The organism is Zymomonas mobilis subsp. mobilis ATCC 10988, assembly GCF_000175255.2.
In the GTDB taxonomy this organism is placed as follows: domain Bacteria; phylum Pseudomonadota; class Alphaproteobacteria; order Sphingomonadales; family Sphingomonadaceae; genus Zymomonas; species Zymomonas mobilis.
Genome location: NC_017262.1, coordinates 865,074 through 922,744, shown reverse-complemented (window position 1 = coordinate 922,744; position 57,671 = coordinate 865,074). Strand labels below are relative to the sequence as shown.

At 47.1% G+C, this 57,671-nt stretch carries 53 protein-coding genes (2 of these 53 cut by a window edge); 14 read left to right on the top strand and 39 right to left on the bottom strand.

Going from position 1 to position 57,671, the window contains the following annotated elements; all coding sequences use genetic code 11:
• Positions 1 to 575, bottom strand: partial view of a DNA polymerase I gene (gene polA, locus ZMOB_RS04080; protein ID WP_014500712.1) — the 5' portion only. The gene continues 2,191 nt to the left of window position 1, outside the view; the window shows 575 of its 2,766 coding nt (coding positions 1-575); it begins with the start codon at positions 573 to 575; its stop codon lies beyond the left edge, outside the window.
• A 15-nt stretch (positions 576 to 590) separates the two neighbouring features.
• Positions 591 to 1,340 carry an SDR family NAD(P)-dependent oxidoreductase gene (locus tag ZMOB_RS04075; protein WP_014500711.1) on the bottom strand — a complete coding sequence of 250 codons (750 nt, stop codon included), beginning with the start codon at positions 1,338 to 1,340 and terminating at the stop codon, positions 591 to 593.
• Positions 1,341 to 1,718: 378 nt separating this feature from the next.
• Between ZMOB_RS04075 and metX the strand changes: the two genes are divergently transcribed.
• Positions 1,719 to 2,840: a homoserine O-acetyltransferase MetX gene (metX, locus tag ZMOB_RS04070; protein WP_014500710.1), complete on the top strand. Its 1,122-nt coding sequence runs from the start codon at positions 1,719 to 1,721 to the stop codon at positions 2,838 to 2,840.
• Positions 2,840 to 3,487, top strand: a complete 648-nt coding sequence (metW, locus tag ZMOB_RS04065; protein WP_014500709.1) for a methionine biosynthesis protein MetW — start codon at positions 2,840 to 2,842, stop codon at positions 3,485 to 3,487. Before metX ends, metW begins: the two co-directional genes overlap by 1 nt.
• 8 nt (positions 3,488 to 3,495) lie before the next feature.
• Here the strand turns inward: metW and ZMOB_RS04060 are convergent, their stop codons facing one another.
• The 5 genes from ZMOB_RS04060 to ZMOB_RS04040 all read right to left on the bottom strand — a co-directional run bounded on the left by ZMOB_RS04060 (position 3,496) and on the right by ZMOB_RS04040 (position 9,145).
• Entirely contained in the window at positions 3,496 to 4,257 is a 762-nt protein-coding gene (locus tag ZMOB_RS04060) for a GIN domain-containing protein (protein ID WP_011240170.1), read from the bottom strand.
• Positions 4,258 to 4,336: 79 nt separating this feature from the next.
• On the bottom strand, positions 4,337 to 4,636 hold the full coding sequence (locus ZMOB_RS04055; protein WP_014500708.1) for a DUF1330 domain-containing protein: 300 nt from the start codon (positions 4,634 to 4,636) through the stop codon (positions 4,337 to 4,339).
• 224 nt (positions 4,637 to 4,860) lie between these two features.
• Positions 4,861 to 5,415, bottom strand: coding sequence for a CarD family transcriptional regulator (locus ZMOB_RS04050; protein ID WP_011240168.1), 555 nt, complete (start codon positions 5,413 to 5,415; stop codon positions 4,861 to 4,863).
• Positions 5,416 to 5,743: 328 nt separating this feature from the next.
• Positions 5,744 to 6,082, bottom strand: a complete 339-nt coding sequence (gene fdxA, locus ZMOB_RS04045; RefSeq protein WP_011240167.1) for a ferredoxin FdxA — start codon at positions 6,080 to 6,082, stop codon at positions 5,744 to 5,746.
• Positions 6,083 to 6,313: 231 nt separating this feature from the next.
• On the bottom strand, positions 6,314 to 9,145 hold the full coding sequence (locus tag ZMOB_RS04040; RefSeq protein ID WP_014500707.1) for a helicase-related protein: 2,832 nt from the start codon (positions 9,143 to 9,145) through the stop codon (positions 6,314 to 6,316).
• Positions 9,146 to 9,500: 355 nt separating this feature from the next.
• On the opposite strand from ZMOB_RS04040, the gene ZMOB_RS09835 reads away from it, so the two are divergent.
• Positions 9,501 to 10,264 (top strand): IS5 family transposase gene (locus ZMOB_RS09835; protein ID WP_099045773.1). Its coding sequence is split into 2 segments (ribosomal slippage): positions 9,501 to 9,834 and positions 9,834 to 10,264, totalling 765 coding nucleotides; the frame shifts between segments, so codons are not numbered across the junction.
• A 78-nt stretch (positions 10,265 to 10,342) separates the two neighbouring features.
• Here ZMOB_RS09835 and ZMOB_RS04030 read toward each other — a convergent pair.
• Positions 10,343 to 10,819 carry an Lrp/AsnC family transcriptional regulator gene (locus ZMOB_RS04030; protein WP_014500706.1) on the bottom strand — a complete coding sequence of 159 codons (477 nt, stop codon included), beginning with the start codon at positions 10,817 to 10,819 and terminating at the stop codon, positions 10,343 to 10,345.
• A 95-nt stretch (positions 10,820 to 10,914) separates the two neighbouring features.
• On the opposite strand from ZMOB_RS04030, the gene ZMOB_RS04025 reads away from it, so the two are divergent.
• From ZMOB_RS04025 to ZMOB_RS04010, 4 genes are all read left to right on the top strand, one after another.
• A complete protein-coding gene (locus ZMOB_RS04025; RefSeq protein WP_014500705.1) occupies positions 10,915 to 11,844 on the top strand; it encodes a DMT family transporter in 930 nt (309 codons plus the stop codon).
• A 162-nt stretch (positions 11,845 to 12,006) separates the two neighbouring features.
• Positions 12,007 to 12,954, top strand: coding sequence for an SEL1-like repeat protein (locus ZMOB_RS04020; RefSeq protein WP_012817530.1), 948 nt, complete (start codon positions 12,007 to 12,009; stop codon positions 12,952 to 12,954).
• Positions 12,955 to 13,269: 315 nt separating this feature from the next.
• Positions 13,270 to 14,874, top strand: coding sequence for a bifunctional phosphoribosylaminoimidazolecarboxamide formyltransferase/IMP cyclohydrolase (gene purH / locus ZMOB_RS04015; RefSeq protein WP_012817529.1), 1,605 nt, complete (start codon positions 13,270 to 13,272; stop codon positions 14,872 to 14,874).
• 185 nt (positions 14,875 to 15,059) lie between these two features.
• Positions 15,060 to 15,983 (top strand): restriction endonuclease, encoded by a 924-nt coding sequence (locus ZMOB_RS04010; RefSeq protein WP_011240015.1) that lies wholly within the window; start codon positions 15,060 to 15,062, stop codon positions 15,981 to 15,983.
• 29 nt (positions 15,984 to 16,012) lie between these two features.
• On the opposite strand, the gene ZMOB_RS04005 is transcribed toward ZMOB_RS04010, so the two are convergent.
• The 3 genes from ZMOB_RS04005 to ZMOB_RS03995 form a co-directional block, all read right to left on the bottom strand.
• Positions 16,013 to 17,911 carry an SEL1-like repeat protein gene (locus tag ZMOB_RS04005; protein WP_014500704.1) on the bottom strand — a complete coding sequence of 633 codons (1,899 nt, stop codon included), beginning with the start codon at positions 17,909 to 17,911 and terminating at the stop codon, positions 16,013 to 16,015.
• A 681-nt stretch (positions 17,912 to 18,592) separates the two neighbouring features.
• Positions 18,593 to 21,016: a TonB-dependent receptor gene (locus ZMOB_RS04000; protein ID WP_014500703.1), complete on the bottom strand. Its 2,424-nt coding sequence runs from the start codon at positions 21,014 to 21,016 to the stop codon at positions 18,593 to 18,595.
• Positions 21,017 to 21,363: 347 nt separating this feature from the next.
• A complete protein-coding gene (locus ZMOB_RS03995) occupies positions 21,364 to 21,798 on the bottom strand; it encodes a YcgN family cysteine cluster protein (RefSeq protein WP_011240019.1) in 435 nt (144 codons plus the stop codon).
• 179 nt (positions 21,799 to 21,977) lie between these two features.
• Between ZMOB_RS03995 and ZMOB_RS03990 the strand changes: the two genes are divergently transcribed.
• Positions 21,978 to 22,580 carry an ankyrin repeat domain-containing protein gene (locus tag ZMOB_RS03990; RefSeq protein WP_011240020.1) on the top strand — a complete coding sequence of 201 codons (603 nt, stop codon included), beginning with the start codon at positions 21,978 to 21,980 and terminating at the stop codon, positions 22,578 to 22,580.
• A 3-nt stretch (positions 22,581 to 22,583) separates the two neighbouring features.
• Here ZMOB_RS03990 and ZMOB_RS03985 read toward each other — a convergent pair whose 3' ends face one another.
• The 7 genes from ZMOB_RS03985 to ZMOB_RS03955 form a co-directional block, all read right to left on the bottom strand.
• A complete protein-coding gene (locus ZMOB_RS03985) occupies positions 22,584 to 22,922 on the bottom strand; it encodes a DUF1491 family protein (RefSeq protein WP_014500702.1) in 339 nt (112 codons plus the stop codon).
• A complete protein-coding gene (locus tag ZMOB_RS03980; protein ID WP_011240022.1) occupies positions 22,922 to 23,383 on the bottom strand; it encodes a PTS sugar transporter subunit IIA in 462 nt (153 codons plus the stop codon). Before ZMOB_RS03980 ends, ZMOB_RS03985 begins: the two co-directional genes overlap by 1 nt.
• 200 nt (positions 23,384 to 23,583) lie before the next feature.
• Positions 23,584 to 24,186 carry a ribosome hibernation-promoting factor, HPF/YfiA family gene (gene hpf, locus ZMOB_RS03975; protein ID WP_014500701.1) on the bottom strand — a complete coding sequence of 201 codons (603 nt, stop codon included), beginning with the start codon at positions 24,184 to 24,186 and terminating at the stop codon, positions 23,584 to 23,586.
• Positions 24,187 to 24,298: 112 nt separating this feature from the next.
• Positions 24,299 to 25,003, bottom strand: a complete 705-nt coding sequence (dnaQ, locus tag ZMOB_RS03970) for a DNA polymerase III subunit epsilon (protein ID WP_014500700.1) — start codon at positions 25,001 to 25,003, stop codon at positions 24,299 to 24,301.
• A 7-nt stretch (positions 25,004 to 25,010) separates the two neighbouring features.
• A complete protein-coding gene (gene coaE, locus ZMOB_RS03965) occupies positions 25,011 to 25,604 on the bottom strand; it encodes a dephospho-CoA kinase (protein WP_012817522.1) in 594 nt (197 codons plus the stop codon).
• Between the two features lie 12 nt (positions 25,605 to 25,616).
• Positions 25,617 to 26,498 (bottom strand): shikimate dehydrogenase, encoded by an 882-nt coding sequence (gene aroE, locus ZMOB_RS03960; protein ID WP_011240026.1) that lies wholly within the window; start codon positions 26,496 to 26,498, stop codon positions 25,617 to 25,619.
• Complete coding sequence (locus tag ZMOB_RS03955; protein WP_014500699.1) at positions 26,495 to 27,091, bottom strand: Maf family protein; 597 nt, start codon at positions 27,089 to 27,091, stop codon at positions 26,495 to 26,497. Before ZMOB_RS03955 ends, aroE begins: the two co-directional genes overlap by 4 nt.
• A 462-nt stretch (positions 27,092 to 27,553) precedes the next feature.
• On the opposite strand from ZMOB_RS03955, the gene ZMOB_RS03950 reads away from it, so the two are divergent.
• Together ZMOB_RS03950 and ZMOB_RS09825 are read left to right on the top strand one after the other, a co-directional pair.
• The gene (locus ZMOB_RS03950) at positions 27,554 to 28,987 is read left to right on the top strand and encodes a tetratricopeptide repeat protein (protein ID WP_014500698.1); all 1,434 of its coding nucleotides are present in this window, start codon (positions 27,554 to 27,556) and stop codon (positions 28,985 to 28,987) included.
• 21 nt (positions 28,988 to 29,008) lie between these two features.
• A complete protein-coding gene (locus tag ZMOB_RS09825) occupies positions 29,009 to 29,155 on the top strand; it encodes a hypothetical protein (RefSeq protein ID WP_252507319.1) in 147 nt (48 codons plus the stop codon).
• Positions 29,156 to 29,291: 136 nt separating this feature from the next.
• On the opposite strand, the gene ZMOB_RS03945 is transcribed toward ZMOB_RS09825, so the two are convergent.
• The 3 genes from ZMOB_RS03945 to ZMOB_RS03935 all read right to left on the bottom strand — a co-directional run bounded on the left by ZMOB_RS03945 (position 29,292) and on the right by ZMOB_RS03935 (position 32,736).
• Entirely contained in the window at positions 29,292 to 30,077 is a 786-nt protein-coding gene (locus tag ZMOB_RS03945) for a sulfite exporter TauE/SafE family protein (RefSeq protein ID WP_011240034.1), read from the bottom strand.
• Between the two features lie 189 nt (positions 30,078 to 30,266).
• A complete protein-coding gene (gene glmS / locus ZMOB_RS03940) occupies positions 30,267 to 32,090 on the bottom strand; it encodes a glutamine--fructose-6-phosphate transaminase (isomerizing) (RefSeq protein WP_014500697.1) in 1,824 nt (607 codons plus the stop codon).
• An 85-nt stretch (positions 32,091 to 32,175) separates the two neighbouring features.
• Positions 32,176 to 32,736: a PH domain-containing protein gene (locus ZMOB_RS03935; protein ID WP_014500696.1), complete on the bottom strand. Its 561-nt coding sequence runs from the start codon at positions 32,734 to 32,736 to the stop codon at positions 32,176 to 32,178.
• 176 nt (positions 32,737 to 32,912) lie between these two features.
• Here ZMOB_RS03935 and ZMOB_RS03925 point away from each other — a divergent pair, with 176 nt between their 5' ends.
• Positions 32,913 to 34,061 (top strand): glycerate kinase family protein, encoded by a 1,149-nt coding sequence (locus ZMOB_RS03925; RefSeq protein WP_014500695.1) that lies wholly within the window; start codon positions 32,913 to 32,915, stop codon positions 34,059 to 34,061.
• Positions 34,062 to 34,109: 48 nt separating this feature from the next.
• Here ZMOB_RS03925 and ZMOB_RS03920 read toward each other — a convergent pair whose 3' ends face one another.
• The 4 genes from ZMOB_RS03920 to ZMOB_RS03905 all read right to left on the bottom strand — a co-directional run bounded on the left by ZMOB_RS03920 (position 34,110) and on the right by ZMOB_RS03905 (position 38,598).
• Positions 34,110 to 34,379, bottom strand: a complete 270-nt coding sequence (locus tag ZMOB_RS03920) for a hypothetical protein (protein WP_011240038.1) — start codon at positions 34,377 to 34,379, stop codon at positions 34,110 to 34,112.
• Positions 34,380 to 34,420: 41 nt separating this feature from the next.
• Entirely contained in the window at positions 34,421 to 35,722 is a 1,302-nt protein-coding gene (locus ZMOB_RS03915) for a histidine-type phosphatase (protein ID WP_014500694.1), read from the bottom strand.
• Between the two features lie 136 nt (positions 35,723 to 35,858).
• Entirely contained in the window at positions 35,859 to 36,827 is a 969-nt protein-coding gene (locus ZMOB_RS03910) for an aldo/keto reductase (RefSeq protein WP_014500693.1), read from the bottom strand.
• A 265-nt stretch (positions 36,828 to 37,092) separates the two neighbouring features.
• A complete protein-coding gene (locus ZMOB_RS03905) occupies positions 37,093 to 38,598 on the bottom strand; it encodes a carbohydrate porin (protein WP_252507318.1) in 1,506 nt (501 codons plus the stop codon).
• A 937-nt stretch (positions 38,599 to 39,535) separates the two neighbouring features.
• Between ZMOB_RS03905 and ZMOB_RS03895 the strand changes: the two genes are divergently transcribed.
• From ZMOB_RS03895 to grxB, 3 genes are all read left to right on the top strand, one after another.
• Positions 39,536 to 40,663, top strand: a complete 1,128-nt coding sequence (locus ZMOB_RS03895; protein ID WP_014500690.1) for an SEL1-like repeat protein — start codon at positions 39,536 to 39,538, stop codon at positions 40,661 to 40,663.
• Between the two features lie 264 nt (positions 40,664 to 40,927).
• Complete coding sequence (locus ZMOB_RS03890) at positions 40,928 to 41,365, top strand: phage major tail tube protein (RefSeq protein WP_012817510.1); 438 nt, start codon at positions 40,928 to 40,930, stop codon at positions 41,363 to 41,365.
• Between the two features lie 149 nt (positions 41,366 to 41,514).
• Positions 41,515 to 42,162: a glutaredoxin 2 gene (gene grxB / locus ZMOB_RS03885; RefSeq protein WP_014500689.1), complete on the top strand. Its 648-nt coding sequence runs from the start codon at positions 41,515 to 41,517 to the stop codon at positions 42,160 to 42,162.
• Between the two features lie 238 nt (positions 42,163 to 42,400).
• On the opposite strand, the gene ZMOB_RS03880 is transcribed toward grxB, so the two are convergent.
• The 14 genes from ZMOB_RS03880 to ZMOB_RS03815 all read right to left on the bottom strand — a co-directional run.
• Positions 42,401 to 43,762 carry a PQQ-dependent sugar dehydrogenase gene (locus ZMOB_RS03880; RefSeq protein ID WP_014500688.1) on the bottom strand — a complete coding sequence of 454 codons (1,362 nt, stop codon included), beginning with the start codon at positions 43,760 to 43,762 and terminating at the stop codon, positions 42,401 to 42,403.
• An 8-nt stretch (positions 43,763 to 43,770) separates the two neighbouring features.
• Positions 43,771 to 44,655, bottom strand: a complete 885-nt coding sequence (locus tag ZMOB_RS03875; RefSeq protein WP_011240047.1) for a hemolysin family protein — start codon at positions 44,653 to 44,655, stop codon at positions 43,771 to 43,773.
• A gap of 54 nt (positions 44,656 to 44,709) precedes the next feature.
• A complete protein-coding gene (gene ybeY / locus ZMOB_RS03870) occupies positions 44,710 to 45,240 on the bottom strand; it encodes an rRNA maturation RNase YbeY (protein ID WP_011240048.1) in 531 nt (176 codons plus the stop codon).
• Complete coding sequence (locus tag ZMOB_RS03865) at positions 45,227 to 46,318, bottom strand: PhoH family protein (protein ID WP_011240049.1); 1,092 nt, start codon at positions 46,316 to 46,318, stop codon at positions 45,227 to 45,229. The genes ybeY and ZMOB_RS03865 overlap by 14 nt, the downstream gene beginning before the upstream one ends.
• Before the next feature lie 108 nt (positions 46,319 to 46,426).
• The gene (miaB, locus tag ZMOB_RS03860) at positions 46,427 to 47,764 is read right to left on the bottom strand and encodes a tRNA (N6-isopentenyl adenosine(37)-C2)-methylthiotransferase MiaB (protein WP_011240050.1); all 1,338 of its coding nucleotides are present in this window, start codon (positions 47,762 to 47,764) and stop codon (positions 46,427 to 46,429) included.
• Between the two features lie 97 nt (positions 47,765 to 47,861).
• Entirely contained in the window at positions 47,862 to 48,395 is a 534-nt protein-coding gene (locus ZMOB_RS03855) for a chemotaxis protein CheW (RefSeq protein ID WP_011240051.1), read from the bottom strand.
• Positions 48,396 to 48,541: 146 nt separating this feature from the next.
• Positions 48,542 to 48,907 (bottom strand): response regulator, encoded by a 366-nt coding sequence (locus ZMOB_RS03850; RefSeq protein WP_011240052.1) that lies wholly within the window; start codon positions 48,905 to 48,907, stop codon positions 48,542 to 48,544.
• Between the two features lie 144 nt (positions 48,908 to 49,051).
• Entirely contained in the window at positions 49,052 to 49,603 is a 552-nt protein-coding gene (locus ZMOB_RS03845) for a chemotaxis protein CheD (RefSeq protein WP_011240053.1), read from the bottom strand.
• Positions 49,604 to 49,624: 21 nt separating this feature from the next.
• On the bottom strand, positions 49,625 to 50,683 hold the full coding sequence (locus tag ZMOB_RS03840; RefSeq protein ID WP_011240054.1) for a protein-glutamate methylesterase/protein-glutamine glutaminase: 1,059 nt from the start codon (positions 50,681 to 50,683) through the stop codon (positions 49,625 to 49,627).
• Positions 50,680 to 51,552 carry a CheR family methyltransferase gene (locus tag ZMOB_RS03835; RefSeq protein ID WP_011240055.1) on the bottom strand — a complete coding sequence of 291 codons (873 nt, stop codon included), beginning with the start codon at positions 51,550 to 51,552 and terminating at the stop codon, positions 50,680 to 50,682. Before ZMOB_RS03835 ends, ZMOB_RS03840 begins: the two co-directional genes overlap by 4 nt.
• A complete protein-coding gene (locus ZMOB_RS03830) occupies positions 51,549 to 53,879 on the bottom strand; it encodes a chemotaxis protein CheA (RefSeq protein WP_014500687.1) in 2,331 nt (776 codons plus the stop codon). Before ZMOB_RS03830 ends, ZMOB_RS03835 begins: the two co-directional genes overlap by 4 nt.
• 10 nt (positions 53,880 to 53,889) lie before the next feature.
• Positions 53,890 to 54,159, bottom strand: a complete 270-nt coding sequence (locus tag ZMOB_RS03825; RefSeq protein WP_011240057.1) for an STAS domain-containing protein — start codon at positions 54,157 to 54,159, stop codon at positions 53,890 to 53,892.
• Between the two features lie 173 nt (positions 54,160 to 54,332).
• Positions 54,333 to 55,646: a methyl-accepting chemotaxis protein gene (locus ZMOB_RS03820; RefSeq protein WP_014500686.1), complete on the bottom strand. Its 1,314-nt coding sequence runs from the start codon at positions 55,644 to 55,646 to the stop codon at positions 54,333 to 54,335.
• A 429-nt stretch (positions 55,647 to 56,075) separates the two neighbouring features.
• Positions 56,076 to 57,671, bottom strand: partial view of a RelA/SpoT family protein gene (locus tag ZMOB_RS03815; protein ID WP_014500685.1) — the 3' portion only. The gene runs 522 nt beyond the window's last position; 1,596 of the gene's 2,118 nt are visible here — the last part of the coding sequence; its start codon lies off the right edge, out of view; its stop codon occupies positions 56,076 to 56,078.

Sequence of the window (57,671 nt, the reverse complement as noted above, 5' to 3'; positions counted from 1 at the left end):
GTATCCCCCATCAAGGCGAGAAGATCGCCCAATTTTTCAGGCACAACACCAAATTTTTTAACGACCTGTTCCGAACCGATCAGGCAATTATTCACCGGATCAAAAAGATTTAATCGCGGCTGAATCAACTGCATCAGATCTTTATCCGAAGAATAGACCGTCACCTGAAATCCGCGTTCTAAGGCAACTCGTGAATAACAGGCGATAATATCGTCGGCTTCCAAACCTTCCTGCTCGATAGAAGGCACAGAAAAGGCGCGGGTCGCTTCTCTGATAAGCGGGAATTGCGGCACCAAATCTTCCGGCGGCGGCGGCCGATGGGCTTTATAGGCCGGATATAAATCCTGTCTAAAACTTTTGCGGCTTGAATCAAAAATAACCGCGAAATGGGTCGGGGCATCATCCTGCTTGCGGATATTTTCCACCAGCTTCCAAAGCATGGTGGTAAAACCATAAACCGCTCCCGCAGGCAGTCCAGCCTTGTTCGTTAACGGGGGGAGACGATGATAGGCACGAAAAATATAACCCGATCCATCAATCAGAATAAGATGGGGCTTATCAGAATATTCTGTCACAAAAGACCTTAATAATTAACCGCGATAAATTCGGAATGGATTCCATGTTTGACTGACTGGCATCAGCTCAATCGAATTCATATTAATATGGGCAGGCTGACTGGCGACCCAGAACAGGGTTTCGGCGATATCCTCCGGCTGTAGAGCTTTTGCCCCCTTATAGGTTTCATCATAGGCTTTCTGATCACCTTTGGTTCGCACCAAAGTAAACTCACTCTCGCAAAGACCGGGTTCAATAGACGTTACACGAACACCGGTGCCATGCAAATCACAGCGTAAACCATAAGAAAATTGACGGACAAAGGCTTTTGTCCCACCATAGCAATTCCCGCCGGGATAAGGCCAATGAGCAGCAACCGAACTCAAATTGATAATCATACCCTGACGTTCGATCAGCTTAGGCAATAAATGCTGGGTAATAACGGCCAAGGCAGTGACATTGGTATCGATCATGATACGCCAATCATCCAATTGAATATCAGGCGCAGGCTTGGTGCCAAGGGCAAGACCGGCATTATTGATTAACAAATCCATTTCAGAAAATTCGGAAGGCAGAGAAGCCAGCGCCTCCTTCATGGCGTTTTCATCTCTAATATCAAAAACCGCCGGAAAAAGATTTTCTTCACCCAGCTCACGAACCAATTCGTCTAAACGGTCACGCCTGCGACCTGTTGCCACCACTTTCCAGCCATGACGCACGAAAAGCCGTGCTGTCGCTGCGCCGAAACCTGCCGTTGCTCCCGTAATTAAAGCGGTCTTGGACATATAATACTCCTTACTTCCAAAGCGCAGATTCCGACAAAATGATGGCTCAAAATAACCACGCCCCATCCCTCTCAGCGCTGAGCTGAGAATATTCAAAACACAAGGCCAAGGATTTCTCTAAAAATAGAGTCCAGCTTTGTCCATTGCCTGATAGGGCATAAAAGCTTCTGCCTTTGCTCTATTGAAAAGCGTTATTACAGATTGCAGCGAATATCCATAACAGGCGATTCCAAAACAGAATTTATTCATCATGCTGACTTTATGGTTACAAAAACGACGCAATATTATACAAAATAGAAAGATCACCCTCGGCTTCCTGCCGATAATCCCAATCCTGCGTTGACAAGCCCTGCTGTAACCGCCAATCGACAATAGATAATGAATAACGACAGACGCTTTGGCCTTAAACGGCATATTACTTTACCGGGAGAACTGGCTCTTGATGGGGGCAGCCTACTCACCGGAATTGAAATTGCTTATGAAACCTATGGCCACCTCAATGCAGATGCTTCCAATGCGATCCTTATCTGCCACCCGTTAACGGCTGACCAATTTGCGGCATCCGACCACCCGATTACTGGCAAACCGGGCTGGTGGTCGCGGATGATTGGCAAAGGCAAACCCATCGACCCCGAACGCTATTGCATTATTTGTTCCAATGTTCTCGGCTCTTGTCTGGGGTCAACGGGGCCTTCCAGCTTTATGCCCGGAACAGAAACACCTTATGCGATGAATTTTCCGGTGATTACTATTCGGGATATGGTGCGGGCGCAGGCTAAATTACTCGATTATCTCGGCATCCGGCAATTAAAGGCCGTGATCGGCGGTTCAATGGGCGGAATGCAAGCTTTGGAATGGGCATCGACCTATCCCGATCGGGTAAAATCAGTCGTTATTATTGCGTCAACAGCCCGTCACTCAGCACAAAATATCGCTTTTCATGAAGTCGGTCGGCAAGCTATCATGGCGGATCCGAAATGGCGCCAAGGTAACTATTACGAAGAAAAAGACCCACCGGTTGCCGGTCTGGCGGTTGCCCGTATGGCCGCACATATTACCTATTTGTCCGAATCCGGTCTCACCGCCCGTTTCGGACGGCGCTTACAATCGCGACAGGAAAAGAGCTTCGGTTTTGATGCCGATTTTCAGATTGAAAGCTATCTTAGACATCAAGGCATCCGTTTTGTTGAACGCTTTGATGCCAATTCCTATCTCTACATCACTCGAGCGACCGACTATTTCGATCTTGCAGAGGAGCATGGTGGGAAATTGGCCAATGCGTTCAGAGGCACCAAAAGCCGCTTTTGCGTCATCAGCTTCGATAGTGATTGGCTATACCCCACCTCAGAATCGCGGGTTATCGTCCATGCCCTTAATGCGGCAGGGGCCGCCGTCAGCTTTATGGAGCTATCTAACCCGAACGGCCACGACTCTTTCTTGTTGGATGCGCCAGACCTTCACCGAACGGTTCATGGCTTTTTAGAAGGTGACCGCGCATAATGTCTCTGAAAGATCCTCAAATTCTGGAAGACCCTTCGGTAAAATTGTCTCTGTCAATGCAACCGGAGCGGCCTGACTTTGCTATTATCTCCAATCATATCATCCCTGAAAGTCGGGTGCTGGATATTGGCTGCGGCGATGGTACGCTGATCGCTTCTTTAAAAAAGAGCAAAAATATTGATGCCCGTGGCATCGAAATCAATCCCGTTAATGTCGGCCATGCGGTGTCGCGAGGATTATCGGTTATACAGGGTGATGCCGACACAGATCTGATCAATTACCCTGATCAGGCTTTTGATTTTGTTATCCTAAGCCAGACATTGCAGACGACACGCGCCCCACATCAGGTTTTGAACCAGCTTTTACGCATCGGACGCTATGCTTTTATCTCTTTCCCGAATTTCGCTTATTGGAAAGTGCGCATGGCTTTAATGCTAAGGGGACGGATGCCAGTAACCCCCAATCTGCCTATTTCATGGTATGAAACTGATAACATTCATATGCTGACTATTGAAGATTTCTATGACTTCACGGCACAGCATCACTACCAAGTAAAAGAAAGCTGGTTTTTCTCTCATAACAGGCAAATTTCCGCCACCGCAGCCAATTGGCGTGCAGAAAGCGCTCTTTTTCTGTTACATCGCTAACGGCAAGGCTATCCTTTTAGGGGTATAGCCTTTTGCTGCCGGATATTACCACTTCCCATTTTGGAAATCTTCCAACGGCTCATATCCGCGTCCGGCTTTACTTCAATATCGCCGGAGCCCATCAAAGATAGATTAACAGTCTGCGACTGGAATTTGCTGACATCCATCTTGCCAGATCCCATAAGACGAAGTGTAGCAGATCGTGAATCTCCGGCAAAAGTAATCTGACCAGAACCCATAATATCAGATACGACTTTGTCAGCATGAATATCTGAAAAAGAGATCGCGCCTGACCCGTTTAAAATAGCCGTCAAATTATCACGAATAGCACTGGAAACATTTATTTTCCCCGAGCCATTTAAAATAACGGTCAAAGGATTTCTGACTTCGCCCTCGATCGAGACAAAGCCAGCGCCAGAAGAAACACATTCTTTCAAAACAGGCAGTGTAATCCGAATTTTGACAGGTGATTTGTGAAAATCGAGATAGTTTAGCCAATTTTTCTTATATAGAATATTCAAGCTATTATTTTTGAACTCGATATCCAAAGACTTCACAGCCTTTGGCGCGACTTGAAGATTAACAGAATAATCATCACCCAGAATGATTTCTGCATCATCAATACCCGCTAAATAAAGCGTGTCGAAAGGTTGAAAATGATAGGATTGGTCAATTCTTCCTGAAAAGGAAGGCCAAACCTTTACCGTTATCACAGCAAAAGCCGCTATAATAAAAAGAAGACAGCATCCTATCTTGTAACGATCACGCACAATCTGCTCTAAAATTATAAAAAAATAATATAATATTTAATTATGTTAATTCATATCATAATTCAACAAGGTTTTTATCTCAATTTTCGCCTTTATAACCATCAATAAAAATCAAATTACGTTTCAGTGCTTTATCTCGATAGACCAAGGCTTTTGCATATTCTGGGGAAGCATACCATGTTTTTGCTGTCGCCATATCTGGAAATTCAATGACCACAATCGCACGGGGAGTCCATTCCCCTTCAATGACATCAATTTCGTTCCCTCGAGATAAATAGCGACCACCATATTGCTTGATAGCGGTAGCCGCTAATCCAATATAGATTTTCCATGCGTCAGGATCTTTGGGATTGGTATCAGAAATAACGTAGGCAGACATAACGCGCCTCTCGGTTTAATATATTCCGCTTTTGGAAGAAATTTTAAATAATGGTAACGACAAAAACACCCTAATTCTTTATAAGATTGGGCTTTATAAATCTATTTTTATCAAATTTTTATAAATTACTTAATATTAAAATAAAAACGGCTTTTTCATAAAAGCCGTTTTTATTTGAAGATTATCTTGAGATAAAAGAAAAAGCCTTTTTCAAGGCCTTTATTTTAATCTACCGCTTCTTCTTTAGCTAATTCTTTAACCGCCTGACGATGTTCAGCAGCAGCAGCCTTCAAAACGTCAAAGATTTTATCTAACGCCTGCGCTTCATCGGTGTTTTCCATCGCGCCTAATTCGCGAGCAAGACGGGAAGCTGCCCCTTCAAAAATCTGGCGTTCAGAATAGCTCTGCTCCGGCTGATCATCGGCACGGAACAAATCACGCACCACTTCGGCAATAGAAACGAGATCACCCGAATTGATCTTGGTTTCATATTCCTGCGCCCGCCGAGACCACATTGTCCGCTTGATACGGGGTTTTCCCTTCAAAGTCTGGATTGCTTCCTGAAGCGTCGCACTGGATGAAAGCTTCCGCATGCCGACTGCTTCTGCTTTGTTTGTCGGAACTCTCAAGGTCATCCGTTCTTTTTCAAAACGCAGGACATAAAGTTCAAGACGGGTTCCGGCAATTTCTTGGCTTTGTAACTCAACTACGCGCCCAACACCGTGCTTGGGATATACGACGTAATCGCCGACGACGAAACTCAGCGCCTTGGAAGCCATTATATACGACCTTTCCTGTGGTAAGGTTCCCGTTCGATGACTGATGATCTTAAAAAATCAGGTACCGGACAATTAGATATCATAGCCCGACATCGGTCGGTAGTCATGATGCAGAGAACCCATTTTTGCGATACATAGGATGAAAAGAGACAACCCATTCACTGATTGTCTAAAATAAAATCCTTGGAAAACCTTCTTTTCGAAAGACTCTTTAACACAAATCAGGCAAAATTCCAACAGGTCATAGCCCAATAACGCCCAAAATTAAGGGACGTTATTAGGCTTATAACAGAAAACGTAATCTTAAATGGGAAAGGACAAAAAAGGATTAATCACCATTTCCCGGTTTTGGTGAAAAGAACTTTTCCAATTTGCCCGTTACTTCGCGCATTTCATCGGCATCAGCGGGGACATCGGTTTTATGCGTGATATTCGGCCATTCTTCGGCATATTTGCGGTTCAGTTCCATCCAGCTTTCCAGCCCGTTTTCAGTATCAGGCAAAATAGCTTCAGCCGGACATTCCGGTTCGCAAACACCGCAATCAATGCATTCATTCGGATTGATGACGAGCATATTCTCGCCTTCATAGAAACAATCGACGGGGCAAACCTCGACGCAATCCATATATTTACAACGGATACAGGCATCGGTAACGACATAAGTCATTATAAAAAACTCCGATAAGGGCATCACGTCGCGGCTTTAAAGCTGAATGATGCACCCTGATGAACAACCAAAAAGACGCCCGACACGGAAAATCAAAACCATTTTTCCGGCCAAACGCCTACTCTTTCCAGAATACGGAAGCCCTGCTCTAGGAATTAAATGAAATTTTGACAAGTGCCGAAGCATCACAGACAGCCGAGATAACGGAACAGGACGATAAAATTTCACAAATCATTTTTTCAAATGGGCTAAAACAGAAAAAGCATTGGGAATATCAGGCTGTTTTTTAAAAGAAGCGCGCCTCCGCTGACTGCCCCGCTTTACGCCCCGCCATACCCATTGCGGCTTATCCTCTTTAATAGAGCTATCCTTTTTCTGCTTTTTATCTGCTGGATAAAAACCCAATTTCAACATCAACTTGGCAAAAGCATCAGCTTTCAAACCCATAGCCTGCATCATACGTTGATCAGGGGCAAAGGAAGGCTGACGCAGCGTGTTACCTTGGCTTTGCGGAATCTTTTCTTTCTTCTTTTGGTCACCTTTTTTAGGCTGTTTCTTTGCGGGTATCGGCAAAGATCCTGCCATTTTTACTTTTCTCATGGTATCTTTTTTGACCGCTTCCATCGCGGAATCATCCGCCTTCTTTTTTACTCTTTTCGACAGAGGCGAAGCCACCTTTCTTTCTGTTTTCTGACCAGAAGAAGGGTGGGACGGATCAATTTTATTATGGACGGCGTTTTTATCCATTTTTTGAGAAGGCCGCCGATCATGAACCATCGTTGCCAATTTTTCGGCACTATCGACCCGCAACATCTGACTGCCCAAAGAGCGGAAGCCGACCCATCCAGCCATTTCCGCAGCGTCACTCTCAAGAGGCGTTTCTATCGCTGAACCCCTATTTTTTGGGATAAAGGACAAAAGACGATTATGAAAAACGGCCAATAACGCTAATCGCCAGTCAATCGCTTTCGGCTTTAACAAAGCGGGCATAAAAATATCCAACCGCCCGAAACGAATACCCAAAACCGCCGCCTGTTTTTTCAAAGGGCGGTTCAGCATTTTCAGAATGTCATCGATTTCGACACGGGGAAGACAACCGCCCTTTTCGACCAAAGAAGCCAATAATGCCCGCAAAGAAGGGGGCGTGGTAGATAATTCCGATAACTCTGCCAATTTAACCAGACTACCTAAGGTCTGCTGGATATTACCCTTTAACCATGTAACCAGTCGCTCTTCGATCTGCTTTTGATCGATCGGTGATAAACGATCCAGCTTCCGGCTTAACTTTACCCGAGGCGTTAAAAACGACTTTCCACGCTCTAAATCGGCAATCGGATATCCACGCCAAGATATCCCGATTTTTTCTCCTTTTGCTGTCAACAGAGAGAAAGCCTTATCCTCATCTTCTTGCAAGGCTTTAGCGCGCCGCGTTAATTCACCGCCTAAACGACGTTCAGCAGCGGCATGTAACCGTTTCATATCACCATGACGAGCCGCCGGATCAACATGGAAAGAAAAGCCATCTAATCGCCCAATGGATTCTCCTCCCACCAGAACCACGCCATCTTCTGAAAATTCTGTTGGCAGCATATCCAAAGCCGCCTTCCCCATATCCTGCATCAGGATAGAGGTGCGACGATCAACAAAACGCTGGGTTAATCTTTCATGTAAAGCATCTGATAGTTTTTCTTCTAATGCTCGTGTTCTTTCAGCCCATTTCGCCGGATTTTCTAACCAATCAGATCGGTGGGCAATATAGGCCCAAATACGAATACCCGCTAAACGCTCGGATAAAGTCGGGACATCACCTTGGACATTATCCAATTTGACGATTTCATCCGCAAACCAACTGACAGGCAAATAGCCATTACCCTCAGTCAAATAACCAAAAATTCGCCGAACTAAACGACTATGGGCTTCGATGCCGGTCTTTCTAAAATCAGGTAAGCCACAGACCGCCCATAACCTTTTTACAGCCAAAGAAGAGCGCGCCCGATCTTTAATGACCGGATCTTCTGCCAATTTATGGAGAACAGCCAAATCATAGCTTTCAGGTGCAGCCCGCAATAAAGGCAGCCCGGGTTTTCGTTCCAAAGAGGCAATCAACGCATCCAAACGGCTGACATCCGGCTGCCCTTCCCGCCAATAGAGATATTCTGCAGGGGAAAAATGATGCTCTTCGATCGCCGAGACTTCTTCTTCGCGAAATTCCAGCGTTTCACCCGGCCATTGCAACACCCCGAAACTGCCATCACGTTGATACCGTCCGGCACGGCCAGCAATCTGTGCCATTTCAGGAATGGTCAGCCTTCTGACTTGCCTTCCATCAAATTTACTTAAAGAGGCAAAGGCTACATGGGTTACATCCATATTCAACCCCATGCCAATTGCATCAGTCGCCACCAGATAATTGACTTCCCCCGCCTGAAACATCTCGACTTGGGCATTTCTGGTGCGAGGCGACAACGCTCCCATAACGACCGCAGCCCCACCGCGCAGACGGCGCAGCATTTCTGCCGTGGCGTAAACTTCTTCGGCTGAAAAGGCGACGATTGCCGAACGTGGAGGCAAACGCGATAATTTGGTCGGGCCACTATAGGACAGGGTTGAAAATCGGGGACGGCTAACAATCTCGATCCCGGGAATTAAACGGCGCAGCAAAGGGCGGAGCGCATCCGACCCTAAAAACATCGTTTCTTCTCGCCCTCTCAAATTCAACAGGCGATCGGTAAAAACATGCCCCCGCTCGCGATCACAGCCTAATTGCACTTCATCCAAAGCCGCAAAGGCAAAATCGCGGTTCATCGGCATAGATTCTGCCGTGCAAAGAAAATATTGGGCTTTCTCCGGCAGAATCTTTTCTTCGCCCGTAATCAAAGCGACACGATCAGCGCCTTTGATCTCGACTACGCGATCATAAACCTCGCGAGCCAGTAATCTTAAAGGAAATCCTATAACACCTGATGTATAGGAACACATCCGCTGAACCGCTAAATGGGTCTTTCCGGTATTGGTCGGGCCCAAAACAGCGATAACAGATGACGAAGAAGAAAGACGGGACATAACGCCTTATAATGTCGGAAGTTACAGGATAAAAGGCAAGCTATTATCCTTAATCGATTTTCAATATTAAATTTTCTGATTAAAGGCAGCCCAAGCCAATATTTTTACTAAAAGCCTTTTCCGTTCATCGCAAATTAAGCTATATCCCATCGCAATTATTGAATTTTCCTCTGTTTTTTCCGTCAAAGAAGTCGAATCTTTACCGGATACAAAGGTTTATCCGGCAAGACCCCTATGGGGCTTAACTGTTTTCAGGCCAAACAGACCTAATAAAACGACCTAGGCTCAGGACCTGTTAATTTCTTGAGTTGAGCGGGCTGTTGTGATTCACAGGTTTACCGATGGAGGTGAAGCTGTGAGTGACGTGTTTTTGCTGTCTGAGCACCAGATGGAACGGATTAAGCCGTTTTTTCCACTGGCGCATGGTGTGCCGCGTGTCGATGACCGTCGTGTCCTGAGCGGGATCGTTTACGTGATCCGCAACGGCCTTCAGTGGAAAGACGCCCCGAAAGCGTATGGCCCGCACAAGACTTTATACAACCGGTTTATCCGGTGGAGCCGCCTGGGTGTCTTTGACCGGATCTTCGTCGCCCTGACGGAGCAGGCAGGCCGTTCGAAGCGTCTGATGATCGATGCAACACATCTGAAAGCACACCGGACAGCGGCCTCCCTGCTCAAAAAGGGGCTTTTCCCCGCCATATCGGACGCACGAAAGGCGGACTGAACTCAAAGCTTCACGCTGTATGCGATAGTCAGGGCCGCCCTGTCCGGCTGCATCTGACCGCAGGTCAGGTCAGTGACTTCAAAGGCGCGGATGTTCTGCTGGCAAATCTGCCGGAAGAAACACAAGAAATTCTCGGGGACCGGGGATACGACAGTAATAAAATCAGACAGTCTCTCGCAGACCGGAATATCACCGCCTGTATTCCGCCGAAGAAGAACCGGAAATCAAAGCCGCCTTACGACTGGCATCTGTATAAAAAGCGTCACCTCATCGAAAATATGTTCGCAAAGCTCAAAGACTGGCGGCGTGTCGCAACACGATACGACCGGTGCGCTCACACATTCATGTCAGCAATCCATATCGCAGCAAGTTTCATCTTCTATCTCAAAGAATGAGTCCTGAGCCTAGCCTTATGGTAGAAAAACAAAGTCTTGCTGTGGCGGTTCCCTTTTTCTTGGATTGGAAGGGGCGAGTTAAGGGATAATGATTTCGGAACCTGTCTTGATCAGGTCAAGGACAATAAGTGTCCGAAAACTGGCAATATCATCATTATCGGAAAATAAACGACGGGTCGTTGCCTCGTAAGCGGTGATATCAGGCAAAAGCATAATCAGAACAAAGCTGATCCCACCAGTGACATAATAGCATTGCTGTACTTCGGGGGCATTATGAAACAGCCTTTTGGCATTATTGACCGTATCCATCCGTTCATTGATTAAATGGACTTCAACAATCGCTGTGATTGTCATTTGTACAGAACGGGCATCAATGACAGCTTGATTTCTGATAATGATACCTGATTTTTCCATGGCGGCAATTCGCCTTTGAACAGCGGCTGCCGATAAATGGACAGCTTCGGCAATCTGACGTTGCGGCATTTTATTATCGCGCTGGATAATGCGTAAAATAGCACGATCGAAAGCGTCTAGATTGCGATAAGCTTTTTCCATAAGCGAGTTATTATTGCATTTATGCCCCCGATCAAGAGCGCAAATCTCACCTGTCGTATGATATAGCTCTTCTGTCAGGAACAGGGGATTTTCCTATGGTGAAAGAGGCGCATAGCTCGATTATATCCGGTGTCTTGTTTGGTGCTGGTGCTGGGGTCTTTTGGGGATTGGTCTTTTTGGCACCGGAATTGGTGCCGGAATTTACCTCTTTGCAGTTAGTTGTCGGGCGTTTCCTCGCTTATGGCGTTATCTCTTTGATATTGGCGATACCTAAATGGTCATATCTGAAAAAAACTATATCGCTCTCGGAAATTCGGACTTTGCTCTGTCTCGCCTTGCTTGGGAATACCCTCTATTACACTTTGCTATCTAATGCTGTGAAGTTGGGCGGTATTGCCCTGACCTCTCTTATCCTTGGATTTTTACCGGTTACGGTGTCGATTATCGGTAGTCGGGATGCCGAAGCGATAGCTTTACGCCGTCTCTGGCCGTCTTTAAGTTTTTGTATCGCGGGCGCCTTTTGTATAGGAGCGCAGGCTTTGACTACCAGATCGGGGCATCCGGTTACGGGTTTGTTTCTGGCTTTGGGGGCTTTGGCCTCATGGACGGCTTATGCTGTGGGGAATAGTCGTGCCTTGTCACGTTTGCCGCATCTTTCTGTGCATGACTGGAATCTATTGACAGGGTTGGCTACGGGTTTTCAGGCAGTTCTTTTGATACCGATTGTCGTCTTTACGACGAGAAATGCACATCCTTTTAATGAATGGATGCAGTTTTCCCTTGTCGCCATTGGTGTAGCGCTTGCCGCCTCGATTATTGGCAATGCTTTATGGAACAGGATGTCCCGTCTTTTGCCTTTAACAATGGTCGGGCAGATGATCCTTTTTGAAACGCTTTTTGCCCTGATTTACGGTTTTCTATGGGAAAAACGGTGGCCACATCCTTTGGAAATCATGGCCTTTATTGCACTTGTAGCCAGCGTTTTTTCCTGTGTCAGAAGTCATCACCGCCATCTTTCCAGTTAATTTTTCAGATAGAAATCGTTTTTTATTCGGAAGCGTATGATGATCCGAAGTGATTTAAAGTTATTTCAGTTTGATTGATTGTAATCAAATTTTGGATAAAAATTGTTGAAATGAGAGTGGTGAAAAAGATATGAAGATTTTCTTCTAAATTATAAGGTATCTATGAAGAAAATTTTATCTTTTACCACCGTTCTTTTCCCTTTTATTTTGAGTGCAGCGCAAGCGCAGCCTGCCGCGCAGGCCAAAAGCCAATCGATAACGGTAAGATTGCAGAGCGACTATACGCCTGCTTTGCAAAAAGCGGCCGATCAAGGCAATGCTGATGCCGAGGCGAAAGTGGGCTTTGGCTATTTTAGAGGCAAAACTTTGCCCCATGATTATGCCAAAGGCATTTTCTGGCTGCAAAAAGCGGCTGACCAAGGACATTCTGATGCCGAGACCCTTTTGGGCAATGCCTATCAGCAAGGCGTGGGTCTGCCTAAAAATCAGGAAAAGGCTATCTTCTGGTATCAAAAGGCCGCCGATCAGGGGAATTTGGATGCTCAAACCTTATTAGGTGCCGCCTATCATATGGGGCAGGGCGTTCCCAAAAATGACCAAAAGGCTATTTTTTGGCTACAAAAAGCAGCGGATCAGGCTTTCCCTCAAGCTCAAAATTTCTTGGGTGAAGTTTATGAAACGGGCGATCCTGCTGTCAGAAATATTGAAAAAGCCATTTCTTGGTATCAGAAGGCTGCCGAAGGAAATTCGGTCACGGCGCAAGCCCATTTGGGTATGGCCTATCACGAAGGCACAAAACTGCCGAAAAACTATGAGAAATCGACTTTTTGGTTTAAAAAAGCCGCTCTTCAAGGCGATGATCAGGGGCAGTTCTTTTATGGCTTAGCCTGCCTGAAAGGCGAGGGCGTTGCCAAAAATCCGAGAGAGGCTGTCTCTTGGTTTCAGAAAGCGGCCGATCAAGGCAATCTCCAAGCGACGACCCGTTTAGGCTTGGCTTATGCCAGTGGAGAGGGTGTGCCTGCCAGCAAAGAAAAAGCGGTTTTCTGGCTGAAAAAAGCGGCTGGACAGGGTGAACCTAATGCCCAGAGAATATTATCAATGATGCGCTAGATGAAGGGAGGCTTTCCGGCCTTTATTCGGCGACAGCAGATGACGGGTATCAATTAGTCGATTGATACCCTTTATCTCTGAAAGGCAAGGCTGTTCATCTCGTGGTGAAACCGATGGGCCTGTAAAAGAGAAGCCCCTTTTGGCTATAATGTTACCGTTTTTGATAACAGGATTGCCTTGCTAGCTGAAAAGCGTGGCGAATACGCCTATTCTGGGCGAGTTTTCAGCTTTAAAGCGGAGAAGTCTCTGGAACCTGACTCGTAAATCACCTATGCCGCCCAGATTAGTCGGAAAAACTGACAGGATAAGGCATCTATGACCGATATAGCGATTAAAACCGCACTGCTTTCCGTTTCTGATAAAACGGGATTGGTCGAATTGGGGCAGGCTTTAGCTGCTCATGACATCAAATTGATTTCTACCGGAGGCACTGCCAAATTATTGCGCGATGCGGGTTTAGCGGTAACTGATATTAGCGATTTTACCGGTTTTCCTGAAATGATGGATGGTCGGGTGAAAACGCTCCATCCCAAGGTTCATGGTGGCTTGCTCGCGGTCAGAAATAACCCTGAACATGTAGCGGCGATGAAGGCTCATGATATCTCGGCGATTGATCTGGTGGTGGTCAATCTTTATCCTTTCCGTGAGACGGTTGCCAAGGGTGCCGGTCGTCAGGAAGTTATCGAAAATATTGATATTGGTGGCCCTTCCATGGTGCGTTCGGCGGCCAAAAATCACGATCATGTGACGATTGTGACCGACCCGAAAGATTATCCAAGTTTGATTTCTGAATTAGCGGATAACGGTGGTGCCACGACTTTAGACAGCCGGAGACGTTTTGCGGCCAAGGCCTATGCGGCTACGGCGCAATATGATGCGGCTATCTCCGCATGGTTTGCGGCTGATCTGAAAGAAGATTTGCCAGAATTGCTGACCGTTCCGCTGAAAAAAGCCTCGGCTTTGCGTTATGGTGAAAATCCGCATCAGAAAGCGGCACTTTATATCCCGACCTTGCCGAATTTGCCGGAATGGCCGATTGTAAATGGTATTGCTCAGGCAGAACAGATTCAGGGTAAAGCGCTTAGCTATAACAATTATGGCGATGCGGATGCTGCTTTAGATTTGATTAGTGAATTCCGCGATGCTGCCCCGACGGTCGTTATCCTGAAACATGCCAATCCTTGCGGTGTGGCGTCTGGTGATAGTCTGATTGAAGCCTATAAGGCCGCTTTGGCTTGCGATAGTGTTTCTGCTTTCGGAGGCATTATTGCCGTCAATCGTCCGCTTGATGGGGCTACCGCCGAAGCGATCACCTCAATCTTTACCGAAGTCGTGGTTGCGCCTGCTGCCGATGAGGCTGCCAAAGCGATTTTTGCCAAAAAGAAAAATCTGCGCCTATTGATTACGGGGGCTTTGCCTGACCCGAAACGGAATGGCCTTAACCTTCGTTCGATTGCGGGCGGTATTTTGCTCCAGTCGCGTGATGGCAGCTTGCTGGATGAACAGGCCTTGCAGGTGGTTACCGAAGTTAAGCCCAGCGAACAGCAGATGAAAGATGCTTTATTTGCTTGGACGGTAGCCAAGCATGTCAAATCCAATGCCATTGTTTATGCCCGTGACAACGCAACGGTTGGTATCGGTGCGGGGCAGATGAACCGTTTGGAATCGGCGCGTATCGCTGCATGGAAAGCCGAAGATGCCGCCAAGAGAGCCGGCTGGCCGGAAAGCCGCACCCGCGGTTCTGCTGTGGCTTCAGATGCTTTCTTCCCATTTGCTGATGGGTTGGTAACCGCGACTGAGGCCGGAGCGACCACGGTTATTCAGCCCGGTGGGTCTATCCGTGATCAGGAAGTCATTGATGCCGCCAATAAGGCTGGTATTGCGATGATCTTTACCGGAACCCGCCATTTCCGGCATTAAAAACAGCTAACGGGAGGGCGGTTTATTCGGCCTTCCTGTTTCTAATCTATAAGGCGTGCTTGGAGGTTAGCTTTGGGCGCGCCTTTTTGAAAAATGAAGAGGGCTTTCCTGTCTGTTATTCTGTCGCCGGATAGGCGAGTATAAGTTTTTCTTTCGATAGATTATTTTAAGTAAAAGGCTCGATAATGGCGGTTCCCAGTTTTTCCGAATTGATGCTGCCTGTTTTGCGTTTTGCCGCAACAGGAAAAAAACGCATGGCGGAAACCGAAACGGCGATTGCCGATGGATTAGGGCTTTCGGCAGAGGATCGCGAAGTGATGCTGCCTAGTGGTCGGGAAAGATTATTTTATAATCGCATTAGATGGGCAAAAACTTATCTGACACAAGCTGGTTTACTGATTAGTCCGACAAGAGGGCAATTCATCGCCAGTGAGGCTGGAAAAAGGCTTTTACGACGCAATCCTCCTGAAATTACAGTAGCGACTTTAAAGCAATATCCGTCTTTTATCGAATATTGTAACCGCAATTCTAAATCCGACACGCGCGAAGATGTCGTTCAGATTGTCGCCCAAGAAACAGTGACCGGAACACCAGAAGAGCGAATTGATGCCGCCCATGAAGAGCTTCAAAATGAATTACGCACTGATATTTTGAACCAGATTTCCGAGAAAAATCCCAGTTTTTTTGAACAGCTGATCGTCGATCTGATGGTGGCTATGGGCTATGGCGGCAATCATGAGGATGCGGCTCGTCGGATTGGGGGAACGGGTGATGGTGGTGTCGATGGTGTTATCAATGAAGATCGTTTGGGCATTGATTGCATCTATGTTCAGGCCAAACGTTATGCTGCCCATGTCAGTGTCGGACGGCCGGAAATACAGGCTTTTGTCGGTAGTCTGGTTGGGCATCGTGCTACAAAAGGGGTTTTTGTGACGACCTCTTCTTTTAGCGCCCCCGCTTTGGAATATGTCGAGCATTTGCCGCAGCGGGTTATTCTAATCAATGGTGAAAAACTCGCAAATTTAATGATCGAACATAATGTTGGTGTCAGAACCAGTCGCAGAATAGAAATCAAACGAGTTGATTTGGATTTCTTTAATCCTGAATAGGCTTTTTGAAAAAGCCGTTTCCTGTATTGTTAGGATTCTGGCTTTGCCTGACTCTCTTCGGTGATCTGTGGCAGAATTTCCGTTTTTGAGAGTGTCCCATTTGGAGCTTCTACAGGGGTAAGGCTGGCAAGATAGTTTTTAGCGTCTTCCGAACCTTGATCGGCGGCTTTTTTGAACCAGTCTTTCGCTGTATCCAGTGCAAAAATTTCTTGATTTTTCGGGTCGGCGTAAATCTTGCCAAGATTGATTTCGGCTTTGATGTCGTCTGATTTTGCTGCCTGTTGTAACCAGTAAATAGCTACCAGAATATTTTTAGGAACCCCTGCTCCGAGCATATAGGCAATGCCTAAATTGATTTGGCCGCGTAAGCTACCTGCATGAGCGGCTTTGTTATACCAAGAGGCTGCCTTTTTTAAATTGAGTGGCACAATTTTTCCTGTGCCATAGTGATAACCGAGAATGAATTGTGCTTCAGCTTCCCCTAGGTTAGCGGCCTGTTTGTATAAAGAAAGGGCTTTTTGGGTGTCTTGAGGGACGCCTTCACCTCTTTCATAGAGAATCCCTAGAAAGAGCTGGGCTTTGGGATAGTTTTGGTCAGCCGTTTTTTGAAAAAGAGTCGCCGCTTTCGAAAAATCTGTTTTTCCCAGCTTTCCATCATAATAAAGCGCGCCTAAATTGAGAGTAGCACTAGGATCGCCTTGATCCGCTGCTTTTTGAAACCAATAGGCCGCTTGTTTGAAATTTTGAGAGATTTCTTTGCCTTCATAATATTTCAAAGCGAAATCATATTGGGCTTCTTTATCGCCTTTTTCAGCTTTTTCGCGGAGAAGTTTTATAATCTGTGGATGTATTTCTGAAATTTTTGGGTCTTTATTCGTGTAGAGAATGCTTACTTGTTTTTGAGCTTCTTTATCGCCTGCCAGAGCTGCCGTTTTAAGCCAAAATTCGGCTTTTTCCTTATCCTCTAACGTATCCGATTCCTGATAAAACATGCTGGTAATTCTTTGGGCTTCGGGATCTCCCCATTTTGCGGCCTGTTCTATCCAATAGCGGCCTAATTCCTTATTTTGTTTGACATCTTCACCATTGTAATAAATAGCCCCCAGCATTTTTGCTGCTGAGCCGTCATGCTCTTTGGCCGCTTGCTCATACCAGTAGGCTGCCTTTTTTTTATCAAGAGGAAGCATCTGACCCGAATAATAGAGATTTGCTAATATTTCTTGCGAAATGACACCTCCCTGTTTTGCTGATTTTTCGAGCCAATAGAGTCCTTTTTCTTTGTCAAAGGGTATATTTTCTCCCAAAATATAAAATCGGGAAAGCATTTGTGAGGCATCCCAATCCCCGTTATTGGCTGAATTTTCGAGCCAATGGAGTGCCTTTTCTTGATCGCGCGGCACATCATCGCCCATCCAATAAAGCATGCCTAGGCGACGGGCAGAATCAATATCCCCTGATAGGATCGCTTTCTTATACCACGAAATGCCTTTTTCGACATTTTTAGGAACACCTTCTCCATTGATATAGAGCGTTGCCAAACGTCTGGCCGCGTCCCAATTGCCAGCATTCGCCGCTTTTTCAAACCAGTAGGCTGCTTTCGCGATATCTATTGGAACACCATCGCCATTATAATAAAGGAGGCCGATCATTTGGGCCGCTTCTTTATCTCCGTCTTTAGCGGCCTCTTGATACCAATGTAGAGCTAAATGAAAATCTTTCGGAATACCTTCAACATCGCCTTTAGAATAGAAAGTCCCCAAGATATATTCTACCTTATGATCTCCCCGTGATGCTATGCGTTTAATATCCTCTATCTGGTATCTTTGCATAGTGGTTAGAGCATGCGTTTTTGAAGAGCAGGGCAGAAGAAAAGGCAGTATCGCGAGCGATCTTCTCAAAAAAGAGGCATAGGAAAGGGAGCGCTTCATCTTCTTTTTCTTTTATAAGATAATTTAATATTTAATTTTTATAAATTATTATACTATTTTTAAATGATATACATATATTTTTTGAAATGATTGCTTCGGTTGAAGCCTATTCTATAATGAAGTCCTTTAATAGGATGGCGATGCTTAGTTTCTGTTGCGACTATTGCCCATTTTTTAGAATCTATCTTTTTTCATTAGAGAGATTATGGGGTTGTCGGGGGATGATTATTCCAAAGCGTGTCTTTTGGAAGAGAAATTGAGAGATTAAAAGGCTATCTGTCTCTTCTATTGATTATATCGTTATCAATACAAGTAATCCCCAACAGATGGCGGAATGCTATCTGGCCGTTTTAGGCATGAAGCATTAGCTGGTTTCATCAAAGCAAGGGGGATGCGCCGAGAAATATCCTTTTATTTGGAAAATAGAAAATCAACCTCCGCCCTATCTAAGCCAGTCAGAAAGCCTAGCTTACGGCCGATAATCCGGCGTAGGGTGACTGTGATTTATGTTTTCTGGTGGGGATATCGCCGGATCAGGTGGTCGAGCCTTTAAAGCATTATAACGTTGAAATAGAATTGGAGCCTGTTGTGAAACAAAGTGCTAGAGGGACCATCAATTCTGTTTATTGCCGTAATCCCGATAAGAATTTGATAGAGATATCGTCTTATATCGACTGAAAATCAGAATTTGCCGCTTAACCTTACGCCCCATGTTGCCGGCATACCGGAGAGAGCAATATTATCGCCGGAAATGAAAAAATTGCGGGTGACGTCATAGCGCTTGTTAAAAATATTTTTGCCGAAAATGGCGACTGTCCAGCGGCTGTTTTTGGGTGAAAGCGTGATGTCAGCCCCCCATAAGCTATAGGCTGGAACATTATAAACGCCGCCATAGAAAGAATGATAACGGCTTCTTCGGCTGTAATTCATACCGGTGGTCAGATAGAAATCACCGATTGTCCAGCGATAGCTGGCTGAACCATTAAGCGTAAATTGCGGGAAGGGTAAGGCCTCACCCTTGCGGCTTTTATAAATACCGACATAGCTGTTATCCGGCAATTTTTGCACGCCCTTCAAAGAAGAGAAACGGTCATATTGACCAATTGCCCAGCCTGCCGATTGTGAAAGCGTGAGTGATTTTATCGGCATCCATGTCGCTTCTATCTCCCCGCCATAAAGATGAGATCGGGGCGCATTAACGATCAGCCCGATCAAGCCACCATTCAAACTATTAAATGTCGCAGACTGAATTTGTTGATTGCTATAGTCATAATAGAAACCGGCCACATTCAAGGTGAAATGCGATTTTGGTAGTGTTAATTTATTGCCGACTTCATAAGCTAAAACCGATTCTGCTTTGAACGGCTTGGCGGTTAAAGTGACGTTATTGGAATTATTGGTTGTGAATCCACCGGATTTTATGCCGCGTGTAAAAGACGCATAGAGCATATCATTTTTGACAGGATGATAATCGATTTCAACCTTTCCGGTTGGCAGGGTAAAACCGGTATGGTTATGGTCTGTGACATTATCAGGGTTAATGACTACACCATTCGAAATATAGTGAGAGGCCAGATTTAAAAGGCTGCGGGATTCATGCTCGATACGGAAGCCTCCGATAAAATTTAATTTATGAGAGAAATGGTAATTGACCTGACCAAAAGCGGCGACTGTATCCACCCTTTGACTATAACGGACATCGCCTTCTAAAGAATAAGCTGACGCATCGGTAAAGCCGGATTGATAGCGATCGCTGAGAGACTGATGACTGTAATAAAGGCCACCGACCCAGCTTAAACGATCCTGTGGATCAGATTCCAGCCGGATCTCATTCGCAAGAACGCGCGCTTTTGTATTAAAAGCGACGTCCGCCAAGCCCAAAGTCGAGGCATCGAAATTGTCATATTCGCGCCTTTTGATGCCGTCATAGCTAAAGAGATTAGTCAGACTGGCAAAAGAGAATTCTTGCTTGCTTTTAAAGCTGACCCCGCCGGTATCAATATGGCTGAAGGGTTTGCTATTCGGGTTAACCCCGATTTCCTTGGCGAAAGCGGCTGACGTTCCCCAGCGGGTGATATAGCGGCTTTGATCCGCCGGAGTGCTTTGTCCCGAAACAGCGGTAAGAGGCGTAAAAAGATGTAGTCCACTGGAGTCCGAGCGGTCATAGCTACCATGAAGATTCAGTTCAAAGGTCAGGCTGTCATTGGCATCATAGTCAAACAGCAATCTGGCGGCATTGCGGTTCGTGCGTCCTAAAGATTGCCCTTGGTCATTATGCTGCCATGCGCCGCCTTGCTCGCTTTGTCCGGCCAAACGGAAGCGGAGCCGGTCATTGATCCCACCTGAAATATAACCATCAATTTTGGTCGCATTGAAACGGCTATATTGAACCGAAATACCGCCCGTATAATGGTCGCTGGGTCTATTGAGGATGTAATTGATCGAACCACCGGTTGTATTGCGACCGGAAGCAGTGCCTTGCGCTCCGCGTGCAATCTCGACATGCTGAATATCAAACATCATCCCATTTGTGGCGAAAGAAACAGGATTGGCGACACCGTCAATGTAAACCAGAACGGAAGACGCATTGTTGCTGGAATAATTGTTGAATCCCACCCCGCGCATCGCAAAAACAGGTTGGCCGCTTCCGAATTGTGGGGTGACCTGTAGTGAAACCGTCTGATATTGTAGATCAAAGACAGTATTCACATTACGGGTCGTCAATATGTCGCCGGAAATGAGACTGATGGAACGGCCAGTATTTTGGATCACATCGCTCTGTTTTTTGGAGGTGACGATAATCTCCCCGCTCTCTTTGGATGTAGAGGGCAGCGGCATTTTGGCCTTTGGAAGGCTGTCGGACGAAAGAGGCTTGTCCGTTGCCTTGGATGTCTCGGCTATCTTCTCTGCTTTAGGTAAATCTGTGTTTGGGGATTGCTCGGAAAAAGACGGCGATGGTTTTTGGGCATCCTGTGGCGGAAGAGCGATCGATTCCGCCCAGAGGCCGGAGGGACAAACCGAAAGATAAAGACCAATCAGAGACGGTAGCAGATGTGGCATCGTAGCTGATAATAAAAGTCTGTCTTTTTCGTGGCATAAAGCCATATCAAATTCCGTATTGTTTTATTTTTACTTCAGTAAAAAATTTATATTTCTTCTTTTTTGTTACATTATAGTATTAGAAATATAGTGTAACATTAACTGTGAGAGAGAAATTTATTTAAAAAGACTTGTAAGAGAAAGTATCAACATTATTAGGAAGAGTAAAATATAAAAATTTAATTTTAAGAGTGATGTTTTATATAAATTATTATTTTAAAATTGAATAGGAATATCGAATATTTTCCCGAAATAGACAACTATCATCGTTTATTTTTGAATAACAAAAAGGGGCGAAATGCCCCAGAAATTCATCTAAAAATAGCGATTTTTATGCTTTGATTGACCCATTTTTAGATCGGAGGCTCGACAAGGTGATTTTCAAGATCACCGGCTTGATCTTCGGATACTGTCCAGCCTTGGACGGATTCACCTACCCGATGCACGGCATCGCGATCACCACAAAGGAGATAATGCCATTCCGGTAAAGCTTGGCCTTCGTAGAGCAAGCGATAGGCGCAGCTTTCGGGAAGCCACGGGATTTTGCCGAGTAACGAGACCTCTAGACGAACGCAATCGGGAACGTATTTTTTGCGATGCTTGTAATTACAGCATTGGCCGCTGGCACGATCTAAAAGGCGGCAGGCCACATTGGTATAAACAACATCGCCGGTATCTTCATCTTCGAGTTTGAAAAGACAGCATTTGCCGCAGCCATCGCATAGGGCTTCCCATTCCTCCCTTTTCATGGCGTCCAACGGAATTTTTTCCCAGAAACGATCAATCATTTATAAGCCTTTATGCATTGGAAAATTTTTTGGAAAAGGAAACAGGATTTTTCCATAACCTGTTAACCGGCCTTTTGTAGTGATATTTCCTGTAATATTATGAAAATAGCCTGATTGCCCATTGATAAGTATAAAAAGAAGGGTGACAGGAAAAACCATGTCGCCAAGCGGAGAAAGAAATGTCTTTTAGAAAAATTTCCGGCTTTATATTGGCCTTGGGATTGGCTGTGACCCCGATAGCGGCACAGGCGGAGAGTGATAACTATACTTTTCTAAAAGCGGTTCGTGATCATGACACTACTCAGATTACGACCCTTGTCGATCGTCAGCCCAGCATCATCGACAGTAAGGATTATAACACGGGCGACACCGCTTTGCATCTGACAACCAGAGGGCGGGATAATGCGTGGTTAGCCTATTTCCTTTATAAAAGAGCGCGGGTCGATGCTAAAAACAAGGCGGGGCAAACGCCTTTGATGGTGGCAACCCAGATCGGTTGGGCAGATGGCGCGCAATTATTACTGGAAGGCGGTGCCGATCCCAATATTACCGATAATAGCGGTCAGACCCCGTTGATTATTGCCGTGCAAAACCGCAATTTACAAATGGTCAGATTGCTGGTCGATAATCATGCTGATCCGTCCATCAAAGATCATATCGCCGGACGTTCAGCTTTGGATTATGCCGGACAGGATGGTCGATCTTCGGCTATTGTGAAAATTTTGGATACGGCGCAGCCCATTGTTAAAAAGCCGATGATGGGCCCTGTGCTGCGCCGCTGATTTTTAGGCGAGAAGGGAAAGGGCAAGGCTTTCGCTTTGCCGTCCTTCCAATTCGATAATCCATAGATCGGGGTCAAAGCGTTTCCGCTTGTCGATATAGCGGGTGAATTCAGATTCATCCGCATTCTCGGCAATGGCCGCGCGTCCCCAGCCATAGCGACCTTCGGGAAGGAATGCCCGTTCAAGCAAATAGAGCGGGCGACCTTGTTCCGTGATGACCAAAATCAAGCTGCCTGCTTCGGCTTCGCCCTTTTTGAGCACCATCATCGATTGTCCGGCAGTATCCATCTGCCGTAACAAGGCTTTTACCAAGATATGCGTGGCCAGACGTGGTTCTGTCATCAGGCATGACCGCCGTCATCGAGCAGCAACGCATAAAGCGCATCACGAGAGCCAGCCCCCCGCAATTTTGCCCGCAAAGTTTCATCCCGTAGCCGACGACTGACGCAAGCCAAGCTGCGTAAATGGTCGATGCCGGCTTCTGTTGGAGAAAACAGGAAAAACAACAGATCAACCGGCAATTTATCCACGGCATCAAATTCGATCGGTTCTTTCAGGCGGACAAAAAAGCCGGAGACTTTTTTCAGGCTGTCGAGCTTGCCATGTGGTATCGCAATACCGTGACCAAAACCTGTCGAACCGAGCGTTTCTCTTTCATGTAACCGTTCGGCGATAACCTTGGGGTTAATTAGAAATTCTCGCCCAGCCCATTGGGCAACCTGCTGGAAGAGTGTTTTTTTGTTAGAAGGATTGAAATTCACCTCAATCCTGTCCGGCGCGATTATATCGGCCAGTTCATTCATGTTTTTTCGCCTTTATATGCCCACGATTGCAAAGATCGCAGCATCAGACATTTTCTGAAAGACACGGCCTTTCAGAAAATAAAGTCAAAATTCTAGCAATATTCCTTCCGGAAACGGGGGAGAGGGGTCGATAATTCTCTTGAAAAGAGGGAGCGACCTCTCTCCCGTTTATTATCTCCGTCTATCTGAATATTTAACGACTATCGCGGCTCAACCCAACCGATGGTACCATCTACCCGACGATAAACCATATTATGATGACCCGATTTGCTGTTCACGAAGAGCAAAGCCGTCGTGTTGCGAAGATCGAGCATCAAAACAGCATCGGAAACGCTGGCTGTTGGAATATCAACCTGCATTTCGGCAATGACGGGAGGATGATCGCCTTGTTCTTTTTCATCCTCTTCAATGTCAAAGACCGTATAATGCGCGTTATCCTGATCCGCCTTGGCTGTTGCCTCCGTAAGGGCGATAGCGGCTTCATCAATAGAAGGCGTATTTTGCTGGATGCGGGTCTGTAAACGTCGGTGATGTCGCCGTAATTGTTTTTCAATCTTGGCGGCGGCCTGATCGAAAGCGGCATGGGCGTCTTTGTCTATGCCGCCTGCTTTCAGAATAATATCCCGCATGGCATGGATAATAATATCGCAGGAAATAATAGCGTGGCGACGATTACCGAAAGTGACAGAGGCGCTTAGGCATTTGGGGAAATATTTGCTGACGATCTGGCTAAGATGGTCATTGACATATTCTCTTAAAGCCGCGCCCGTATCAATCTGATGGCCGGAAATACGGATATCCATCTTGACTCCCTCCATGCACTTAAAAAATCTTGTAACTTATAAGCCCCAAATCTCTCAAAAAGAGAAAATGATCACATCCGTCTTTATTAACGTCAGAAACCTAGATTTTGTTTCACGCCCGACGCCAGACAGGATTAGAAATTTTGTCGATAAACGCGCCGTGACGCAATAATTCTTGTGGGCTGGCCTCGTGGGGTCTCGGTTGTCTTTTGACCTTTTTATTACGAGGTAGACCGGAAACCGTGTTCGGGACAGACAAGCGTCCATCGGATTGGCCGTTATTGTCATCCAAGGCCATACCGATTTGCCGTCCGCCTGTCAGTTCGACATAAAGCTGTGCCAGCAATTCGGCATCGAGCAAGGCGCCATGTTTGACACGATGGCTGCGGTCAATACCGTAGCGGGTACATAATGCGTCAAGGGTATGTTTGGCACCGGGATGTTTGCCGCGCGCAATCGCCAAGGTATCGACCATTCGGGTCATACAAATGGTCGGAAGGCCGCATTTATCCAATTCGTAATTCAAAAAGCCAAAATCGAAGGCCGCATTATGGGCGACCAAAGGCGACAATTTGATAAAGGAAAGCAATTCTTGCGCTTTGTCGGCAAAAAGCGGCTTGTCTGCCAAAAAGGCATCAGACAAACCATGGATCGATTCCGCGACGGCATCCATTGGCCGTTCGGGATTAAAATAGCAATGAAAGCTGTTACCTGTCTCAACCTTGTTGATCAGCTCGACACAACCGATTTCAACCAGACGATCGCCGTTAATGGGGCTGAGGCCGGTGGTTTCGGTATCAAAGACAATTTCGCGCATAACGGCACTATCGGCTACCTTGTCCGACAAGGCAACCGGTGATCTGCCTGACTTGCGCGGCAAGGGCGATAATATTGCGGCCATTCTCAATAATAAAATCGGCCTGTTGTCTTTTTTTGCGGTCTGGCCATTGGCGTGCCAGCAATCCACGAAAGCGTGATTCGGTCATATTGGGGCGCGATAATGCCCGTCTTTTTTGTATCCAATAGGGCGCGGAAACCACCGCGATATAATCGACCGAACGGGTAAAACCGGCCTCGAATAACAGAGGGATATCGACAATCACCAGAGGGTGACTGCGGTTTTTTCGTAAAAACAGATGGAGTTCTTCGACAACGGCTGGATGGATGATTGCTTCGAGGCGGCGAAAACCTTCGGGTTTTTGTAGGAGCTGTGCGCCGAGTTTTTGGCGGTTCACGCCTTTTTCATCAATAACCCCAGGAAAGGCCTGACCGATTGCGGAGAGTAATCGTCCATTAGGGGCTTGTAATTGATGCACGACTTTATCGGCATCAAAAACAGGGCGCTTCATTTGCGTAAAAAGACGGGAAACCGTTGATTTCCCCATGGCAATGGAGCCGGTCAGGCCTAAAATAATCATATGATCCCTTGTTTATGCTTTCTTGGTCAGTAACGCCCGCAAAGCCTGATCTTGGTCGCGCGGGGGTTTACGATCATAAAAGAGTTCAAAGGCGGCGGCAGCTTGTCCGATCAACATCGAAAGACCGTCTATTGTCTGCATCCCGCGCGCTTTTGCGGCCTTTAACAAAGGCGTTTCCAAAGGAACGTAAACGATGTCATAGACAAGACTGCGCGGATCGACCTTTTCAAGGCTGAGATCAAGCGGCGGCTGGCCAGACATCCCCAAAGTCGTGGCATTGACGATTACCCCTAATTCGCCATCCTGAAGCGTAAATTCGGGTTCGCGATTGTCTTCCAGACTGTGAAATTCGATGTCGCCGCGCAATGCCCCGATATCCCTTGCCAAAGCGCGGGCTTTTTCAAAATTGCGGTTGACGATCTGGCAGGTGAAACCGGCCTCGGTCAGCCCCAAAGCCACGGCGCGAGCAGCTCCACCCGCACCAACGATGAAGGCTTTCCGCAGACCTGCCCCTTGGGCTTTTATGGCTGGTTGGAGTGCTTCCATGAAGCCGGTAATGTCGCTGTTATAGCCTTGCAAGCGACCGTCTTCGGCTACCCTGACAATATTTACGGCGCCTGCTTTTTCAGCCAGCGGGTCAATCTCATCCAGTAACGGAATGACAGCTTGTTTATGCGGCACCGTGACATTGACCCCGCGCATCCCCCATGCGGGTAACGCCTTGATAGCTTGGGCGAGATGGTCGGGATGCACGGGAAAACGACTGTAATCGCCATTGATGCCGCAGGCTTCCAACCAAAAGCGGTGCAGCGCCGGAGACTGGCTATGGGCGATTGGCCAACCGATCACACCGGCAGTGGCGGGGACGGGGCGTTTATTTTCTGTATTGCTCATGCCTCTACTATTGAGGCTTTACGCAAATAGGCAAGCAAAGGAAGCAGTGGAAGCCCCATAATCGTAAAATGATCGCCTTGGATAGCTTCAAAAAGTTGAATACCGAGGCCTTCCAGGCGGTAGCCACCTACGCAATAGCCGATTTCTGGCCATTCCTGATCAAGATAATGAGAGAGAAAGCTGTCGGAAAAAGCGCGCATCGTCAAAGTGGCGCTGTCGTGATGGCGAAAAACCGTTTTGCCTTTTTCAATAATGGCGACGGCACTGGTCAGAATATGTGATTTTCCAGCCAATAACCGGAGATGATCGGCGGCATCTTGTCGGCTGACGGGCTTGCTCAACAAGGCACCTTCTTCCGTCATGACAGTTGAGTCACACCCTAAAACAAGATCATCGGGATAATGATCCGCGACGGCTTGTGCCTTGGCTTCGGCGAGAGTGAGCGCCAGCTGGCTATTATCCCGCTTTTCAGCCTGCCATTTTTCCTTGATCGCGGTCTCCTCAACTTCGGCAGTCTGGATGGCAAAAGGCACACCGGCGGCAGTCAAAAGGGCTGATCTGATTTTGGAAGAAGAAGCGAGAATAAGCGCCATAAAATTTTCCTGAAAGCAATTTTTGACAAAGGTCAGAATAGCTTTTTTTCGGGAAAAACCGATCTTTTTTTGCGTCTTTTGTTTTTTGAGGCAAAAAAGATATGATCTTATTCTTAATCCTCATTTTAGTGTTTTTATCGATGTAGAGCATTTTTATTTTATTTAGATTTAAAATTGCTTTTAATATTTATTTTAAAGCATTAAATTATAAATAAATCTAAAAATAATCTATTAAAATTGCGCTTTTTCTGTTGTAATATTTCTTTTTTTTAAAAAATTTGAATGTAATGAGGTTTTAAGGATAGCTATTTCTTCATTTCTATAGATTGGGGATAGATGAAATAAAATAAATGGATAGTCTGAGATAGTGTTATTTGTAATAATGATAACAATATTTAGGCTGTTTTTAGATGAATTATACTGCTGTTCAATTATATTAAAATATTTCTATCGGGGGGATGTATGAAAGCCGCTGGTTCTTGGATGATGAAGCTCTCGATGATTTTGTCTGCGCCGCTGGTGATAACCCCGCTTTGGGCAGAGGCAAACCCGCCTGCGGTTATGACAGCTCCTCAAGCCTTTACGCAGGCAATACATAATTTGAAAAGTCAGAATAAGGACGATCAAGCCCGCGGTTTTATGAAAATGCAGCAAGCTGTTTCTGGTGGCAATCCAAAGGCAGAATATAATTTGGGGGCTTTATATCATGAAGGCTTGGGAACAGCGCAGGATTTTTTGCAGGCGCGTTACTGGATAGAGAAATCGGCGGAACAAGGCTATCCTGCGGCCGAAGCCTTGCTAGGAAATATCTATCATTTCGGAAGAAAGGGTATCCCTGAAGATCTTGAAAAGGCTTTTTACTGGACAGAAAAAGCCGCTCGTCTGGGTGATCCTTTCGCAGAATATAATATGGCTCGTTTTTATAACCCCCAAAATGGCAATGAAAGGGTCGATCCAGACACTGCTTTTTACTGGATGGAGAAGTCAGCCAATCAGGGGTTCCATCCTGCGGAGAGCGCATTAGGGCGCTTTTATCGTGACGGTCAGGGCACAGGAAAAGACCCCCAAAAAGCCGCTTTCTGGTATAATCGAGCTGCCGAAGGAGGCAATATTCAAGGGCAGATTGATCTGGCTATGGCCTATTATCATGGTGATGCCACTGAAAAAGACAGCAAAAAGGCTTTTTATTGGTGTGAAAAAGCGGCCAATCAGGGTTCTGAAGAGGCTGAAGAGCAATTGGCTGAGATGTATCATCAGGGTGAAGGCACCCAGAAAGATGACGATAAAGCGGCCGAATATTACCAAAAGGCATGGGCAAAACATCATTTTGATAATCCAGCAACTGTGATGGGTGACCTTTATTTTGAAGGCCAGAAAATAGACCGGAATTATCCGAAAGCCTTGGCATGGTATCAGAAAGCGGCTGCCCAAAATGACAGTCGCGCCGAAAATGCTATCGGGAATATCTATTATAGTGGCTTGGCAGTGCCGCAGGATTTCAAACAGGCTCTGGTTTGGTATCGGAAGGCAACGGCTGATTTTTATCATACCCAAGCCTATGATGCTGAAATGAAATTGGGCGATATGTATTCCAAGGGGCAGGTTGTCCCGCAGGATTTTAAGCAAGCCTTTTCATGGTATGAAAGATCGGCACGCCATCATTACAAACCCGCCGAGATTAAATTATCAACCCTTTATGAAAAAGGGATCGGGGTTGAGAAAAACAAAGAACAGGCCGTTTATTGGCATCGTAAGGCCTTTGATAAAGCCTTTGCCGAGATAGACGACAGGCTGGACGATCATGCCCAAGGCATGGCGATGCTCTATCAGGCCGCTGAAGACGCCAAGAAAGATGCGGCTTCACCGAAGGCCAAAGAAGACGCGGTTTCTAATTAAAAGCAATAGTAGATTGAGGCTTTGATTGAACAAGCCGTAAAAACACATACCGAGGTTCAAAATGGGGTCTTGGACGGGCTGGAGCCGGAACAACGTCAAATCTTGGCAGGGCTTCTCAAAAAAATATTGTTGAATCTGTCCGATGAGAAAGTGGTTGCGCCTTCATAAAAAGTGCTTGGCTTGGGATTATTTGGGGGATGCTGGAGAAAGGGCAGGAGAAAGAATTTAAAGCGGGGGCTTGATACAGAAAAACCGGACAGCTTGGGCTATCCGGTTTTTGGATTTAGAATAAATCAGATTTCAATCAGACGAGGCGCAAGCCGACAACCAGAAGAATGGTCGCCAAGACCGAGCGTTGCACGGTTTCGTTGACTTTACCGATAAACAGGCTGCCCAAGATGATACCCGGTATCGAGCCGACCAATAAAGAAATCAGCATCGGAATATTGATGGCACCCATCAGCCAGTGACCTGATCCGGCGATAAGGGTTAACGGCACAGCATGGGCAATATCGGAACCAACAATTTTAGCGGTTGGTAAAGTCGGATAGAGCATAATCAGCACCGTGACACCGATCGCGCCCGCACCGACCGAGGACAGCGACACCAAGACACCGAGCAGAAAACCAAGAAAAACCGTCAGAAAAGCGGTGCTTTTTTCACCCAAAGGTTTGCTGCGGCGGCTTGCCCATGCTCTGATCTTTTCACGGAAAAGAACGCTGGGAGCGGTCAGTAATAGGGCAATGCCCAAGGTGACAGAGATAATGCGAGAAGTCGTTGACGACGGCATTCCGAGATAATGCAGGAAAACCAAGCTGAGGATAGAGGCCGGAATACTACCTGCGCATAAGCGGGTTACGACCTTCCAATCGACCGAACCTTTGAAACCGTGAATCCCCGTTCCGACAAATTTGGTGGCCGAGGCATAGAGAAGATCCGTTCCGACAGCCGTTTGGGGGTGAACACCGAAGAGCAAGATAAGGAGCGGTGTCATCAAGGAACCGCCGCCGACACCCGTCATGCCCACCAGAAAACCGATCACCAAGCCAGAAAGTGAATAGAGCGGCTGTAAAGCATGAAGGGCGGACATAGGCATTCCCGTTTTGTATCGTTATCGGACAATCGGGAAGACAGAAGCGGGAGAATTCTCGCCTAGATTTGCCTTTGCCCCCGATTGCAAAGAAACACCCCTTTGAAAAGGAGTGTTTCCGTCACAACCAAATTAGGGAAAGCCGCTGTTAAGAAAAATATAGTTTTACTATCAGTCGGTATAAATTTACTATTCGACCGTAACACTTTTGGCCAAATTTCGGGGCTGATCGACATCGGTGCCTTTGATAACGGCGACATGATAGGCCAGTAATTGCACCGGAATAGCATAGACGATCGGGGCAATGAGAGGATGCACCTTGGGCATCGTCAAAGTTGCAAGGCAGTTATCTCCGGCTTCCTGAATACCTTTCTCATCAGAAATCAGAATAACCTTGCCGCCTCTTGCTTGCATTTCCTGCATATTAGAAACGGTTTTTTCAAAAAGAGGCCCTGATGGAGCCAGAACGATAATCGGCACCTTGTCATCAATAAGCGCGATAGGCCCGTGCTTCATTTCACCCGCCGCGTAACCTTCGGCATGGATATAGCTGATCTCTTTTAATTTGAGCGCGCCTTCCATCGCCAAGGGATAATCGGGCCCCCGTCCAATATAAAGGACATCCCGCGCGGGGGCGATGGCTGTTGCAACATTTTCGATTGTGTCATTGAAAGCCAGAGCTGCATTGAGTGCCGCAGGGGCTTCTGCGAGATGGCGGACGATGTCCTGTTCTTCTTGTTGTGTGAGCTGTCCTTTGACCCTTGCGATATGAGTAGCAAATGCGGCCAAGACAGCGAGTTGGCACGTAAAGGCCTTGGTCGAGGCCACCCCGATTTCAGGGCCAGCATGGGTCGGGAGAAGTAAATCAGCTTCGCGTGCCATGCTGCTGGTTGGGACATTGACAACGACGGCAATTTTCTGTCCCCCTGCCCTAGCATGGCGAAGTGCAGCCAAGGTATCGGCGGTTTCGCCCGATTGGCTGATAAAGAGTGATAGACCGCCTTCTTCCATCACGGGTTCACGATAGCGATATTCTGATGCGGCCTCGATTTCGACTGGCACACGCGCAAAACGCTCGATCCAATAGCGGGCAACCATACCGGCATAATAGCTGGTGCCGCAGGCTACGATCGTCACTCTTTTGATTTGGGAGAGATCAAAATCGGGGTCTGGCAACGCGACCTGTCCTTCAACCGGACGAAGATAGCTTTGTAAAGTTTGAGCAACGACTACTGGCTGTTCAAAGATTTCTTTCTGCATGAAATGGCGGTAATTGCCTTTTTCAACCATCAGGCCACTGGCACCGGATAGCACCACCGGTCTTTCGACAATTCTGTCTTCGATATCGTGGACTTCGATACCTTCACGCGTAAGAACGACCCAATCGCCTTCTTCGAGATAGCTGATTTTCTGGGTCAGCGGTGCCAAAGCCAAGGCATCCGATCCAAGATAATTTTCGCCATCGCCATAGCCAACGACCAAGGGTGAACCCAGTCTGGCACCAATCAAGAGATCGGGATAATTTTTAAAAAGGATGGCGAGTGCAAAAGCACCCCGCAATTTTTTTAGAACCTTGGAAACAGCATGACGCGGGTCTTTGCCGGCCTGCATCTGTTCATCAAGAAGATGGGCGACAACCTCGGTATCAGTTTCGCTTTCAAAATGATGGCCGCGTTCCAGTAATTCGTCACGCAGTGTTTTGAAATTTTCAATGATGCCATTGTGAACCACCGCGACATCACCCGCAATATGGGGATGGGCATTGGCAACCGTTGGTGCGCCATGAGTTGCCCAACGCGTATGAGCAATGCCGATTTTACCAGGAAGTGGATCATTAGCCAGCACCCGACCGAGATTGTCGAGTTTTCCCTCGGCACGGCGGCGATCGAGTTTGCCATCATGGATCGTACACATACCGGCAGAATCATAACCGCGATATTCCAGCCGTCTTAATCCTTGGAAAAGGCGTTCTGAAAGGTCTTCGCGTCCGATAATACCGATAATACCGCACATAATTCTGTTTCCCGATTTTGTGATATCTATTTTGAAAGGCGGACTGTCTTTGAGATGGGGGCAATGTAAGAAATATTTTCGTCTTTTATAAGGCCAAAATACGCCTTTTTTCTTTTTCAAATTCTTCTTCTGTCAGGATGCCCTGATTTTTAAGGGCGGCTAGTTTTTCCAATTGGGTAACTTTATCCGAGGTATTCTGATGGAAGGGTTTGATTTTCTGGATCGGATCGGAGCGATATTGATCCCGTTCTTTATCCGTCATTTGGATAAAGCTATTAACAGCCTTTTTATAAATATGGCTGATTTCGTGCTTTTGTCCGGCGGTACTGATCGTGATTTCACCATAAATCAGACCGGTAGAGCCTTGGATAGCCGTAATATCGGCCAAGCTGATAATGACCTGTTTGCCCCCGAACAGCATCCCTTTATCAAGGAATAAAATACGGCGATTGGTCAACACGATCAGCCATGTATGATCATTCATCATGCCTGAAGTAATGGCGACAGGGATTTCTTCATCACCCAGTATTTCGGGAAGGGCGTAGAATTCTTTTCTGGTAAAGAAAGGTAGATTGTGGGTTTCCCGAGAAAGGCGTTTATATTCTGCCTTTAATGTCGCTTTATCGGCATTTTTATAGTCGATCATTTGTTTGTCCTTTGACGATCAGGCCTTGGCTTATCCTATTTTTTATAATGATATTGAGGCCAATCCTATCCATGATCGGATAAAAATTACCGTGAATAATTTAGGATGGGTAGGATTTTGGGCAAGGCCTCCGGTTTTAAATCTGGTAAATTGTGACAAAAACAGAAAGCGTGAAGATGAAATTCTTGCTGGCACCGGATTCTTTTAAGGGTAGCTTGACCGCGAAAGAGGCAGCTCTTGCTATGGAAAGGGCTATCCAGAAGATTCTGCCCGAGGCCGAAACGGTCATTCTCCCTATGGCGGATGGGGGCGAAGGCACGGTACAATCTTTGATTGATGCTACCCAAGGCCAGCGAATAAGCGAAAGGGTGATGAATCCCCTGATGCAGCCGGTGATGGCTGATTATGGTATTTTGGGCGATGGCAAGACAGCTATCATCGAAATGGCTGCGGCGAGCGGTCTTCAATTTGTGGATGAGAAGAGCAAAAACCCGCTAATCACGACTACTTATGGCACCGGCCAGTTGCTGAAATCCGCTTTGGACCGTGGCATCAGAAAAATCATTATGGGCATGGGGGGCAGTGCGACCAATGATGGCGGTGCCGGTATGGCTGAAGCCTTGGGCGTCCGCTTTCTTGATAAAAAAGGATGGCCGATTACGCGAGGCGGCGGTGGCTTATCCACCTTGGCCGAGATCGACATTTCTGGCCTTGATCCCCGCATAGCAGACACCGAAATTATTATTGCTTCCGATGTAACCAATCCTTTGGTGGGGGAAATTGGTGCCAGTGCTGTTTTCGCGCCCCAAAAAGGAGCCAATCCTGACATGGTTCGACAGCTGGATGATAATTTGCGGCATTATGCCGATTTGATAAAGGCTAGTTTGGGTAAAGAGATTGCCGAAAAAGCGGGGGCGGGGGCTGCCGGTGGATTAAGTGGTGGGTTGTTGGCTTTTACCGATGCGACAATAGAAAAAGGTATTGAACTGGTTATCCGTATCACGGGGTTGATGGAGAAAAGCAAAGATGCCGATTATGTCCTAACAGGCGAGGGCGGTATCGATTTTCAGACCCAATATGGAAAAACGCCGATGGGGGTAGCCAAAGCCGCTAAGAAAGCCAATCCTGAAACAGTGGTTATTGCTTTGGGCGGCTATATCGGAGAGCAGATAGATAGTTTGTATCAAAAAGGTATCGATGCGATTTTCGGGATTTTACCGGCTGCGATACCGTTGGATCAGGCCTTGTTATCGGCGGCGGCCAATGTCGAGCGCACCACCGAAAATATCGTTCGTTTGATAAAAGCCGATAAAGCCGTGGGATGAAAACAGGCCTTTGAACAGAAGTTTAAATATCCGACTTGCAAAGGATATTCAGGAAGCGTGGCTATGTTCTTCCTGAATATCGGCAGAGGCTTTGGCATAGAAATCGGCAACTTGGGTTGTGATGTCATTACCTTCGTCGTCGATCACAACCAAACGGATGACTTCGTCCATTTTAACTTTGTAGCCTTCTACCGCGATATTCATGGCCGTTTCAGTGATGAACCAGCCAAAGAAAATAACGGCATCCCCGAATTGGGCATTATCGGTGGCCACTGTCCGTAAAGAGCCAAAGCAAGGAAAAGTAAATTCTATTCTCATAATATTTTTTGACACCCCGAATGAAAATTCAAAAAGGGGCGTTACTTTACCGGATGGGCAGCGATAGCAACAGTCGAATAATCAATCGCTTGGTTCATTTGAGCAATCATGCCATCGAAAGGACAAAGCGTCCCGACCTTGGTCTTTTGACAATCCGGTTTTTTAAATTCGGCTGTCAGCAGAGGATGACGTTGATCGAGCGGCGTGAGTGATCGCGTTTGGTCGAGCGTCTGAGTTTGAAAATAAAGCCGGATAAAGCGTTTTTTCGTTACGCGGTCCTGCCATCTTTCAAAAACGAGGCTACTGCTGGGTGGGATATTGCCGCGAGGATATTCGCCGACTTGCCATGTGAAAGATAATAAGCGTCTGATAAAGGCGATATTGGTATCATGGGCAACATAGAGCAAATAAGCGACATCTGGAGGCCCTGCAATGGCTTGTCTGCCCGTGCTTGACGCGCTGCCTGTTCCCAATTCCAGTGCCATGCGGATTTGATTTAATAAAACTGATCCACCTTGTCTGGCAGCCGAAAGGCGATCATTTCCGACATCATAGCGGAGCGTCTGTAGCGATAACAAAGCGCCGATTGTCGCGGCGTCGGGGGCTTTTCCAAAAGCAACCTCGGAAAGGGGTTTGTTTTCGCTATATTCGAGTAACAGCACCTGCCCTATACTGGCCAAGCTTTCGAGACCGGTAACGGATATACCGCCTTTATCCTTGGTTTTTATTTGCCAAGGGGTATCGAATATCGGGCAGCTTTTTCCGGCGATACAGACGGCTGCCCGAAGCCGTGCTATCTCAGGCTGCATTCTTTGCCGTGCTGTGGCGAGATTGCTTCCCAAAATTTGTTCTATTTCAGCTTTGGCTTGATCGGGGGCGCTATTAGGCGGCACCAATTTATTAAAATGGAAAAGATAGTCTGAATCCATATCGCTATAATGGATAGGGATATTACAAGCCGGAAACATCCCATCCACATAGGCTAAGGCGGTGGCTTTTGAGCGTTCGACTGGACTGCTCCAGATATAGACATCTTTCGAAAGGCCACAGCCGGATTTTAACAGGCCGGTTTTCCGGTAATATTCCCCTTCATACCGCGCTTTGAGAAGGGATGCGGCATAGCCGTGACCGGTCAATTCCCCAAGAGGCGTTACCCATTCCGGCCAATTTCGATTTGTGCCGCTGGCAATTTCTTCGGCCTCTTTTTCTGTCGGGGGACGGACACCATGGCGGCTTAGTTCAACCACCTTTTCCAGCATATAACGAGGTTCATGTTTCGCCGCGAGCGCATTGCTCCCCAAAGAAACGCATAGGAGGCTGCCTAGTATCGCCCAATATTTCACAGCTTATCCATCCCGATGATGCCCCTTGTTTTTATGCTATGAGAAAATGTCTATTTTCGATCGCAAGGCCGGTTAAAAACTTTCGACTGAACAACGCCCCATTAAAAAATCTGTATCAGAAGAAAAGTAGTTTTCGTTAATCCGTTGGTAAAACGGCACTGGCCTCATTCAACAGTATAACCTCATCGGGTGTCAGATTTATTTCAGTGGCTTTTTTCAAGCTAGCCATTTGTTCGATGCTGGTCGCGCTGGCGATCGGGGCAGTGATGGCAGGGCGTGTTAATAACCATGCCAAGGCAATTTCTGCCGGTTTGGCATTTTGTCCTTTTGAGACCTCATCCAGCGCGGCCAAGATGCGCATTCCGCGAGGGTTTAGATATTTTTTGATGCCTGCACCGCGTTGGCTTTGGCCGAGATCGGCTTCGGAACGGTATTTCCCTGATAAAAAGCCGGAAGCCAGACTGTAATAAGGGATTACCCCGATTGTATGGTCAAGGCAGAGATCGGCAACGGCACCTTCATAGCCGAAGCGGTCATAAAGATTATATTCAGGTTGCAGCGTTTGATAAGCTGGAAGGTTTTTCTCTGCGGCAATTTTCAAGGCGCGATCAAGCTGGGGGGCGGTATAATTTGAAGCCCCGATTGCCCTGATTTTGCCTTCCTTGATGAGGTCTTGGTAAACGCTGAGCGTTTCTTCATCATCAACGGTTTCGTCAGGAAAATGCGACTGGTAAAGGTCAATGGCTTCGATTGACAGTCTTTGCAACGAGGCCTCGACGGCGAGGCGGATATAGCCCGCTTTGAGACCTTTTCGTTTTTCATCGCGGAAATCGCCGCCAACCTTGGTGAAAATAAGAACCTTGTCCCGTTTGGAAGGATGGGCTTGTAACCAATGGCCGATGATGCTTTCGGATTCCCCGCCTTTATTCCCATCGACCCAAGCCGAATACATATCAGCGGTATCAATGGCATTAAAACCGGCATCAATCCACGCATCCAACAGCGCAAAGCTACGTTTTTCATCGACTGTCCAGCCGAAAACATTGCCGCCAAAAATAATCGGGGCAATCTGGAATCCGGTCTTTCCTAACGGGCGCTGTTTCATGAGGCATCCTAAGCTGAAAAAGCAGGACTATTTTTAGTCTTTGCTTGAAAAAAGCCTGCCCTATTAAAAAGGGTAGCGATTTTCTAAGTCTATCATATTCTTTCTTTGGCGGTAAATATTTGAATGTGCCAATGTCTCTTGGAAAAAGGCAAAATATCTTGGTTTTTTTTGGATAGGATACCGCTTTTATGGGGGCGTGATTTTTGGTTTTCTTTCCAATCCGGTGCTGAAAAGGTGAGAAGCACCAGATTGAAAAGGGTACTTTTTAGAAGCTGATATTGCTGTGTAGGCCGAAGACAACTTCGTTGCCGACCTTTTTATAGGTATTCGTATTAAGCACGCCCCCCGATGGGTTGATGATATATTGCAGATCAGGTTGTAGCACCATCCAAGGCGTGATTTGTGCCTGATAAGTCAGCTCTATATGATGTTCATTGCCGCTGATCGGTTGATAGCGTCCCCCATTGAAATAACGGAGATCGCGGTCATAAGCACGCTGGCCTGAACTGGTTCGTCCCATACCCCATGCCAGTCCAACGGTGTCATTATTGCGTCCTTTAAAGGGTGCTTTGAGATTGAGACCAGCATCAATCGCAAAAGAAACCATATTGCGGTCGCCCATATTAAAAGTCGGGCGAACAAAGACCCCAAGAGAGGTTGGAGACCCCAAAGAAGGCCGCCAGATCATTTGATCGACAATACCGTAAATCATCCAGTTGCCACGATGCATTCGGGCATTGCCGTTGCTGTCTGGTGAAGCGAGCAAATTACCATTGGTATCGTAACGTTGGTCGGGAAAACGTCCAGTGTCATAAAATCCGCCCAAGCGATAGATACCCGGTAAGCCCGGATTTTCGGTAACCGTGGACATATCATCCGGTTGCGGATTGATGGCATATTGTAATTCCGCAATCAAAAGCGCGCCGCCGCCCATATTGAAATTGGCACCGTCTTTATGGACGCTTTGATTGGTGGGATCTGCGCTGTTGTAAAAGCTGTGGCCGGAAGGATTGTCATCGGCAGCCGCAAAGAGAACGGTAAGCTGGTTGGTCGGGCGATAGCGGAAGCGGATGGCGGGAGAAGCCAACGGCCATGCGGGCCCGCCACCATAGAGATTGACGGAAGGTGCCATTGGCCAACCGAAATTAGCGTTCAAATAGAGCGCGCCGTAATCGCTGATTAAAAATTCTGTATAGAGATCTTGCTGCCCGATTTTGATGTCTAATTTGTCATGGAAGAAACTTTGTTGATACCATAATTCAAATAAGCGGGTGGAGCGGTCTGCTTCAAAGCCGCTGACAGGGTTATAGACGGAAAGTTGTTCCTGACTGATCGAGCGCCCACGGGTTTGCAGTGCGCTGACATTGAAAAGGCCGCCTTTGAGGCCAATCAGTTTTTCAAGATCAACCCGAATAGTCGGAGCGGTGACCCCTTCATAAGCGGGCTTGCCGCCGGTACCACCGGAAACATTACCCCATAATTCGTCATATTCTTCGAGATCAAATGTAATGCCGTATTTATAGAGCCATGTCCGAAGCCCGCCCATATCACCGAGGAGGTTGCCGCTGGTGTCGAGCGTATCTTTGTTATCGGCGGTAGGTGAGGGGATTGCGGTTTTTGAATCTCGGGCTGCGGCGGGGTCGATTTGGCTGACCGCGGGTGTTGAATTGCCTAATTTGGCGCTGTCTCTTTGTATTTGGGTATCGGGTTGGTCGTAAGAAGAGGCTGTCGCAGCCGTGGCGCAGGGAAGAAGAAATAAGCTGCTTGCCATAAGCAAACAGGTCTTGAGACAATCAGTTTTTGCATGATTCATAGAACAAGCTGTACATATTATCTTTTTTCTCTTTTCGGAAATAGAATTTGAAAATAAATCTGTTTTCAAGAAGGCGATGTGCTTTTGAGCATTATCCCTGTCAATGAGCATCATATTTATTTTCCTTCTATTTGATCAAGAAATAATAAAAAAGATAATCTTTATTATTTAGTATCGTTTAAATAAAAAGGCTGATTGGCCTTTGATTTCTTTTTGCCTTTCAAGAAATGAGAAGCGATATTGACTGGAGCATTCAAAAGAATCCGTCATTATTGTTTTTGCTATGCTTATGATACAAAGTATCATTTCTTTCTCTATATTGAGTCGATCTTTTCATAATGACGAAATTGCTAATGATAATCCGTTTCATTATCAAACTTTTTTTTACAGTTATCGTTTTCTTCGATTTATTGAAAAGAACCCAAAAAGGCCGTTATCGCCTGATTTAAAAGCCTTTTTGGGCAATCAGAAAAAAGACAAGATTGATGCAGATGAAAAGGAATTTGAGGGCAGTTTCAAAAATTGGGGCGTGATTTTGATGCGGCTTTGGTAATTTAGAAATCATTATTTGTTTTAAAATTTCAATAAATTAGGCTTTATCTATCCCATAAAAAGTCTTTTTTTGTTGATATATTTTTATGATTTGAAAAAACAAAAATCTTCATTTTTGAAATATTGTAAGCGCCTTATTCTGTCGCGAAAATCGGATATTATGTGTTTTTTGATCTGGAGATTATCTTGTTCAGGTAACAAAAACACAGTTCTCGATAATTTGTATTTTGCCTATGGTCGGTAGTTATCATGGGTTATCTTTTTGAGACAGCTTGTTATTCTGTCATGCCAGAAAGATGACGGTATCTTTTATTCCGGTTTCTGAAAAAATAGGGGTGTAACCGTGATACTGACGACAAGAAGCTTGTTTTTTCAGAAAAATATCTGGTTGCCATTATTGGTGGCTTTAACGCCGGTGACATCTTTCCCGCTTTATGCAGCGGTGAAAACGACAGATGTCAAAAAGGCAAATGACAATTTTGAATCTGGTCTTCGCTATTATCACGGACATAATGTTGCCCAGAGCTACAGCCAAGCCAGAGAGTATTTTCAGAAGGCTGCGGATCTCGGTCATGCCGAAGCCCAATTTTATTTGGGGGCATTGTATGAACGGGGAAAGGGCGTAGCTAGAAATTATAAAACCGCTTTTTCATGGTATCAGAAAGCCGCCGATCAGGGTTTTGTGAAGGCTGAAAATAATGTGGGCAGCATGTATCAATATGGTGTCGGTGTCCCCCAGAATTTTCAGGCCGCTTTGACTTGGTTACAGCGTGCGGCAGGGCAAGGCGACAAAGTTGCCCAAACCAATTTGGGCGATATGTATTATCAAGGCCTTGGCACAGCCCAAGAGTATAAAACAGCCGCTATCTGGTATCAAAAAGCGGCTGCCCAAGGCTATGCTTTGGCTGAATATAATTTGGGCGTGATGTATAGTCAGGGGCAGGGCGTAACCCAAGATATGGCGACTGCTGCGACTTGGTATCAGAAGGCCGCCGATCAGAAATTTCCGGCTGCCGAATATAATATCGCCTATCTTTATGAAAAAGGCCAAGGTGTTGTTCAGGATCAGAAGATCGCTTTGGCTTGGTATCAGAAGGCCGCCGATCAAGGCTTTGTGAAAGCGCAGTTGAATTTGGCAAGCCTCCTTTACCATCAGGCCAAAGGCAAATCCCAGAATTATAAAGAGGCCGTCCTCTGGTATCAGAAAGCGGCAGCGCAGGGTGATGTCGTTGCCTTGTTTATGTTGGGTAAAATGGCGCATTTGGGCGAGGGGGCTGCTCGAAATGATGTGGATGCCTATATGTGGTTCAGTCTGGCAGCCGGTCTGGGTCTAAAAAATGCCGAAAATAATTGTCAGGTTTTAAGTAAAATGATGACCCCTGCCCAGATTGCCGAGGCCAAAAAAGAGGCACAATCTTGGTTGGATAAGCATCCTAGCTTTCCAGTGAAAAAACTGAATTCGGCGGGATAGGATAAATAGCCTTTTGTTCGGGCAAGAGGCGGCTCTTATCTTTTTGATTAGCAGAGTTTTTTTTGCTCGAAACAAGGTTTCTGTTTTTTATAAAAAGAACAGCCTAATCACCCTTTTTATTATAAATTTTCTTTTATTTGTGTAAATATGTTATTTATGTCATATTTAGGGTGTTTCTGAGAAATGGAAATCCAAAGGGGGACTCTCCTTTGGTAAAGAGAATTTCTGCAAAGGGCATCACGACAACCCAGTTAAGGCCGGAAGATGGACGCTTCACAAGATTTCGATGTTATGCAGCTTTTTAATGCCGAAAATGACCTTCTGGGCGTGGTTTCGGAGGTATCATTGCCAGAGCCAGTTTATAAAAAAATACCGTCTGATGATCCCTCTATTGCCGATGAAGTGACTTTGGCGAGTTTAGGGATTTTAGCTTTTTCGGCGGAGGATGCCCTTGTTGAAGCGGTGCGGCAGAAAGGCTTTACCAAACTTTCGTTACGCAGTCCTTCGGTCGAGATTATCGGAAGAGGCGTTCTGAAAAAGGAAAATGGCAAAGCTGTTTTGAAACTTTCCTATTATAAAGAAAGCCGCGAAGGGAAACGAGTTACCGAAATCGATCCTTTCCATATGGTTGAAGTTATCAATGGGCTTGATCTTGGTCAACGCGCCCGTGAAGCCTTGGGATTGTCGCCGGAAGATTTATAATTCTGTCGATGGGGTGCATGCTCTTGCTCTTTCCTGTTGTCAAAAAACTTTGAGAGCTTTTTGAGGAAAGTGATTTCTGTCTTAAATATTGTTGCCTTGCGGGGTAGAATGTCCGCCTGTTTGAGATGGTCAATAAGGCGGGTCGGCTCATGAATTTGAAGCTCTATATCTATGAACATTGTCCTTTCTGTGTGAAAGCACGGATGATTTTTGGATTGAAAGATTTAGCTTTCGATCAGGTTATCTTGCAGCATAATGACGAAGCGCAGCCGATCCGCATGACCGGTTATAAGCTGGTGCCGATTTTGGAAGAAAATGGCCATTTTATGGGCGAGAGTATGGATATCGTCCAATATATCGACCAAGAAAAAGGCCGTCCTCTTTTAACGGGAGCGCGGAATCCGGCCGTTTTACGCGCTATGCACAGCTTTTCGGGTATTTATTCTTTGCTTTATCCGAGGGCGGTGATGGCTCCTTTGCCAGAATTCGCTACCCAAGCGGCAAGACGCTATTTTATTCGCCGCAAAGAAGGCGAGGTCGGTAGTTTCGATCAATGTATCAAAGAAACGCCACGCCTGATTCAACGTTATGAAGATAGTTTGGAGCAGTTGGAACCGCTTATTCAGTCACCGGAAGCGGTCAATGGTCAGTTATCGACCGATGATATTCATTTATTTGCCCAACTACGCAGTCTGTCTTTGGTGAAGGGGGTTCGCTATCCCGATAAAGTTGATCGCTATCGTCACCGGATGGCAGATATGACGGGTATCTTTTTATTTGATGCAATAGCCCGTTAGGCAGGCTGTTTATCCCACGATAGGCATGTTTTTGATGGGGTGACAGACGGTCTAGCCGACTTTTAGACGTCGGTTTATCTCTGCGGCAAAAGCATGACGTCGTTTATAAGCGAAATAGTAAGAGACACCGTTTGATAAAGCCCGCCTTGGCTATGGCTTCTGATTTCCTGTCAGGCATCGCCTCTGACAGGAAAAACAGAAAAGACCAAAGAGTCGGAGATTCTTGCCGGATTGTCGGTTAGTCTTTGGACAGCCGCCAGATGCGGTTGCTGGCTTCATCTGCAATCAACAAGGCACCGGAAGCATCGCCGGTCATACCGGCCGGTAAACCATAGACCTTGTTGCCTTGCCGGAAGTCCTTGACCACCGTGATCGGCTTTCCGGTAGCTTCGCCTTTGTCATTAAAAGGCACAAAAACGACCTGATAGCCTGACCATGGATAGCGATAGAGCGAGCCATGTTCGGAAATAAAGGCACCGTTTTTGAAGTTATCCCCAAGATTGACCCGACCAGAAGCCGGATCATGGGCAAAAACCAAGGCCAAGGGAGCAACATGCGCCCCGAGCGAATAATCCGGCCATGTCACCGTGCTTTGTGTCAGCTTGTCGATCTTTTTGAAATGACGGTCGGGATAGCCGCCCCAATAAAATTGAGGCCAGCCGTAATAATCACCTTCATTCAGTTGGGTCAGATAATCCGGCACCATATCCGAGCCGACATTATCTCTTTCATCGACAACTGACCATAATGCCTTCGTTTCTGGATGGAAGGCCATACCGACCGGATTCCGAAGGCCTGTGGTGTACAGTCGGTGACTGTTATTTTGCAGGTCGATTTCCCAGACCGCAGCGCGTTCCTTTTCCAGTGCCATGCCTTTATCCGCGATATTGGTCGCAGAACCAACCGCCACATAAAGGAAACGCCCGTCTGGACTGAGAAGGATATTGCGTGTCCAGTTCAGATTGATGTCGCCTGCCGGAAGCGTTGTGATTTGCTGCGCTGGCGCGGTGATATGATCTTCACCGCCTTTATAGGGATAGGCGAGAATGGCATCGCTGGTGGCGACATAAAGCCTGTCCCCTTTTAAGGCGATACCAAAAGGGGAGTGAAGATTGTCGATGAAAATGCTTTTCTGGTCAGCTTTCCCGTCGTGATTGCTATCGCGCAGCAAAACAATCCTGTCCGGTGAAGAATCCTTTTCACGGCGAGTAAGATGCCAGAAAAGGCGCTTGAGAAATCCCGGTTTATGACGAGACGAAATCGGGGCGTTGGATTCTGAAACGAGAATATCACCATTCGGTAACAGATAAATCCATTGGGGATGAAACAGTTTATCGGCAAAAAGCGATATTTTTAAACCTGAAACTGTTTCTGGCTTTTTATGATCGTCCGACCAGCCGACAAAGCGCCCCGGATTGAAAACCGGCCAAAGCCTATGCCATCTGGGTTCGGTTAGAACCGGTTTTGTGCCTGTGACCTGATCAAAAGGCACATGCGCCCGATCCCTGAGAACAACCGGCGCACTAATACAGGCTAAAAGCAGCATCCCGCTAAGGAGGCGTCGTCGGTTGCTCATCCGGTTCCAGATATTTTTAAGCATAAAGGGCTTTAATCCTCATCCGGATTCTTTTTAGGAGGGTAAAGTCTGACGCGTTCGACATGGCGACTGTCTCCGGCCAGAATTTCAATGCGCCAACCGCTGGGATGTTCCAAGATTTCGCCCCGTTGTGGAACATGTCCGGCCAAAACAGTCGCAAGCCCGCCGATGGTATCGACATCTTCTTCAACTTCGCTGAGATGGGGATCAATCCATTCCGCGATGTCTTCTAATTCTGTCCGGCCTTCGGCTTCCCAAATACCGTCAGGACGCGAGGTCAGAAGCGCGGTTGGGGCTTCGTCATGTTCGTCTTCGATGTCGCCGATGATTTCTTCGACCAGATCTTCGATGGTAATCAGACCTTCGGTGCCGGAATATTCATCCAAGACAATCGCCATATGGGTACGGGTTGCCCGCATTTCAGCCAACAGATCAAGCACACCCATAGTTTCTGGGACATAGCGAGGTTGGCGGAGTAGCGATTTTAAATCGAAATTATCCCTTTGGCCTTCGGCCATCAGGCTGAAGATATCTTTGACATGCAACATGCCAATAATATCATCCAAGGTTTCTTTATAAACCGGAAGGCGACTGAGGCCACTATTGGCAAAAGCAGCGATCAGGTCTTGCCCGTTAATATCGTCGGGAACCGCGACAATATCGGCGCGAGGTGTGCCGACATCTCCGGCTGACCGGCGACCAAAATGTAACAGGCGACGGAGCATCCGTCTTTCTATCGGGGATAGGTCATCGCGATCAGGCGCGTCATGCTCGTGTTCTTCGATCGCTTTTTCAATGACTTCGCGTAGAGTGGGTTCTTTTTCTTCGTGGAAAAGGAAATTACGAAGGCCGCGCCACAAGCCGCCTCCGTTGTCGGTACTGGAATCTTCAGACATCTCCCGCGCGTTATCTCCGCTTGATTGGTGGGTAATAGAGTGAATGGACTTGTTCTATCCGTCAAGACCTTCCTTGCCCGTTTCATGATCTGAATAGGGGTCAGGAATGTCGAGTTGAGCCAAGGCTTTTCTTTCCAAATCTTCCATTATTTCGGCTTCATTGTCCAAGATATGGTCATAGCCTAATAAGTGAAGGGTGCCATGGGTAATTAAATGAGTAACGTGATTTTCAAGTGAAATGCCCTTTTCCAAGGCTTCTTTTTTCGCGACATCAAAGGCAAGAATGATATCGCCAAGCAGGCATTCGGAACCCACCCTGTTTTTGATTTCTGCGAGTTCTTCGGCTTCCATCATCGGAAAAGAAAGCACATTGGTCGGGCGGTCTTTATCGCGCCATGTTTTATTCAGCGCGTGAACCGTGTCATTATCAGAAAAGCATACCGAAATTTCGGTTTCATAGTCTTTGGCAAGAAGAAAATCGGAGGCACTTACAGAAACGGCCTGTTGGCAGGCGGTTTGTGCCAGAGCCTCCCAGTTACTTTGCTCTGGCCATAAATCGGATATATCGGCTTCAACCGTTATCATCAGGGGTCTCTTCTGGTGGGTTTTCAAGGGCGCTTATGTCAACCGTCGCCGGATTTTGTTCGAGCATGGCTAAACGAGCGCGGCCTATCGGCGTATTTTCATAGGCATCAACAATGCGTCCAACCAAAGGATGACGGACAACATCTTGTACGGTGAAGCGGGTAATACCGATACCATCGACATTTTCAAGGCGGCGCACCGCATCGGCAAGGCCAGATTTTCCGGGATTGGGTAAATCGACCTGTAATGGGTCCCCGCAAACGACCATTCGGCTGTTCATTCCGAAGCGGGTCAAAAGCATTTTCATTTGTGCTGGTGTGGTATTTTGCGCTTCATCAAGGATAACAAAGGCATCGGAAAGCGTCCGTCCCCGCATGAAGGCCAAGGGCGCAATTTCGATTTCGCCATTTTCAAGGCGACGTTCGACCTGTTCCGCCGGTAGCATATCGTAAAGGGCATCATAAAGCGGCCGGAGATAAGGATCGACCTTTTCCTTCATATCACCGGGCAGGAATCCGAGCCTTTCTCCGGCTTCGACCGCGGGACGGGAGAGAATGAGGCGATCAACCGAGCCTTGGATCATCTGTTGCACGGCCTGTGCCACCGCAAGATAGGTCTTGCCGGTACCAGCGGGCCCAAGCGCAAAGATAATATCTTTTGACTTGAGTTGCTCCATATAGCGAATCTGGGTCGCCGAGCGCGGAATAATCGTCTTTTTCCGCGTCCGAATGGACAATTCCGGTGCATGGCCTTGATCGGTTCGCATAATGCCCTCCATCGAATTATCGGAGGACATCGCGATAAAGGCTTCTACGGCACCTGTATCCAGTTCCTGCCCTTGGATAATCCGGTTATAAATGCTGGTCAGCACTTCGCGGGCGCGTGCCGCATGGGTGGCTTCACCCTCGATTTGCAAACGATTCCCTCTGGCGGCGATGTAAACGCCGAGACGGTTTTCAATAGTTACTAGATTTTGGTCATATTCACCAAAGAGACGGCCTAATAGTTGAGGCTTATCAAAAATAAGCTCAAGTCGGGCAAGATCACCGGCCTGAGCCTGCACCATTTTGCGCGCCATTCTTTTTCCCTATATCGTCGCCCTTTGGAAGGCGTGGCTCTGGTGATGCTAGACTATTTCCTGTGACAAGGAAACCATCGAAATCGGGCGTTTCATCCGCCAAGGAATCTAGGCCGTGGCAAACTGCTTTTGATCGAGAAATTGGCCTTTCACGCTGTTGGGGCCGGCATCCGTCAAAGTGACCTCGACAAGGTCGCCAATCGCCACTGGCGCTTCGATAATGACCGATTGCAGCCATGGTGATTTGCCGATCATCTGGTCTGCTTTCTTGCCTTTCCGTTCGATCAGGACAGTGGCTTTCCGGCCTATCGTCTGCTGATTGAAATCGAATTGTTGCTGATTAAGCAAGGCTTGCAATCTTTGCAGACGTTCGCGGCTGATTTCAGGATCAATCTGATTGTCCATATCGGCAGCCGGTGTGCCGGGGCGAGGGCTGTAGGCAAAGCTGAAGGCCAAAGAATAGCCGACTTCTGAAATCAAATCCAAAGTGGCCTGAAAATCTTCTTCACTTTCACCGGGGAAGCCGACAATGAAATCACCGGAAAGGGCGATGTCAGGGCGAACCTCTTTCAATCGGTTCATCAAGGTAAGATAACTTTCCGCCGTATGCGCGCGGTTCATTGCCTTGAGAATCCGGTTACTGCCGGATTGCACCGGAAGATGTAAGAAAGGCATCAGCTTGTCGATTTCGCCATGCGCTTCGATCAAGCCTTCTGTCATATCATTGGGATGGCTGGTGGTGTAACGAATCCGTTCTAGTCCGTCGATTTTAGCCAAGGCGCGAATAAGACCATCGAGGCCTTGGCTACGTCCGGCTTCGTCTTCGCCTGTCCACGCGTTAACATTTTGACCTAAAAGCGTGATTTCTCTTGCGCCTTTATCAACCAAAGCATGGGCTTCTTTGACAATGCGTGACCATGGGCGTGAGACTTCTGCCCCTCGGGTATAAGGCACCACGCAATAGGTGCAGAATTTATCGCAGCCTTCCTGCACCGTCAGAAAGGCACTTGCCCCGACTTGCCGTCTTTCGGGAAGCGCATCGAATTTGGATTCAAGCGGCATGTCGATATCAACGACTTTGCCCGAAGCGGCTTTCTCGATCAATTCAGGTAAATGGTGATAGGCTTGGGGCCCGACCACGATATCGACCATCTTGGTTCTGGCCAGCACTTCGGCACCCTCGGCCTGTGCAACGCATCCGGCGAGAGCAATCATCGGAGAAGAGCCGTCGGGGCGTCTTAACCGACCGATTTCGGAATAAACCTTTTCCGCCGCTTTCTCGCGGATATGGCAGGTATTGAGCACGACAAGATCGGCAGTGGCCGCCTCTTCTGCCGCTTTCATCCCTTGGGATTCCAATAATTCGGACATCCTTTCGCCGTCATAGCTATTCATCTGGCAGCCAAAGGATTTGATGTAAAAATGCTTTAAAGAAGGTCGGTTCATAAAAAAGCTATAGCCAAACAGTTGAAAAGCCGAAAGAGGGCGACGTTAATTTCGCCGCCCTCTGGTTACTTTTTATCCTGAATCGTCGCAATCTTGCCTATTCGGCCTGATCCGGTATCGGCAAGCCGTTTTCGCGCAGGCGATCCAAAGCGAGAACCATAATCATCCGGTCATCAATCGTGACCAGACCTTCCAAGAAGCGTGCCGCTGTGGATTCCCCGACATCCGGCACCGGTTGCAAATCTTCATGACGTGCGGTCACAATGTCATTGACGGCATCGACAATCAGGCCTTGCAACTGTTCCCCGATTTGGACAACGATAATGACATGGCGTGCCGTCGGTTCGGTCATGCCCCAGCCAAGCCGTTGGCGGAGATCGAAGACCGGAAGCACTACGCCGCGAAGATTAACAACACCGCGAACATAATTGGGAACATTCGGCAAATTGGTAGCTGGTGACCATGCCCGAATTTCGCGGATAGCCATTATATCCACCCCGAAAAACTGTTCCCCGATATGGAAAGTGATTAACTGGCGCGCGCCGGAAGAATGCTGCCAATCATGGGCTTGATTTTGCAAAGCCGTGTTCTCTGTTTTTCCTGCCATCAGCTCGTTTTTATTTTCGCCCATAATGAAGAGCCTCCTTTTTCACCGCCTGAAAAATGGTTAAAAATTTTTTCCGAAAAACTTTGTGTCCCGAAATAAAATCGTAAAGCCGATTAGGGTAGTTTAATGAAACAAACGCCTTAAAAGGAACGGCTGATAAGCTGAAAATGTTAATGAAGCACCCGTCGAATGGCCGCTGCCAATTTATCGGGGCTGAAAGGTTTAACAATCCATCCGGTGGCACCGGCAATTCTTGCCCGTTGTTTTTTCTCATCCGAGGTTTCGGTTGTGAGAACCAAGATCGGCATATTGCGCCAGCTGTCATCCTGTCGCACGCTTTCGATCAGGCCAAAGCCATCCATACGCGGCATGTTGATGTCGGTGATAAGCAAATCGGGACGATTATTGCTTAATTTCTCCATCGCATCAATGCCATCTTCGGCTTCGATGATTGTATATCCCATTTTGCCAAGCGCTGCCCGAAGCAGCATCCGCATACTGGGTGAATCATCAACAGTCATTATCGTTTGAGCCATGATATATTCCTGAAAACTAGCCTTCACTCAAAAATCTGTATTCCCAGAGCCTTTATTCAAAAATGACCCGATGTCTTGAGTAACAAAAGCGGATAAATCGCTGAATGAAGCCGAATATAGGATATCGCTTTGTAAAAAGTAATATCAGAAAAAGGTAACATCCCCTGCTTTGTCGGGAACCACTTCCAGTCTTTCGACCGGTCTTTGGTTTTCGACATGGCGACAACGGGCAAGCCCCAAAGCCGGACAGAAATCTACCCGTCTTGCGGTGGTGCCTCCAATATCTTCTGCATTAAGAAGAATATGTTCGTCTTGAAGAAATCGGCGGGCAAATTCAGCATTTTTAATACCGATATCCCCGAAACCGCTTCGCATGGTTGCCCCGCCATAAAGGCGGGCGCGAAGGCGGTTACGATGCGCGCCCTTGGCAAGCATCGCATTGATGAGCACTTCCATAGCGTAAACCCCGTATCGTTTAAGTGAATTAGGGTCGTGATCGCTGCCACTGGGTTCGGCCAGCAGGAAATGATTCATGCCACCGATTTTGGCGATGGGGTCGTAAAGACAAGCGGCGATGCAACTACCCAATACCGTCGAGAAGACAACATCGTCTTCACTAGAGACTTGTTTTTCTCCCTGCATGACATCAATGCGTTTGAAATTATTGATATTAATTTTCATAGTTGTTTCGGCCACAGCATTTTGCCTTTTTCGCTGTTAGGCGCAGGCCTCCAACGCTTTGGCGGCAATACGGGATAAGGGCAGTTGGCTTTCAACGGCGCCCATACGATAAGCCGCAGCGGGCATTCCGTAAACAACGCAGCTTTCTTCATCCTGTCCAATGGTAAAGGAACCTGTATCGCGCATGGCTTTCAGTCCCATCGCACCATCTTGTCCCATACCGGTCAGAATAATACCGATTGCTCGACGACCGCAATTTTTGGCAACCGATAAGAATAATCTATCGACTGAAGGGCGATGACCCGACATCGGCTCATCGGAGACCAAGAGACAGCGCGGTCCATGGGCAGCATTTTGGAATTCAAGATGGCGTTCCCCACCCGGAGCGATGTAAATATGCCCCGGTGTCAAAGGATCACCAGTTTTGGCTTCGGACACCTTGGGAGGACACATTCGATCAAGACGGTTCGCAAAGCTCGCTGTGAATAAAGGAGGCATATGCTGCACGATCAAAGTCGGCGGGCAATTGGCCGGAAAATCTTTCAGCAAAGCTAACAGCGTTTCGACACCGCCAGTTGAAGCACCGATAGCAATGATGCTGCCCGGTTTCGGACGATAGCCGGAAGCAACACTTGATGGAGCGGGCGCTGCATTTTGGGCAGAGGCCGAACGGTTGCGGAAAGAAAGTGGGCGATGGCCTCCGTTTTTGGCAGCGGCCTTGATCATGCTGATTAACGTCTGGCTTTGACTTTTATCAGAGGCAAAGCCGAGCGCAGGTTTGGCAAAGCAGTCAAAGGCACCTAATTCCATAGCCTTTAAGGTGGCTTCGGCACCTGCCGCGGTTAAGGCCGAGACCATGATGACGGGCATCGGACGCAGCCGCATCACCTTTTCAAGAAAATCCAATCCGTCCATGCCCGGCATTTCAATATCCAGCGTCATGACATCGGGATTGAGTTCTTTAATCATCTGGCGGGCTGTAGAGGGACAGTCTGCTTTGCCGACGACTTCGATTTCCGGATCTGACGAAATCATCATGGATAGGATAGCACGCATTGTTGGCGAGTCATCGACGATAAGTACTTTGACAGTCACATCGATCTCTTTTGATAAATAGTTTGTCCTTTGGAGACAAAGTCCTGTGAGGCTTTGCCAACAAGGCGTTCAGAATGGCCGATATAGAGATAGCCGCCAGTTACTAATTTTTTGGAAAAATTCTGAAAAAGCGTGCTTTTTGTCGGCTCGTCGAAATAAATCATGACATTCCGGCAAAAAATAACATCAAATTGATGCCGCATTGGCCATGTGCCAAGCAGATTCAATTCTCTAAAGGCAATGAGTTGTTGGCAGATCGGATTAACAACCATGGAGTCGCCATCGGCTGTCATCCAGAGATTGCGAAGGCTGGCTGGAATGGATTCTGCAATGCTGTTCGGATAACGGCCAGCGCGTGCCGTTGCCAGCACATGCGGAGCCAAATCCGATGCCAAAATGCGGAAGTCATGTTTGAGCAACCAGCGAGGCAAATTCCGATCGGTACCTGCAAGCGCCATGGCAAGGGTATAAGGTTCTTCACCGCTGGAGCAACCCGCTGACCAGATACGGACACGGCCACCAGATTCCAGTTTCTTTTTAAGCGCCGGCCAGACTTCATTCACCAAATGGTCGAAATGATGCTTTTCTCGAAAAAAACTGGTGTGATTGGTGGTCAGCGAAGTGACTGCCCGCGTTCTTTCTTCCTCGTTTTCATCGAGATAGGTGAGATAGTCTTTGAAACGTTGCATCCCGCAGGCACGCAAGCGTTTCGAAAGACGGGAATAGACCAGATTGGTTTTGCTGGACTGTAACGTAATACCGGCATTCTGATAAACGAGATCGCGGACTTTCTCGAAATCTTTCAGCGTATATTCGAATTCCCGTCTTTCTGAAGGTAGGGCGTTTTTTGTGTCTGTAGTGAGGGTCACGCAGCCATCCCGATAGAAGATGAATGGAGATCATGCCGCCAACGGGCGACCAAGCTATCGACATCCAGAATTAAAGCGACCCGTCCATCACCCAATATTGTGGCACCGGCCAGACCGGCAATCGCCTGATAATTGGCCTCGAGGCTTTTGACGACGACTTGCCGTTGATCAAGGATTTGATCCACCATCAGAACGGCTTGACCGCCATCGGATTCGACCACGATCAGAACCGATTTGAAGGGATCTAATTCTGCATTTTCAACCGATAATTCCCGCCCAATAGACTGGATGGGGACATAGGCACCGCGGACATTTAAGAGTTTTTCTGTTGTGCCGATGCCGCTGATTTCGCCTTCATTCGGTTGCAGACTTTCGACAATATGGCCGAGCGGAATAACAAAGGTCTGGTCACCGACCTGGACAATCATGCCATCCAAAACCGCCAAGGTGAGAGGAAGGCTTAAGGTAAAGGTCGATCCGAATCCCGGACGAGAATTGATACTAATGCGTCCGCCCAAGGCCTGAACATTTTTGCGAACCACATCCATACCGACACCACGACCGGAGACATTGGTGACTTTCGCCGCCGTCGAAAATCCCGGGGCAAAAATCAGATTGTCAATATCATCATCCGACAAGGTTTGATCGGGAGAGACGATGCCTTTTTCGATTGCTTTTTCTAAAATACGCGCCCGGTTCATCCCCTTACCATCATCCGAAATACGGATGATAATCCGGCCAGAGCGGTGTTCGGCGGCCAAGGTGACAACGCCTTCTTGCGGCTTTCCAGCGGCGACCCGTTCTTCAGGCGTTTCCAGACCGTGATCGACCGCGTTTCTGATTAAATGGGTCAGTGGTTCGCCGATGCGTTCGACAACCGTTTTATCAACTTCGGTCATTTCCCCGATCACATCAAGACGGACTTTTTTACCTGTTTCGCCTTCCAATTCACGGATGATACGCGGCACTCGACTGAAAACCGTTTTCATCGGTTGGGCGCGGATGGACATGGCACTATCTTGCAATTCGCGGGTCAGATGATCGAGGTCGGTTAATTCGGAAGAGCCGGAGAGACCTTGATCCGTCAAACGTTGGGCAAGCATCGCCTGCGTAATGACCAATTCACCGACAAGATTGACGAGACGATCTAGCTTGTCGAGGTCAACGCGGATTGTTTGCGCCATTGCCGGAGCCGCCGAGCGCGGCGGCTGAGGTGGTGCCTTCGTTGGCGCTGCCGAGGGAGCGGGTGCAGCCGGTTTTTTAGCGGCTTCTACCTTTGCTGTCGGTTTAGAGGCTGGCGGCGTTTTGGCTGCTGGTTTTTCTGCAGCTTTGGTCGTTTCTTTGTCGCCTTTCGGTCCCTCGATTTTGGCAAGAGCCTCTTTTTCCGATTGATCGGTTACCGGCTTTAACGCTGCCTTTTCAGGCAGTGGCGGCATTTTTTGATTCTTATCGCCTTTGCGGATAAGAACTACTTCGGAAATGTCGCCAACAAATTCAAAAACAGAGCGGATATCTTCTTCTTCAACATCCGCGGGTAATCTGACCCACCAACCAAGATAGGATATTTCGGGGTTGATGTCTTCAAGTGTAGGTAATTCCTGATAATCGGTAGCGACTATCTCGGCACCTAAGGAATCCAATTCGCGCAACAGTAATAAAGGATCGCTGCCATTATCAAGAGCATGGCGATCTGGTTTAAACCACAAAAGCCATGACTTGGGTGCGTTATCCTCTTCGTCGCTTTCTTCTATTTTTTCTTCTTCAACGGGTGTCGCCGCTTCGGGTTCTTTTTTGTCTTCTGTTTCAGCCGGTGCGTCCAGTGACGTTAAGAGATCGTCAAAGTCGAAATCGCCGTCAATATCAGGAACGCTGTCTTCTTCCGCTGGGGCTTCTGGCTCGGGCGGGGTTTCAGCCGGAGCTTCGGCAGCCGAGCTTGGTGGTTCACCACCCCCTTCTTCCATGGCAGCGGTTAAGCGATCCATAATACCGGAATCATCCGGCATATCCCGTTCACCGCTGGCAGCGGCGACGTGGTCGCTAAGCATATCAAATGCCGCCATCAAGGTTGATAGCAAATCAGGTGTTAGAGTGAGAACGCCATTTCGTAATTTATCAAGCAGCGTTTCATAATGATGGGCGAAGCTACGTAGCTGTTCAAAACCGAAAGCCCCAGCACCCCCCTTGATCGAATGGACAGCCCGAAAAATAGTGTTGATGGTTTCGTCATCCTGCACGCCATCGCGGCAGAGTGAGAAACAGGCTTCCATATTAGCGAGGCCTTCCTCGCATTCCTGAAAGAAAATATTTTGAATTTCGTCGAAACTCACGGTCTCATCCTCAGGTTAATGGAACGAAAAGCAGGGATTCGATGCCCAAAAGGCGGGCACCATAGCGAAGAGCTTCGCTAGGGTCTTCGATTAGAAAAGGCAGTTTTGCCTTTTCTGCAGTGAGACGGGCGGCCAGAAGAATTTGCAGACAAGCCTGTCCTACCATTTCGACGGATTTACCATTGAGGTGAACCCATCTATTTTGCTCCAAATCGGCTTTAATCTCTGTTGCGAGAGAAAGCGCCTGTGCTGTATCAAGCTTTGTAGGCAATGCTTGCATTTCTTCTTCCTTACACTTTCGGTCTATCCGGAAATAACAGAAGACGGAATGTTGTTAAATATTACGGCAATAATGGTTTAAATTTTATTTAAAAAAACCAGAAACCTTCCGTCCGTTTTGCCAGATAGACAGAAAGAAAAGCCCCCCTATCCGGTTAAATATAGCTTTCTGAATTACGCATGGCTCAATTGTTTTGCGCCTGTTGATTTAGCCTTGTCCAGATTGAAACGAGCCACTTGGCCGGAAAGATTGTCGGATTCTTCGGCAAGACTACGGGCAGCAGCGGTAGCCTCTTCCACCATGGCCGCGTTTTGTTGCGTAACAGAATCCATTTCCCCAATCGCAATATTGATTTGTTGTAAGCGTTCGGATTGAGCATGGGCGGCTTCTGAAATATTCCGAATAGATTGGGTGATTTCCGAAATACGAGAAATAATGCGACCCAGCAAATCACCCGCTTCCATGACCAGATGAACCCCTTCGGTGATCTGTTTGGCGTTGGTGGTAATGAGGCCTTTAACATTATTCGCTGCGTCGGCAGAGCGCTGTGCCAATGCCCGAACTTCGGCTGCGACAACAGAGAAGCCCTTTCCGGCATCGCCTGCTCTCGCGGCTTCGACACCAGCATTCAAGGCAAGAAGATTGGTCTGGAATGAAATGCCATCGATCAAGCCAATAATGGAAGCAATTTCATTTGCCTGTTTTTCAATCCCACCCATGGCATCGGTTGTATTTTTGATAACAACGCCACCCTGTTCAGCATCATGATTGATTTCGGTCATCAGCTTGTTGACATGAGCTGCACTAGAAGCCGTTTCGTTGATGCCTTTCGTGACATCATCCATCGTCCGCGACGTTTCTTCGATACTGGCGGCATGCTGTTCTGTCCGCTGAGCCAGATCATGAGAAGCATCACTAATTTCACGCGCACTGGTGTTAATGCTGTTGCTGGATTCTGCAACCGTTCGGGTTATTTCAGCAAGAGAATCTAAGGCTGCATTATAGTTATGGCGCAACGTTTCATAGATAGACGGAAAAGCGACTGTAATACGAGAAGCCAAGTCACCTTGGGCAAGACCGTTCAATCTTTCTGCCAAGGTATCGGTTACAACGCTTTGGCCTTTAGTGACTTCTTGGAGGTTAATTGCGTTGTTGCGGAAAACATCCATTGCGCGAGTGATCCGGCCAACACAATCTTTGTTATTGCGGAAGAGAATCGGGCTATTGAGATCGCCTGCCGCCAGTTCTTCCATCCGGACAACCGTTTGGACATAAGGTTCGCTGATCGCTTTTCCGGTCGTATAGGAAAAAACAACACTCAACAAAATGCCGGCAACGGCTGAAAAAATAGCGGCTGGATTGCTGGATAAAATGAAGAAACTGCCCAAGATAGCAAGCGCCATCAACAGGGAGATAACAAGATGCCCTAAAACGATAACCTGAAATTTCGTCTTGATAGGGGCTTGGGTAGAAAACCAATTCAACATGGTATTTTTATCCTTACCTTTTAGTAAGCGCGTCGGTCTCGGGTAGTTTCAAAGCAAAAGGGGGGGGGATGCAGCAGAAACCGGACAAACTGGAGCTTTTTCTGTCTTATATAACGACTAAAACGGTTTAAAATTCATCTGTTAATAAAAAATAAAATAACGTATAACAATTTATTACTTTTTTGTTTTTCTAAAATGGCCTCTGTCTATTATTAGTCATGTTATTTTTATTTAAAATTTGAATTTTTGTTAAATTTTGTAATAAAAATAGACAATATTTTGTTCTTATCATAAAAAACGCTAAAGACAGTTTTTAAATTTTTATCATAGAAATTGATATTTTCGTTTTTTTAAAAAAACACATAATAATGACTTGCAAGTATATTATAACCTGCAAGCCATCACCATGCAATAATCGGGTCTCAGAAATTAGGCTTGATCGTAGGGAAGCTGCTCTCTTTCAGCTTGGACAACCCCGCCTGCTGCACGCAGAGCAGCCAAAATTCGCATTAAATGTTGTAAGTCACGGACTTCTAATGTGACGTTGAAAACGTGGAAATTTTCATCCCTGTCCGCCAAAACCAAATTGATAATATTGGCTTTATGCGCACCGAAAATAGTGGCGACCACACCCAAGGCACCGGCTTGGTTTTTGACAATAACTTTGAGCCGGACGGTCGCCCCTTCGGCTTTGTCATTCCAACGTAAATCGACCCAATCTTCGGGATTGGTTTCGGCGAGATGTGGACAGTCGATCACATGCACTTCGATCGCGGCATGAGGTCTTCTTAAGCCGACAATCCGGTCTCCCGGAACGGGATGGCAGCATTCGGCCAAATCATAGGCCGCCCCCGGGGTAAGGCCTTCGATTGAAATAGCATGATTGACCAAGGGAGGAAGTGGCGCGGTCGCATCCTGAAGCGCCATACCCGGCATTAAGGCCTCCATGACGGCATCATCGGTGATATTGCGAAGCGCGATGGCTTCAAAAAGATCATCAGCTTCTTTCAGATTTAAGCGAAGAAGGGCTGCCTCTAAAGCGTTTTCTGAAAGAGGAGCCGGAAGCCTTTTGATGATTGCTTCATAAAGTTGTTTTCCAAGGGTAAGGGTATCGCTCCGCTCTTTATGGCGGACAAAACGGCGAATAGCCGCGCGGGCTTTACCTGTGGTAATAAAATTGAGCCATGAAATTTGGGGCGTTTGCGCGGCTGAACGCAGAATTTCGACTTGATCGCCATTTTCAACGCGCGTGCCTAATGGCACCACGCGGCCATTGACTTTGGCACCCACGGTTTGGTCGCCCAAATCCGTGTGAACGGCATAGGCAAAATCGACCGGTGTTGCCCCCAAGGGAAGCTGTATAAGCTCACCTGTTGGGGTGAAGGCGAAGATACGGTCTTTATACATCGCCATTTTGGTATGCTCGAGTAGCTCTTCTGGGCTTTCAGCATTGTCCAGAATTTCGACCAAATCGCGAATCCAGCCGCTTTGCTGGAATTTGTCCGGCACCGTTTTCTGTTTATACGCCCAATGGGCAGCAAGGCCATATTCAGCCTGTTCGTGCATCGCTTGTGACCGTATCTGGATTTCGATACGGAGATTTTCATTGTGAATGACCGCAGTATGAAGCGAGCTGTAACCGTTGCGGCGCGGTGTCGAAATATAGTCTTTGAAACGCCCCGGCACCATTGGCCATTTGCCATGCAAAATGCCTAATGCCCGATAGCAATCTTCTGTATTATCGACAATGACCCGAAAGGCCATGACATCTGAAAGCTGGTCAAAGCTGATATGGCGTTCTTCCAGTTTTTTCCAGATAGAATAGGGGTGTTTTTGGCGGCCTGATACCTTGGCTTTGATACCGGCTTTCTCAAGTAACTCCTCGATGCCATTGATGATACGTTTGATCTGACCCGTATCACCCTTGTTGAGTTGTTCCAGCCTTTTTGTGATCGAAGCATAGGCTTCCGGTTCCAAAAATTGGAAGGAAAGTGTCTGCATCTCACGCATGAATTCATACATGCC

Bases quoted from the DNA above. Each gene is read 5' to 3' on its own strand.
- metX (WP_014500710.1), top strand. From the start codon at position 1,719: ATGAATAACGACAGACGCTTTGGCCTTAAACGGCATATTACTTTACCG.
- ZMOB_RS03890 (WP_012817510.1), top strand. From the start codon at position 40,928: ATGGACGCTTCACAAGATTTCGATGTTATGCAGCTTTTTAATGCCGAA.
- metW (WP_014500709.1), top strand. From the start codon at position 2,840: ATGTCTCTGAAAGATCCTCAAATTCTGGAAGACCCTTCGGTAAAATTG.
- ZMOB_RS03945 (WP_011240034.1), bottom strand. From the start codon at position 30,077: ATGTCCGCCCTTCATGCTTTACAGCCGCTCTATTCACTTTCTGGCTTG.
- grxB (WP_014500689.1), top strand. From the start codon at position 41,515: ATGAATTTGAAGCTCTATATCTATGAACATTGTCCTTTCTGTGTGAAA.
- ZMOB_RS03820 (WP_014500686.1), bottom strand. From the start codon at position 55,646: ATGTTGAATTGGTTTTCTACCCAAGCCCCTATCAAGACGAAATTTCAG.
- miaB (WP_011240050.1), bottom strand. From the start codon at position 47,764: ATGAACCGACCTTCTTTAAAGCATTTTTACATCAAATCCTTTGGCTGC.
- aroE (WP_011240026.1), bottom strand. From the start codon at position 26,498: ATGAGCAATACAGAAAATAAACGCCCCGTCCCCGCCACTGCCGGTGTG.
- ZMOB_RS04020 (WP_012817530.1), top strand. From the start codon at position 12,007: ATGAAGAAAATTTTATCTTTTACCACCGTTCTTTTCCCTTTTATTTTG.
- ZMOB_RS03855 (WP_011240051.1), bottom strand. From the start codon at position 48,395: ATGGGCGAAAATAAAAACGAGCTGATGGCAGGAAAAACAGAGAACACG.
- ZMOB_RS03955 (WP_014500699.1), bottom strand. From the start codon at position 27,091: ATGGCGCTTATTCTCGCTTCTTCTTCCAAAATCAGATCAGCCCTTTTG.
- ZMOB_RS04055 (WP_014500708.1), bottom strand. From the start codon at position 4,636: ATGTCTGCCTACGTTATTTCTGATACCAATCCCAAAGATCCTGACGCA.
- ZMOB_RS04075 (WP_014500711.1), bottom strand. From the start codon at position 1,340: ATGTCCAAGACCGCTTTAATTACGGGAGCAACGGCAGGTTTCGGCGCA.
- ZMOB_RS03985 (WP_014500702.1), bottom strand. From the start codon at position 22,922: ATGACAGAACCACGTCTGGCCACGCATATCTTGGTAAAAGCCTTGTTA.
- hpf (WP_014500701.1), bottom strand. From the start codon at position 24,186: ATGGATATCCGTATTTCCGGCCATCAGATTGATACGGGCGCGGCTTTA.
- fdxA (WP_011240167.1), bottom strand. From the start codon at position 6,082: ATGACTTATGTCGTTACCGATGCCTGTATCCGTTGTAAATATATGGAT.
- ZMOB_RS03980 (WP_011240022.1), bottom strand. From the start codon at position 23,383: ATGAATGAACTGGCCGATATAATCGCGCCGGACAGGATTGAGGTGAAT.
- ZMOB_RS03920 (WP_011240038.1), bottom strand. From the start codon at position 34,379: ATGAGAATAGAATTTACTTTTCCTTGCTTTGGCTCTTTACGGACAGTG.
- ZMOB_RS03935 (WP_014500696.1), bottom strand. From the start codon at position 32,736: ATGATCGACTATAAAAATGCCGATAAAGCGACATTAAAGGCAGAATAT.
- ZMOB_RS03905 (WP_252507318.1), bottom strand. From the start codon at position 38,598: ATGGCAAGCAGCTTATTTCTTCTTCCCTGCGCCACGGCTGCGACAGCC.
- ZMOB_RS04005 (WP_014500704.1), bottom strand. From the start codon at position 17,911: ATGAAGCGCTCCCTTTCCTATGCCTCTTTTTTGAGAAGATCGCTCGCG.
- ZMOB_RS04030 (WP_014500706.1), bottom strand. From the start codon at position 10,819: ATGGAAAAAGCTTATCGCAATCTAGACGCTTTCGATCGTGCTATTTTA.
- ZMOB_RS03925 (WP_014500695.1), top strand. From the start codon at position 32,913: ATGAAATTCTTGCTGGCACCGGATTCTTTTAAGGGTAGCTTGACCGCG.
- coaE (WP_012817522.1), bottom strand. From the start codon at position 25,604: ATGATTATTTTAGGCCTGACCGGCTCCATTGCCATGGGGAAATCAACG.
- ZMOB_RS03880 (WP_014500688.1), bottom strand. From the start codon at position 43,762: ATGCTTAAAAATATCTGGAACCGGATGAGCAACCGACGACGCCTCCTT.
- ZMOB_RS04050 (WP_011240168.1), bottom strand. From the start codon at position 5,415: ATGGCTTCCAAGGCGCTGAGTTTCGTCGTCGGCGATTACGTCGTATAT.
- ZMOB_RS03850 (WP_011240052.1), bottom strand. From the start codon at position 48,907: ATGGCTCAAACGATAATGACTGTTGATGATTCACCCAGTATGCGGATG.
- ZMOB_RS03825 (WP_011240057.1), bottom strand. From the start codon at position 54,159: ATGCAAGCATTGCCTACAAAGCTTGATACAGCACAGGCGCTTTCTCTC.
- ZMOB_RS04025 (WP_014500705.1), top strand. From the start codon at position 10,915: ATGGTGAAAGAGGCGCATAGCTCGATTATATCCGGTGTCTTGTTTGGT.
- ZMOB_RS03910 (WP_014500693.1), bottom strand. From the start codon at position 36,827: ATGAAACAGCGCCCGTTAGGAAAGACCGGATTCCAGATTGCCCCGATT.
- ZMOB_RS03995 (WP_011240019.1), bottom strand. From the start codon at position 21,798: ATGATTGATCGTTTCTGGGAAAAAATTCCGTTGGACGCCATGAAAAGG.
- ZMOB_RS03950 (WP_014500698.1), top strand. From the start codon at position 27,554: ATGAAAGCCGCTGGTTCTTGGATGATGAAGCTCTCGATGATTTTGTCT.
- ZMOB_RS04010 (WP_011240015.1), top strand. From the start codon at position 15,060: ATGGCGGTTCCCAGTTTTTCCGAATTGATGCTGCCTGTTTTGCGTTTT.
- ZMOB_RS03990 (WP_011240020.1), top strand. From the start codon at position 21,978: ATGTCTTTTAGAAAAATTTCCGGCTTTATATTGGCCTTGGGATTGGCT.
- dnaQ (WP_014500700.1), bottom strand. From the start codon at position 25,003: ATGCGCGAAATTGTCTTTGATACCGAAACCACCGGCCTCAGCCCCATT.
- purH (WP_012817529.1), top strand. From the start codon at position 13,270: ATGACCGATATAGCGATTAAAACCGCACTGCTTTCCGTTTCTGATAAA.
- ZMOB_RS04000 (WP_014500703.1), bottom strand. From the start codon at position 21,016: ATGGCTTTATGCCACGAAAAAGACAGACTTTTATTATCAGCTACGATG.
- glmS (WP_014500697.1), bottom strand. From the start codon at position 32,090: ATGTGCGGTATTATCGGTATTATCGGACGCGAAGACCTTTCAGAACGC.
- ZMOB_RS04040 (WP_014500707.1), bottom strand. From the start codon at position 9,145: ATGTCCCGTCTTTCTTCTTCGTCATCTGTTATCGCTGTTTTGGGCCCG.
- ZMOB_RS03875 (WP_011240047.1), bottom strand. From the start codon at position 44,655: ATGTCTGAAGATTCCAGTACCGACAACGGAGGCGGCTTGTGGCGCGGC.
- ZMOB_RS03865 (WP_011240049.1), bottom strand. From the start codon at position 46,318: ATGGCGCGCAAAATGGTGCAGGCTCAGGCCGGTGATCTTGCCCGACTT.
- ybeY (WP_011240048.1), bottom strand. From the start codon at position 45,240: ATGATAACGGTTGAAGCCGATATATCCGATTTATGGCCAGAGCAAAGT.